Here is a 55551-nt window from a genome sequence, read left to right on the forward strand (position 1 = left end):
CACCCTGAACGAAGCGGCTCATAATCCACCTCCTGCTGGCCTCAGGAGGCTACCCTAATTCGCTCGGACAGAAGGTGTTTTCACACAGCCTCGACCCGTTGCGGACGTTCGGTGCTGGCCGGAGCAATGTCAGCTTTACGCCCAAATCGGTCAATCAAGTGCTTGCTTGATCATCGGCAGCTATGCTCGCAAAAGCCTTTGCCGCAGGATTTTGAGCGTTCAACATAAGGCAAAGATCGAACGCCGCTTCCGCTTCTTTGATCTCGCGGTAGGCAATCCGATCAGGTCGGAAACTCGCCATGCTTTGCGGGACGATAGACACGCCAGTTCCGACCGCAACCAGCGACAGCACGGCATGCATGCCGTGAGCTTCCTGTGCGATCTGGGGCACGAAACCTGCAGCGGTGCAAAGCCGGATGACCTGAAGGTGGAAACCGCGCCCCTCGATCATCGGCCAGAGGATGAAAGGCTCCACTGCGAGATCGGCCACCGTCAACCCGGCTTTGTCAGCAAAAACATGATCGGCGGGTAGCGCCATGCAGAGGCGATCCTGATCGAAGCCGTGCAACGCGAGCCCGCCTGCATCCGCCAGCGGAGGGATCACAATCGCCGCATCCAGTGTTCCATCACGAAGGCCGGTGATCTGGCTGGCCGTGGTGGCCTCGCGCAGTTCCAGACGCACGTCGGGGCGCGCCAGGCGGAACGCCCGGATCGCGTCCGGAAGTCGCCCGTAAAGTGCGCTTCCGACATAACCGAGCCGCACAAGACCGGTGCGACCCGCTGCCGTCTCACGCGCCATATGGATCGAATGCTGCGCCTGTTGCAGCGTCACACGCGCTTCGCGAAGAAACGCGCGTCCGGCGTCGGTAAGGCCGATGATCCGGTTTCCGCCCCGCTCGATCAGGGCCACGCCCAGATCATCCTCCAGCCGCCGGATCGCCACCGTCAAGGGGGGCTGCGACATGCCAAGCCGATGCGCGGCGCGGTGGAAATGCCCTTCCTCGGCAACGGCGACGAACTGCTCCATCTTCCGCAGGTCAATCATCCCGCGCGTGACTTCTGATACACCCGCCATATCGCGCACCCATCCGTTCGGTATTGGACGTATCGTAAAGGCGTCGCCATCTTCCGCACAACTGAGGATGCGATGATGGACCAACAAGATTTCACCGGACGCACTGTGCTGATCACCGGCGGGGGCCGGGGCCTCGGACTGGCTTACGCGCGCGCGGTCGGCCAGCTTGGCGCGACGGTCCTGCTGCACGATGTCGGCGCCAATACGGACGGAGCCGGAACAGACGCGGCCATCGCCAAGAACGCGGTCACGGCCCTGCGTCACGACGGGATCGACGCGTTTCCGTTCTACGCCCCGATCCACACCCGCGATGCCTGCCATGATCTGGTGCAAGACTGCCTTGCGGTGAACCGACGCCTTGATGCCGTGATCCACAATGCCGGTTGGGTCGGCTACGAACGCATCGAGGAAGTGCAAGAAGCATCCTTCGACCACATGATGACGGTTATGGCGAAGGCGCCGCTGTGGATCGCCCAAGCCGCATGGCCGGCGATGCGCCAGGTCGGATACGGCCGGATCGTGGTGACGACCTCCTGCCGCGCCCTTTATCCGCAGTATGTCCAGAAGGGTCTTGCCTCCTACGCCGCTGCCAAGATGGCCGCGGTGGGGATCGTGAATGTGCTGGCCGACGAAGGGGCCGAACATGGCATCGTCGTCAACGCGGTGTCGCCCGTGGCGAAGACGCGACTGTGGGGCGTGGAAGGCGAGCCGGAGGATTTGAAGCCCGAGGCGGTCGCTCCGGGTGTCGTCTTTCTGGCGTCGGAGGTCTGCACCGAAGGCGGCTGGATTTTGCGGGCCGCCAACGGGCAGTTTCATGCCACCCGCGCGGCCGAGGCCGAAGGGGTGGACTACCCGCGCAACCTCCGCGCCGTTCGGGCCGACACATCGGCAGCGGTGGCGGCGGCTTGGAATCGGATTGCCGTCATGGCGCGGGAACCACGGGCATGATGAGCCAGATCAGGATTGCGAGCGACACAAAGGCGGTCATCGGCGAAAGCCCCGTCTGGAGCGCGCGGCGTCAGCGCCTGCTCTGGATCGACATCCTAGGAGGACAACTCCACAGCTATGATCCGTTGAGTGGACAGGATGCCGTTACCCCTGTTCCCACGCCGGCCGGACTTCTGGCGGAGGGTCCCGAGGGTGAAATCGTTCTCGGCCTCGGTTGCGATCTCGCGCGTCTTGATGCGGATGGCGAAGTTACGCGGTTTGCACGTGCGCCCCAGGCCGATCCCGCCTTCCGGTTTAACGATGGCAAGTTCGACCGGCAGGGCCGCCTCTGGGAAGGGCCGCGGAATCCTCTATCGGTTCGATCCCGACGGAACATGGCACGTTGCGGACACCGGCTTCGATCTGCCCAACGGCCTGGAATGGAGCAAGGATGGCAACACCTTCTATTTCACGGACTCGCACAAGGGCGAGATCTACGCCTACGATTTCGACCCGGCCACAGGCGAGATCGGCAACCGCCGCCTCTTCTTCGGTATGGACCCACGGGATGGAAAGCCCGATGGCCTCACGCTGGACCCGGACGGCCACCTTCTTAGCGTTCTGTTCGATGGATCGGCCATCGTCCGCATCGGGCCGAGCGGCTCCCTCGAAAGGCTGATCCCGCTGCCGGTGCCGCGTCCGACGAGTTGCGCCTTTGCGGGCGATGGCGGCGCCCTGTTCATCACCACTGCGCGAGCGGGGCTGACGGAAAATCAGCTTTCCTGCGCGCCGCAATCGGGGGTGCTTTTCGAAATCGATTATGACAGTAAAGCGCAACGAAGCCGTATTTCAGAATAATGCGAGAGTCCGATTTTGACGTAAAGCGGCCGTTGCACATTGAATTGCTGCCTGTCTGCTTTGCGCCCGGTGCGGACATTCAAATGCGCACCACGCTTGTTGGGCCATCGACATTGACCCACCACATCCGCGCGAACTCGATCGCTTCTTCGAGCGCCTCACCGGGGTGACTAGATGTAGTAATGAACCGACTGTTGTTCGTCCCATCGCCGACGATCAACCAATCGATTTCATCTTCGATCCGTTCACAGCCCTCACCTACAACGGCAATCAGAGACACGTTATCAGCGATGCACTGCTCAACAAAAGCGGGAAGCAGCGCCTCATCCGAGAGTGGCAACTCCAGAACGATCTTAGGTTCAGTTGGCATATATCAACGGCAGAATAAGCGCTGTCCGCCTTCCACCCTTCACGGATGTTCGCAGCGTCTGCTTTTAATGACTAAGGCGATTGGCGATCAACGGAACCGATCGAATGGCAAGGTTTCCACCCTTTGGACCAGTGTAAAACTTGTCCAGCCCAGACGGGCTCAAACCGTGGTCGGGGCGAGAGGATTCGAACCTCCGACCCTCTGGTCCCAAACCAGATGCGCTACCAGGCTGCGCCACACCCCGGACCGACGGAGCGCTCTCATGGCACGGCCAAGCCGGCTTCGCAACGGATGAAGCGACCTATTCCGCCTCAGGGGTGGAAGAAGGCGTGTTTGACCATGTCTCCGGGCTTGGCGCCGATCTCATCCGCCCGGCCTGCGCGCAGTTCAAGCACGCCGCTGGCGGCGCCGTTCGACGGAATCGGCGCTTCGGAATAGGGCGTGGCGTGGCGCGCGATCGAGACGATTCGACCGCGCGGGTCGATGTAGAGGATGTCCAGCGAACTGGGCGTGTTTCGCATCCAGAAGCTTTGCTCGGTCGCGGCCGGGAACTGGAACAGCATCCCCCGGTCATCGGGCAGCGGCGGACGGAACATCAGGCCGCGCTGGCGGCTGGCGTCGTCGTCCGCGATCTCGACCATGAAACTGTGCTCGCCCGAAGCCGTGACCACGCTCAGCGGCTCCAGCGGGCGGCCCGCGGCGTCCAGCGGCGCCTTCTGCGCGCAGGCGCCCATCATGACCATCGCGGGGAGCAAGAGGGCCAGAAGCGTGCGACGGGTGCTGTTCATCTCATCGTCCTTACAGCGGACGATGGCGGCTCGTCCGGTTTTCTAGGCGCCGAGCCGGATATCGGCGACGACCAGACCCTTGGGCCCCTGTGCGAAACGCACCTGAACCGGCGAGCCCGGCAGCAGGTCGTCCAGACCACAGCGGCGCAGCGTCTCGACGTGGACGAAGATATCGCCCGCCTCGCCGTCACGCACCACGAATCCATAGCCTTTGGTCCGATTGAACCATTTGACCATGGCCTCTTCCAGAGGGCCGTCGGTCAGGCCGTCAATGCGCGCGTGGGCGGAGCTGCGGACCGGCTCCTTGCGCGGAGGCGGGGCGCTGGCCTCCAGCTCGACGATGTTGACCACCTGCCAGCCCTTGGAGCGTTTGGCGCATTCGCAGACGATGGCCGCGCCCTCGCCCGCCATTTCATGCCCGGCGCTGCGAAGACTGGTGACATGCAGCAGCACGTCGCGTTCTTCCGTCAGAGACGGCTGGTCAGGAACGATGAAGCCGTACCCCTTGCCGCCGTCGAACCATTTGACCTTGCCGACAACCTTTACGGTTTCCATCGGCTCCATCACGTCACAACTCGTCACCTTGAACCCCCGCCCGCTACACTGCAGGTCAGCTAAACTAACACGGTTCGTCTAAAACGGCTACTACGTTGCCCTCTTTACGCCACATTGTCGACAAGCAAAAGTTGCATGCGGAATGATACGCATAAAAAACGTGCAGATTTCAGGGGGAAGAGCATTCTCTCCGCGTGGCAGTCCCTAGGGGAGTCGAACCCCTCTTTTCAGGTTGAAAACCTGACGTCCTAACCGATAGACGAAGGGACCGCGGCGCGGAGGAGCGGCCTGATAGCCGTCCCTTTTCGGCGATGCAAGAGGGCGTCGCGCGCTTTTTCAAAAAAACGACAAACCCGCCGCCGGACGCCGGTTCGAGCGCACGAAACAGGGCCTCAGACGCGCGAAATCGCAGCGGCGAACAGCTTGAATTGTCAGGGAGAGAAAACTCCGCGTGGCAGTCCCTAGGGGAATCGAACCCCTCTTTCCAGGTTGAAAACCTGGCGTCCTAACCGATAGACGAAGGGACCGCTGCGCGGAGGACCGTGTAGATAGCCGCCGATTCCGCTTATGGCAAGCGCCGCGACGCGGATTTATGCGACTTTTTCAAAGACCTGCGTCGTTTAACGGCCAAGGCTGATGCGCCTTACGCCATACGCGGATCGGCCACGTCCTCGATCTCGAACTGGACGCCGCGACGGCCGTTCCAGTCGTCGGCTTTCAGGCGGCCGACCAGGTTCAGACCGCCCTGCCCCGCCAGCAGCGCCTTGCCCGTCGGCAGATCAGCGCAGCGCCAGGCGATGGCCCGCACCGAGGCGCCGTCAGGGCCGACCAGACGGCAACGCACATGGCCGCCGTTCATGGCGACCGGCTCGCGCGCCTGAACGCCTTCCAGCGCGAACAGGGGCTCTGGGTTGGCGGGGCCATAGGGCGCCAGTTGCTCGAACGCCTCGAACAGGTCGCGGGTGGCGGCGCGCGGGTCGATCAGGGCGTCGATCTCGACCCAGTCCTGAGCCACGGCCTCGACCCGCTCGGCTGACAGGCGATCGTTGAGGAAGGCGCGCAGTTCGTCGATGCGGTCCGCCGCCACCGTCAGCCCCGCCGCCATGGCGTGCCCGCCGCCCGCGATCAGCAGGCCCTCGTTCCACGCCGCCTGAACCGCAAGGCCCAGATTCATGCCCGGCTGAGAGCGGCCCGACCCCTTGCCCACGCCGTTGATGGCGTCGACGCCGATGACGATGACGGGCTTGCGCCAGCGTTCGCGCAGGCGACCGGCGACGATGCCGACCACGCCGGGGTGCCAGTCTTCGCCGCTGACGACCACGAGGGCGCTGTCGTCAGCGTGGGCGCCGGTCGCCTCGACGCGGCGGACGGCCTGTTCAGTGACCTCGGCCTCGACCTCGCGCCGGGCGAGGTTCAGGGCGTCCAGTTCCTGCGCCAGCATCCGGGCTTCATCAGGGTCGTCAGTGGACAGCAGGCGCGCGCCCAGATCCGACTTGCCGATGCGGCCGCCCGCATTGATGCGCGGTCCGAGGATGAAGCCCGCGTGGTTGGTCTTGGCCGGTCCCGGCTCGGCGCCCGCCGCCGCCAGCAGAGCGCGCAACCCCGGATTGCGCCAGTGCGACATCACCCCCAGCCCCAGACTGGTCAGGGCGCGGTTGAAGCCGGTCAGGCCCGTCACGTCACAGATGGCGCCCATGGCGGCCAGATCCAGCCACTGGCGGATGTCGGGTTCAGTCCTGCCCTCAAACAGGCCGCGCCCGCGCGCCTCGCGGTTCAGGGCGGCCAGCAGGACGAAGACCACGCCCGCCGCCGCCAGATTGCCCTGCCCCGAGCCGCAGCCCGGCCGGTTCGGATTGACCACGGCGAGGCAGGCGGGCGGCTCTTCGCGCATCATGTGGTGGTCGATGACGACGACTTTCAGGCCAATAGACGCCGCATGGGCCACGGCTTCATTTGCAGCCGCGCCGCAGTCGACGGTGATGACCAGATCGGCGCCGCGCGCCTTCAGCGTGTCAAAGGCCCGCGCGCTGGGGCCATAACCCTCGGTCAGGCGGTCAGGGACATAGATGGGCAGGTCCGCGCCCAGCGTGCGGAACCAGCGCACCAGCAGGGCCGCACTGGAGGCTCCATCCACATCATAGTCGGCAAAGACGTGGATGCTGGCCTGCGCCTGAAGCGCGTCGATGATGGCGGCCGCAGCGGCGTCCATGTCCATGAAGCTGGACGGATTGGGAAACAGGGCCTTCAGCGTCGGCTTAAGGAAGTCTGCGCCCTGATCCGCCGCCACGCCGCGCGCCGACAGGGCGCGGGCCATCGGCTCGTCCAGCCCCAGCGCCTGCATATGGGCGCGCGTGGTCGCCGTCTCGGCCGGGCGCTGACGCCACGCCCGACCCGACAGGGAGCGGCTGACGCCCAGAAACGCAGGCGCGCCGTGGCCGTCCGCCATCAGAAGGCCCGTCCGGCGAAGAGAACGACGATGAAGACAGAACGGGCCATGCGGACCTTTGCACCAGATGCGAAGACGGCCCTGCGGCCGAAGCGCTCAGGATCGTGGGATTCGAGACCGGACGCGATCTTGACGCGCCCTGCCCTTAAATCATGGATGCGCCTGTTGCGGTCGCGCCCGCAGGGGCGCCGGTCGTCAGAAGCGCGGGCGGTCGATCGGCGGCGGCGCCTTGGCGCGGCGGCGAAGGGCCTCGGCATAGGCCTCGATCTCGGCGGGCGTCTTCAGGTCGTTGGGCGACATCTGGCTGGCATCCAGACGGCGCATGGTCTGGTTCACGAAGGCGGAAGGATCACTGTTCAAGGTCCAGTCGATGCGCGCCGTCTCGGCCGTCAGGGCGGCGTTACGGCTCTGCAGGCGCGCCACGTCGTTGGCGACCTCGGCCGCAGGGGGCAAGGGCGCGCCGCCATGCGGGAAGTCGGCCCAGCGCGGATACTGGCGATTCTCATCGACCATCTGCTGGATGCGGGGCGCCAGCGGCGAGGTCGGGTCGGTTTTCGGGTCGAAAGCTCCCACACAGCCGCCCAAAACCATGGCCGTCCCGAGGGCGAAGCCCCAGACCGCCGTCCGTCCCGTCTTTTTCAGCACAAGCGCGTTCATTTCGATCCCTGACATATGCCATCATCGCGTCGGGAGGAAGGCGCGCAAACTTGCGCGTCCCCATTCGGAGGTTCGCCATGGCCAAGCGCCCGACCAAGGCTTCATCCCCCAATACGCCTGACGGCGCGCCGGAAAAGGCCGCCCCGCGCAAGGCCGGGCGCCCGACATCGGCCAGACCGCGCGCGAAGAAACCCGCCGCAGCCGCTGAACAGCCGCAACCGGCGCCCGCTGCGGAACCGGCCGCCGCCGAGACCCCTGCCGCCGCGCCTGACTTCATGACCTTCAGCGCAGAACAGCGGCAGCAACTGGAGACGCTGTCGCTGAATTTGGCCAAGGCGGCGATGATGGCCCAGACGGCGGTGGCCGAGGCGGCCCTGTCGCAGGCCGACCGCCCCGCCGCCCTGTCGCCCGACCCGTTCAATGTGGCCCCGGCCATGTCCTCGGTCATGACCAGTCTGGCGGCCCGCCCCGAAAAGCTGTTCCAGGCGCAGGCCGACCTGTTCGGCCGCTATATGGAGCTGTGGTCCACCACCACCCGCCGCGCCATGGGCGAGACGGTCGACACCCCCGCCCCAGCGGACAAGCGGTTCCGCGACCCGGCATGGTCCGAGAACCCCATGTTCGACATGATGCGCCAGTCCTATCTGGCCACCTCGGACTGGATGAACAGCCTGGTGTCCAGCGTCGAGGACGTGGATCCGCGCGTGAAGCGCCGGGCCGAGTTCTTCACCCGCCTGCTGACCGACGCCTTCTCGCCCGCCAACTTCCTGGCGTCCAACCCGGCCGCGCTAAAGGCTCTGGCCGAGACCAGCGGCGAATCCCTGGTGCGCGGGATGCAGAACTTCGCCGCCGATCTGGAACGCGGCGCCGGGTCGCTGAAGATCAGTCAGGCCGACTATGGCCGTTTTGTTCTGGGCGAGAACGTCGCCACCGCGCCGGGTCAGGTGGTCTGGCGCGACGAACTGTTCGAGTTGATCCAGTATGACGCCGCGACGGAGCAGCAGCACGCGATCCCGCTGCTGATCTTCCCGCCGTGGATCAACAAATTCTACATCATGGACCTGCAACCAGCGAACTCCCTGATCCGCTGGTTGAGCGCGCAGGGCTTCACCGTCTTCGTCTGCTCATGGGTCAACCCCGACCGCGACAAGGCGGAGTTCGGCCTCGACGACTATATGAAGAAGGGCGTCTACCGCGCGGTCGAAAAGACGCTGGAGCAGACCGGCCAGAAGCATCTGAACGCCGTCGGCTACTGCATCGGCGGCACCATGCTGGGCGCTACGCTGGCCCATATGGCCAGCAAGGGCGACGACCGCGTCGCCTCGGCCACCTTCTTCGCCGCCCAGCACGACTTCGCCGAGGCGGGCGATCTGCTGCTGTTCACCGACGAGCACTGGCTGAGCGAGATCGAGCGGCTGATGGATGAGGCGGGCGGCGTCCTGCCCGGCGCGACCATGGCCGACACCTTCAACGCCCTGCGCGCCAATGACCTGATCTGGTCCTTCTTCGTATCCAACTATCTGATGGGCAAGGCGCCGCCCGCCTTTGACCTGCTGGCGTGGAACGCGGACCAGACGCGGATGCCCAAGCGGCTGCACCTGCAATACCTGCGCCTGATGTACGGCCAGAACGCCCTGTCGAAGGGCGAACTGGAGATCGACGGCGAACGCATCGACCTGTCGAAGGTCCGCATCCCCCTCTATTTCCAGGCCAGCCGCGAGGACCACATCGCACCGATGAACTCGGTCTATCGCTCGGCGCGGCTGTTCGGCGGGCCGGTGACCTATACGCTGGCCGGATCGGGCCACATCGCCGGGGTCATCAATCCGCCGTCGGCCAACAAGTACCAGCACTGGATCAACGCCGCCCTTCCCGAAACGCTTCAGGAATGGCAAGCGGAGGCGCAACAGCATCCGGGCAGCTGGTGGTCCCACTGGGCCGACTGGCTGGGCGCGAAGTCGGGCGAAAAGATCGCCGCCCGCGATCCTGAAACCGGGCCGCTGAAGCCCATCGAACCGGCGCCCGGCGCCTATGTGAAAGTAAAGTCTTGAAGCGTATCGAGCCCAATCTGCTGCTGGCCGTCGCCACGGCCATTCCGCTGATCCTGCTGATCGCCACGGCGACCCTGTTCGGCGCGCCGGGTCAGTTGGTGAAGTATCTGGTGATCGCCGTGATCGTGCCGGTCGCCTTCGTGCCGATGAACGCCGTCATGCGCCGGAAAATGGGCTGGATTCGTCCGCCGATGATCCATCCGCAGGCCGCATCGACCGCCGTCTGGGCCAGCCTGTTTCCGGCGCTGATCATTCTGGCGGCGGGCGCCCCGCTGGTCTTCCCCGGCCACGACTACGGCCTGCTGGTCATCATCGCCGCCATCTTCTTCAGCCTGACGGTGGAATCGGCGATCAAGGCGGCGCGGGCGGGCTGAGCTCGCCCCTGACCGGCCTCAGCTGAGGCCGGTCGTCTCGTCCAGACCCAGCATGATGTTCAGGTTCTGGACCGCCGCGCCCGAGGCGCCCTTGCCCAGATTGTCCAGCAGGGCGACCAGACGCGCCTGCTCCCCGCCGCGATCGCCAAAGACGTGCAGGCGCATACGGTTGGTGCCGTTCAGGCCCTCGGGCTCGATGCCGGTCATGGCCTCGGTGTCGTCGATCTCGGCGACCTCGACGAAATGCTGGCCTTCATAGGCTTCGACAAGCGCGCCATGCAGCCGCTCGACCGAGGGCGTCTCCGGCAGGGCCGACAGGTGCAGCGGCGCCTCGACCAGCATCCCCTGACGATAGTTCCCGACAGCGGGCGAGAACAGCACCGGGCGCGTCAGTCCCGCGTGCTTCGTCATTTCCGGCACATGCTTGTGCTTCAGCGTCAGGCCATAGGCGCGGAAGGCGGTGGACGCGCCCTCCGCTTCAAACTCGGCGATCATGGCCTTGCCGCCGCCGGAATAGCCGGACACCGCATTGATCGTGACGGGCCAGTCGGCCGGGACCAGCCCCGCCTTCACCAGCGGTCGCATCAGGCCGATGAAGCCCGTTGGATAGCAGCCGGGGTTCGACACCCGCGTCGAGGCGGCGATGGCCGCACGCTGGCCCGCATCCATCTCGGCGAAGCCATAGGTCCAGCCGTCCGCCACGCGATAGGCGGTCGAGGCGTCGATGACCCGCACCGACGGATTTTCGATCATCGACACCGCCTCGCGGGCCGCGTCGTCCGGCAGGCACAGGATGACCGCGTCGGCGCTGTTCAACGCCTCGCGCCGCGCCTCGACATCGCGTCGGCGGTCGCCCAGCAGCAGCAGCTCCAGATCGCCGCGCGCCTCCAGACGCTCGCGGATCTCCAGCCCCGTGGTTCCGGCCTCGCCGTCGATGAAGATGGTGTGGGTCATGCGCATCTCCTGTCCTTCTCCCCTTGTGGGAGAAGGTGGCCCATCAGGGCCGGATGAGGGGTCTGACAAACCCCGGAAATCGGGCGACGAAATGACGGGCGACGGGGGAGAAACCCCTCATCCGTCGGCCTTCGGCCGCCACCTTCTCCCACAAGGGGAGAAGGGCAAAGAAAAAGGCGCCTCGGGTTTCCCCGAAGCGCCCTTTGTATTCCCAGTCGCGGGTTCGCGACCGACTTAGCGCTTCGAGAACTGGAAGCTGCGGCGAGCCTTGGCGCGGCCGTACTTCTTACGCTCGACGACGCGGCTGTCGCGGGTCAGGAAGCCGTGCGGCTTCAGAACCTTGCGCAGTTCCGGCTCGTAGTGGGTCAGGGCGTGCGACAGGCCGTGGCGGATGGCGCCGGCCTGGCCCGACAGGCCCGAACCTTCGACGGTGCAGATCACGTCGTATTGCGTGGCGCGGTCCGAAACGGTCAGCGGCTGGGCGACCATCATCTGCAGCACGGGACGGGCGAAGTAGGCGGCCACGTCCTTGCCATTGACGGTGATCTTGCCGGTGCCGCGCTTCACCCACACGCGGGCGATGGCGTTCTTGCGCTTGCCGGTCGAGTACGAACGGCCCAGGGCGTCGATCTTCGGCTCGCGGACGATTTCCTCGGCAGCAGCGGTGCCCAGGCCCTTCAGGGCGTCAAAGCCGGCGGCGGTGTCTTGAGTCACGTCGGTCATGCTCAGGCGCTCCGGGTGTTCTTGGACGACATCGACTTGAAGTCGATGGTCGTGGGCTGTTGGGCTTCGTGTTCGTGCGCCGCGCCGGCGAACAGGCGCAGGTGAGTCATCTGCTTGCGAGCCAGCGGCGACTCCTTGGGCAGCATGCGCTCAACGGCCTTTTCGAGCACGCGCTCGGGGAAACGACCGCCCAGAACCTTCTCCGGGGTGGTTTCCTTGATGCCGCCCGGGTGGCCGGTGTGGCGATAGTAGACCTTGTCGGTGGTCTTCTTGCCGGTGAACACCACCTTGTCGACGTTGGTGACGACGACGTAGTCGCCGCAGTCAACGTGCGGGGTGTAGGTCGGCAGGTGCTTGCCGCGCAGACGGTTGGCGATGAAGGTCGCGAGGCGGCCCACGACGACGCCTTCGGCGTCGATGTGGATCCACTTCTTCTCGACCTCGGCCGGCTTCAGCGAAGCCGTGGTGCTCTTCAGCATGATGAGGGTCCTGGAAGACGAAAAACGCGGCCCGAACCAGATGGATCGGGCGGAGGCCGGGGTGATAGAGGGTCACGCGCCGAAGGTCAATGTCGGTTGCGATAGCGATTTTGATATAGATATTTGATTTTATTCGATATTTTAAATACGGTATTAAAATACCCAATCCACTTCCTTCTCCCCTTGTGGGAGAAGGTGGCTGCCGGAAGCAGACGGATGAGGGGTGTAAGGCCTCGCCTGCCTAAGGATCTGATGGAGGAAAAGCGTTGCATGTCGCGCCGACACCCTTCATCCGGCCCTAACGGGCCACCTTCTCCCACAAGGGGAGAAGGAAGGCGCCCTACCCCTTCAGCAGTCGATCCCGCGCGGCGTTGACGCGGGCGGCCAGGCCCTCGGTTCCGCCCTGATCCGGGTGTGCGCGCGCCATCAGGCGGCGCCATGCGGCGTGGATCGTCCGAGCGTCTGCATCAGCCCCGACGCCCAAAATGGAGCGCGCCTCGGCCTTGCTCATGGGTTCGGCGGGTTGAGCCGCCCTGCCCGCCACCGGCCGAATGCGCGACTGCACCGCCAGCCAGACGCCCGCCGCCGCCATGCCGCCCGCGATCAGCCAGGCTCCGCGCGCGGCGGCGAACACAGCCCCGGCCAGCAGGGCGGCGCTCAATATGGTCGCAGAGATGCGCCAGTGGCCGCGCCGGGCGCGCTCGGTCTGACGGCCCAGACGCACCATGGCCCACAGGGCCACGGCGGCCAGACCCAGCCAGATCAGACCCATGCGCCGATCAGGCCGCCGCGTCCATGACGGCGATGGCGTCGTCCAGACCCAGGGCCTGCATCAGGTTGCGCATCTCCTGACGCGCAGCGACGTGGGCCAGGGACACCGACACCGGGCGGATGTCGTTCGACAGGTCCGCCACGGTCAGGCCGAAGGGGAAGAGCTCGCGATAGATGACCCGGTCGCGCAGGCCCGGCCCGACGCGGAAACCGACCCGCTTGGCCAGCTTGGCCATGCGCGAGGCCAGACGGCGACGGTTGCGCGCCTCGGCGACGGCCAGACGGTTGGTGACGACGATCCAGTCGATCGTCACCTGACGGCCCTCGGTGATGGCGCGGTGCTTGCGCGCCTCCCAGACGCTCTCGGAATAGATGGAGGGCTTGACCAGATCCAAGGTCACAGGGTCGACCTCGCCCAGCAGGTCGAAGTCGACGAAGCTGTCGTTCATCGGCGTGACGATCTGATCGGCGCGGCCGTGCGCGGCGCGCGACAGGGCCGTGTCCCCGCCCGGGGTGTCGATGACGATGACGTCGGCGACGCCTTTGGCCTCGGCATAGGCGGCTTCGAAACGGGCCAATTGCTCGGCCTCATCGGCCTTATGCAGGGCCTTGCCGTCGCCCATGTCGGGCACGAAGGGCAGCGGCAGTTCGTGACCGTTGGCCTTGGTCCAGGCGACGCGGTTGGCGAAGAACCGCTCCATCGAGCGCTGGCGCAGGTCCAGATCGATGATGGCGACCTTGCGTCCGGCGTGCAGAAGGCCGGTGACGATGTGAATGGCCAGGGTGGACTTGCCCGCCCCGCCCTTTTCATTGCCGATGACGATGACCTGAGGCTGCGCCATGTGAAATCCCACTGTGATCAGCAGGCGCGACTCATCTTCGTCCGCAGCCCGCCCATGTCGCGCAGGATCGGGCCGCGAGGGCCAATCGTCAACGAAACCTTAAGCGCAGCCTGTGGACGATCAGGCGGGCGCCCCGCCGGATCGCGCGCACCAGGGGTCCGACGCCGCCAGATCGCGGCACAGGGCCTGCGCCTGCTCGCCGGAAGCGGCGACCTTCAGCCGGATCAGGCGGCGTCCGCCGACCTCGACCGTCTCATAGGCGGGTTGCAGCCCGGACAGAACCGCCCCGCCCGCGCCGCGACTGAGGCGCGACCACGCCGCGCGGGCGCTGTCCTCGCTGGAAAAGGCGCCGAGCTGGACATGACGTAAAGAGGCCGGCCGGGCGGGCGCAGCCGCGGTCGGCGGCGCCTCCGGATCGGCATAGGGCGCAGGTGTGGCGGCCAGCGTGACCCGCGCCTTGCCGCCGTCGCGAACGTCCCAGAGCTCATGCGGGGTCAGAAGCTCGACCTTCAGCGGCGAGGTCTTGCGCTCCGCCCGTCGAGGTGCGGCGCCCGGCGCGGCGGCTTCGTCCCCGGACGATACGGGGATGGAGGCCACCGATTGAGCCAGGGCCTCAAAGCGGTGCGGATCGCTCTCGTTCACGCCGCAGCCCGCAAGCGTCAGCGCAACCGCCGAAAGGGCGGCGACGGTGCTCAGTCTGTGCAGGACGGGACGGGCCATGCAGCCACCCTCGCCCGCCCTGCTTTGAGACGGAGTTAACGGCGTGATCTCAGCCGATGGCGCCGACGCAGCCTTCGACGTCGCCCGGCGCCACATCGGCGTCGGTCAGGGCCAGGCTCCAGCCATGATGGGTGTTCAGGCCCCAGCGGCGCGCGCCCGAGCCGTCGCCCGCATCGCCGCCCGCCGTCACCACGACGCGGCGGCCGGTCGGCAGCGCCGGCGGATCGATCTTGCCCACGGCCAGAGACGTCGGCGTCTCGCCGCCGTAACCGTCGAACACGCTGAGCATCGACCATTCACGACGCAGGCCGATCCACCACGGATCATCGCCGCTGATGGACAGGACGGCCACGCCCTTGCCTTCGGCTGCATGGGCCAGGGCGGCCTGCGGGTCGAGGACCAGTTTGATGTCGGCGGCGGCGCCGAAGCGCAGACGGGCGCCGTCCACGGCCTTGGACGGGTCGATCGGCGCCCAGACCTGAACCTGCAGACGGCCCTGACGCGCCAGACCCCAGCCGACGATCTCGCGCCACAGGTGTTCGACGGCCTCGCGGTTCTGGGGATCGCACTGTTTCAGGATGCGGGCCTGGACGGCCTGCTCGCGGTCGGGACGCAGCTTGGTGTGAGGGCCGGACGGGGCGTCCTTGGCCTTGCCGACCTGGGCGGCGACGGACAGGCGACGCTCGAACAGTTCGAGGATCTGGTCGTCGATGCTGTCAATTTCGGTGCGCAGGGCGGCCAGCGCCTTCTGTTCGGCGCTCAGTTCAGCGGATTCGGCGGGCCAGACTTGCTGGATGGCGGATTGCGACATGGGAGATGGCTTTCGGCATGAAATTTTTCGATAGGAAGCCGCGTCCGCCGATAAAGGATCAGGCAGGGACGCGCAGGAAGGCCGCTTGGGGAGAAGCGGTCGCCAGTGAGACTGTCAGGGGTTGGTTAGAAGCCCGACGCCTCAGCCGGCGTATCGAAAGCCGTAATAGCCGTAGCCAAAATAAAAGCCGGCCACCGCGCGCGTGGTGGTTTCAACGGTCATTTGTGCGCGCAGCGAGGACATGTATCCGGTCCGGTTTCTGGATCAGGGTTGATCCGACCGGACCTTAAAGCCGCAAACTTTGTGCGCGGTCAAGCCTCAGGCGCGACGAAGAGGACAAATCGCGTCCGGTTGTCGCTGAAATCCTGCAGATCGTTGCGCAGAACCGACAGTCCATAGACCTCGGCCGCGCGGGCGGGCGCGACAGCGGCGCGTGTCGCGTCGCCCGCAGCCGCCACGGCGGCGGCCGCGCCGCCGGTGTCGAACACCTCCAGCGCGGCGATGCCCATTTCGTTCAGGGCGATGGAGCATTGCTGAAGCGCGACCGGATGACTTTCGGCCGTCTTCACGTCCGACAGGCGCGCGCCGGGCACGCCCAGCAGGGCCAGCCGGATCGGCCGCCACGCCTCGGTGATCGCAACCAGACCCGCCTGCCGCACCAGGGTTGAGGACGGCTCGACCACGCCCACGGTCGAGTTCTCGACCGGGATCAGGGCGCACTGGCAGTCGCCGTTCAACAGGGCGTCGATCGCGCCCTGAAACGTCTCATGGCCCACCGGCTCGTCCCACGGGCGCAGGTCGAGGCAGGCCTCATGGCTGAAGGCGCCCGGCGCGCCCTGAAAGGCGACGCGGCCGGGCGCGAGGTCGTCTGCCGTCATGCAGCCTCGGACCGGGCCTGCCGCCCGGCCTTGAGACGCTCGGCGACCAGGAAGGCCAGCTCCAGCGCCTGATCCGCGTTCAGACGCGGGTCGCAGTGGGTGTGATAGCGGCTGGACAGGTCGTCCTCGGTCACCGCCTGAGCGCCGCCGATGCATTCGGTGACGTTCTGGCCGGTCATTTCCAGGTGGACGCCGCCGGGATGGACGCCCTCGGCCTCGGCCACGTCGATGAAGCTGCGGACCTCGGTCATGACGCGGTCGAACGGACGGGTCTTGTAGCCGTTGCCCGCCTTCAGCGTATTGCCGTGCATCGGGTCGATCGACCAGATGACGCGCTTGCCCGCCGCCTTCACCGCCCGCATCAGACCCGGCAGGCGGTCGCCCACCTTGTCGTGACCGAAGCGGCCGATCAGCGTCAGACGCCCCGGAATGTTGTTCGGGTTCAGGGCGTCGATCAGCGGCAGCAGGTCGTCCGCCGTCATGGTCGGCCCGCACTTGACCCCGATGGGGTTGGAGATGCCGCGCATGAACTCGATGTGGGCGCCGTCCAGCTGGCGGGTGCGCTCGCCGATCCACAGCATGTGGGCCGAGGTGTCGAACCATTCGCCGGTCGAGCCGTCCAGACGGGTCAGGGCGCTCTCGACGTTCAGCAGCAGGGCTTCGTGGCTGGTGAAGACCTCGACGCGCGACAGGTCGGGATGCGTTTCGGGCGTGACGCCGACCGCCTCCATGAAGGCCAGCGCCTCGGTGATCTTGTCAGCCAGCTCGCGGTAGGCAGCGCCCGCGCCGTCGTCGGCGAAGCCCAGCGTCCAGCGGTGGATGTTGTACAGGTCGGCATAGCCCCCGCCCGCAAAGGCGCGCAGCAGGTTCAGCGTCGAGGCCGACTGATTATAGGCGCGGATCAGGCGCTGCGGATCGGGCGTGCGCTCTTCCGGGGTGAAGCCCATGCCGTTGATGATGTCGCCGCGATAGGACGGCAGCTCGACCCCGCCGATCTCTTCGACCGGCGACGAGCGCGGCTTGGCGAACTGACCGGCGATGCGGCCGACCTTCACCACCGGCTTGCGGCCGGCGAAGGTCAGCACCACCGCCATCTGCAGGATCAGGCGGAAGGTGTCGCGGATGTTGTCGGTCGAGAACTCCTTGAAGCTCTCAGCGCAGTCGCCGCCCTGCAGCAGGAAGGCGTTGCCCGCCTCGACCTGAGCAAGATGGTCGGTCAGACGGCGCGCCTCGCCCGCAAAGACGAGGGGCGGCATCGCGCGCAGTTCGTCTTCGACGCGCGTCAGTTCGGCGGCGTCCGGATAGTCCGTCGGCATATGCAGGACGGGCTTGTTTCTCCAGGATTCGGGGGTCCAGCGCTTGGTCATGCCGCCAAGATAGGCTTTTCCCCCGCCCGGAACAATGAAGCTTGCGCGAAATCAGCCGTTAAGCGGTTTCCATGCCTCAGCCGACGGCAAAGCTGCGAACAACGCCTCAATCTGGGCGTCGGAAACGCCCGACAGATCAACCGGCGACCAGCACGGCGCATTGTCCTTGTCGATGATGACGGCGCGCACGCCTTCCTGGAAATCGTGGGTCTGAACCACGCGCCCGCCCAGCGCATATTCCATCGCCATATTGTCGGCGAAGTCGGTCAGCGTCGCGCCCGTGCGGATCTGGCGCAGCGAGACTTTCAGCGACTGCGGCGACTTGGTCTTCAGGATGTCGAGTTGCTTCTGCGCCCACTCCGAGCCGTCGGCCTGAAGGGCGGCGACAATCTCCTCCACCGTGTCGAAGGCGAACAGGCGGTCGATGGCCTCACGGTGCGGCGCCAGCGGCGACGGCCCGGCGTCACCGGCGGCGCGGTCGGCCACCGCCTTGGGATCAGCGGCCCCGGCCAGCAGATCGGCCTTCAGCGCCTCGACAGCCTCCGACGCGACGAAGTGGGTGTGGATTCCCAGCGCCACCGTATCCGCCGCCTTCAGCCGCGCGCCGGTCAGGGCCAGCCACACGCCCGTCTGGCCCGGCAGGCGCGGCAGGAACCAGCCGCCGCCCACGTCGGGGAACAGACCGATGCCGGTCTCGGGCATGGCGTAGGTGGTGCGCTCGGTGGCGATGCGGACGTCGGCGGGCTCGCTGATGCCCACGCCGCCGCCCATGACGATGCCGTCCACCACCGCCGTGATCGGCTTGGGATAGACGAACATCAGATGGTTCAACTGATACTCGGTTCGGAAGAAGGCCTTGGCCTCTGACGCGTCCCCTGCCCCGCTCTCGGCGATCATGCGGATGTCGCCGCCCGCGCAGAAGCCGCGCTCGCCCGCATGGTCGATCAGCACCGACTGAACCGCGTCGTCCGCGCGCCAGGCCAGCAGGGCCTCGATCATCGCCTCGCACATGGGCCGGTTCAGGGCGTGGATCGCCTTGGGCCGGTTCAGGGTGATGCGGCCGACACCATTTTCGATGCGGGTGATGACTTCAGATTCAGTGCTCATGTCTTGGGTCTAGAGCCGGGGCTGTCGCGGGTAAAGCCGAAGAGCCGTCTTGCATTCGATACGATGCAGCGTTGGTATGTCGCCCGTATCGCTCACGAAAGACCTCCCCCATGCTCATCGCCGCGATGACAGCCGCCCTGACCCTGACCGCCGCGCCCGCCGATGAACGCAGCGCCCAGTGGGTGACGCACGACATATCGGGCGAAGGCACGGTCGCCAGCTTCCTGAACTGGAACTTCACCAGCGTCATCACCCGCGCGCACTGCGCGGGCGGCCAGGTCACGTTCCAGTACTTCTATGACTTTCCGGGATCGCCCGCCCCCGGCCAGCGCGCTCTGGCCCTGACGGTCGACGGCGCCGATTACCGGCTGACGCCCTCGGTCGATGACATGGACCGGCAGGTCTACACCCTGTCGCCCGAAGGCAAGGCTGCGCTGAAACAGGCGCGCAATGTGGACCTGGACGCCCCGAACGAGGCGGACGAGCCGTGGTATCTGGGCCAGTCCGCCGCGCTGGTGAACTTGGCGAGACGCTGCGGCTGACGTCTAGCGCGCCAGTTCGCGCGCGATGATCACGCGCATGATCTCATTAGTGCCTTCCAGAATGCGGTGCACCCGCAGGTCGCGCACGATCCGTTCCAGCGGATAGTCCTTCAGATAGCCGTAGCCGCCGTGCAGTTGCAGCGCCTGATCGGCGATCTGGAAGCAGGCGTCGGTCGTCAGGCGCTTGGCCATGGCGCACCATTTGGTCTTTTCCGCGTGGCCGGTGTCGATGGCCCAGGCGCCGCGCAGCACCATCAGGCGAGCGGCCTCAAGGTCCGTCGCCATGTCCGCCAGCTCGAACTGGGTGTTCTGGAACTGGCCGATGGCCTGGCCGAACTGCTTGCGGCTGGCGACGTATTCCTGGGCCGTTTCCAGCGCCAGACGCGCCCCGCCCAGCGAACAGGCGGCGATGTTCAGGCGCCCGCCGTCCAGACCGGCCATGGCGTATTTGAAGCCCGCGCCTTCCTCGCCCACCAGATTGGCGACCGGCACCCGGCAGTCGTCGAAGCTGACCACGGCGGTCGGCTGGGCGTTCCAGCCCATCTTCTTCTCATTGGCGCCGAACGACAGGCCGGGCGTGCCCGCCTCGACTACGATGGTCGAGATACCCTTCGGCCCTTCCCCGCCCGTGCGGACCATGACGACATAGACATCCGACGTCCCGGCGCCGGAAATGAAGGCCTTGGCGCCGTTCAGCACATAATGGTCGCCGTCGCGCACCGCCGTCGTCCGCAGCGCCGCCGCGTCCGAGCCCGAGCCCGGCTCGGTCAGGCAGTAGCTGGCGATCTTCTCCATCCCGACCAGCGACGGCACAAAGCGCGCCCGCAGTTCGTCCGAGCCGAACTTATCGATCATCCACGTCGCCATGTTGTGGATCGAGATGAAGGCGGCCGTCGCCACGTCGCCGCGCGACAGCTCCTCAAAGATCACCGCCGCCTCAACCCGGCCCAGACCCATGCCGCCATGTTCCTCGCCCGTATAGATGCCGGCGAAGCCCATTTCGGCGGCGGCCTTCAGCACGTCGACGGGGAAGTGCTTGTCCTCGTCCCAGCGGGCCGAGTGCGGGGCCAGTTCGGCCTCGGCGAAGGCGCGGGCCGCGTCCTGAATGGCGCGTTGGTCGTCAGTGAGGGCGAAGTCCATGAAAGCTCCCGCGTTACAGCCTGCCCTCTGACGGGGCGTTCGGGGCGCTTCTAGCGGGTGGCGGGGCGCGCGTCACCTTGCTGTCGGCTCCCGCCCTAGATTTCCGCTCATCCCGGCGGACGCCGGGACCCAGTAAGAGCAACGCGCACAGCGTTGAGGTGTGGGGAGCAGAGCAGCGCGAACATCAAAGGATCAGTCTGACGCCAAAGCACTGGGTCCCGGCATCCGCCGGGATGAGCGGGGAGAAAGGGCGCGCGCCCGCTTGGACAGTTCGCCTTTTGCCTCTCCACGCGCTTTGTTTTAAGCCGCGCGCATGACCATGCCCTTTCAGCCCGCCGCCTTTCCCTACGCCCGCCCGCGTCGCCTGCGTTCGCAGCCGTGGGTGCGTCGTCTGGTCGCCGAAACGACCCTGACGCCCGCCGATCTGATCTGGCCGCTGATCGTCCACGACGGCCCGGAAGACCGCCAGCCGGTCGCCTCCATGCCGGGCGTCTTCCGCCTGTCGCCGAAGGAGGCCGCCAAGGCCGCCGTCGAGGCGCGCGATCTGGGCATCCCCATGATCGCCCTGTTCCCGAACGTGAACGATGGGCTGAAGGACAATATCGCCACGGCCGCCACCGACCCGGACGGCCTGATCCCCGACTGTATCCGCGCCATCAAGGACGCCGCGCCCGAGATCGGCGTCATGACCGATGTGGCGCTGGACTGCTACACCGACCACGGCCACGACGGCGTTCTGGAAGACGGCCGCATCGTCAACGATCCGACGCTGGAGCGGCTGGCCGAACAGGCCTTCATCCACGCCCACGCGGGCGCCGACGCCGTGGCCCCGTCCGACATGATGGACGGGCGCGTCCAGGCCATCCGCGAGGCGCTGGAGGCCAACGGCCTGAGCGACACGCTGATCATCAGCTATGCAGCCAAATACGCCTCAGCCTTCTATGGTCCCTATCGCGACGCTGTCGGCTCGTCCAAGTCGCTGACCGGGGACAAGAAGACCTATCAGATGGACTTCGCCAACGCCGAGGAGGCCCTGCGCGAAGTGGCGATGGACCTGTCGGAAGGCGCCGACGCCCTGATCGTCAAGCCGGGCCTGCCCTATCTGGATATCGTCCGGCTGGTGTCGCAGACGTTCAATGTGCCGACCTTCGCCTATCAGGTGTCCGGCGAGTACGCGATGATGCAGGCCGCCTTCGCCAACGGCTGGCTGGACCCGGACCGCGCCATCCTGGAAAGCCTGCACGCCTTCAAGCGCGCAGGCGCGTCCGGCGTCATCAGCTATTTCGCGCCGCAAGCCGCGCGGATGATGGGCTGACCTTGCCCTTCTCCCCTTGTGGGAGAAGGTGGCTCGCGTAGCGAGACGGATGAGGTGTGCGAGGAAACTCGCTCCCAGCCATCATATTCAAACCGCCCGCCGACCCCCCTCATCCGAGCCCTTCGGGCCCACCTTCTCCCACAAGGGGAGAAGGATTCAGGCCGTCGGATCGACCGCCTTGCCGTATTTGCCGCGGAAATAGGTCAGCGCATCGCCCGGCCGGGTGTCGAACGCCTCGACGCGGCCGACGATGACCAGATGGTCGCCCATGACGATGCGGTCGTGCGTCTGACAGGTCAGGCGCGTCACCGCATTCAGCAGGCGCGGCGGTTCAGGGTCGTCCACGGCGAACTCACCGTCCGACAGACGACACACGCCCCAGGCGAAACGATCGGACATGGCCTTGTCCTCGACCGGCAGCATGTGGACCGCGAAGCGCTCGGCCCCGGCGAAGGCGTCATGGCGGTCGGACTTGATGTCCATGCACCACAGCACCAGCGGCGGATCCAGCGAGACCGAGGTGAAGCTGTTCACCGTGATCCCCAGCGGCCCGTCGATGGTGTGAGCCGTCACCACGCACACCCCGGTCGCGAACCCGCCCAGCGCCCGGCGATAGGCGCGGGCGTCGAAATCGGCGGCGGGAACGGCGGACGCATCAGACATGGCCATCAGCTAGGCCGTGCGCTCCCCATCGGCAAGGGCGTGCTTCTACCCTTTCACCGCGCCGCAACCGCTTCTTAAGCCCCTCATGGGATTTAGGGCGAACGAACACGGTTAAGACGGACCCGCCCCATGGCGCTGAACGATCGCCCGATCCTGATCAAGAAAGTGAAGAAGGTGTCCGGACACGGCCACCACGGCGGCGCCTGGAAGGTGGCCTATGCCGACTTCGTCACCGCCATGATGGCCTTCTTCCTGTTGATGTGGCTGATCAACACGACCGATCCGGAACAGAAGCGCGGCATCGCCGAATATTTCGCCCCGGCCAACGTCTCGGCCTCAACGTCCGGTTCCGGCGGCATTCTGGGCGGCACCTCGCTGGGCGATTCCGAAGGGGCCAAGGGTTCAGGCTCCAACGCCGTCATCGAACAGCTGGCCCCCGAAGCGCCCGACGCGCCGCAGGAGGCTGGCCAAAGCTCGAGCCTCGCCTCGGCCAGCGAGGCCGCCTTGCGCGCCGAGATCGCCCGTCGTGAAGCCGCCGATTTCGCCAGCGCCGCGGAATCCCTGCGCCAGGCCATGCAGTCCATGCCCGAACTGGCCGAACTGTCGAAACAGCTGATCATCGACCAGACGCCAGAGGGCCTGCGCATCCAGCTGGTCGATCAGGAAGGCCGCTCGATGTTCGAGAACGGCTCGGCTCGACCCAATCCGCGCGCCCAGCTGCTGCTGCGCGCCGTGGCCAAGGTCATCAACCAGTTGCCCAACCGCATCTCCATCACCGGCCACACCAGCGCCGTCGCCGGCTCCAGCCGCGCCAGCAGCCCCGGCGACTGGCCGCTCTCGTCTGCGCGGGCCGACGCCTCGCGTCTGGCGCTGCAGGGCGCAGGCGTGAACGCCGACCGGGTCTATTCCGTCGCGGGTAAGGCGGGGTCGGATCCCCTCTATCCCGACGACCCGTCGCTGGCGGGCAACCGCCGCATCGCCATCGTCCTGCTGCGCGAGGCGCCGGTCCTGCCGACCGACACCAGCCTCTAGGCGCGAAGAAGACTTGCGAAAACGGCCGGTTGCGCGCCAAATCAGAACATGAGCCGCGCGTATCCATCCCGCCGCCCCCGTTCGGGCGCCGACGCCGTCACGGAGCGACAGCCGTGACCCAGCATTTCTTCTCGCGCCAGCTTCGCTTCTTCATGACGGCCAGCGCGCCCTGCCCCTATCTGCCGGGGCGTTTCGAGCGAAAGGTGTTCGCCAACCTGCCCTTCGCAGACGGCGCCGACGTCAACGACGCCCTGACCCACGCCGGGTTCCGCCGCAGCCAGAACATCGCCTATCGCCCCGCGTGCGAAGCCTGCGCCGCCTGCGTCTCAGTGCGGATTCCGGTGGCGGACTTCCAGCTGTCCCGCTCGCGCCGCCGCATACTGGCGCGCAACACCGACCTGTCGCGCAGTCTGGTCGAGGCCGAAGCGACGATGGAGCAGTTCGACCTGCTGCAACGCTATCTGAACGCCCGCCACCCCGGCGGCGGCATGAGCGACATGGGCTGGCTGGACTATGTGTCGATGGTCGAGGACACGGCCGTCCGCACTCATCTGATCGAATACCGCCTGCCCAGCGGGGACGACGGCCCCGGCCGTCTGGTCGGCGTCTGCCTGACCGACCTGCTGCATGACGGCCTGTCGATGGTCTACAGCTTTTTCGACCCGGACATGGAGCGCCGCAGCCTCGGCCGCTTCGCCATTCTGGATCACCTCCATCAGGCCGAGACGGTGGCCCTGCCCTATGTCTACCTCGGCTACTGGGTCCAGGGCTCGCCCAAGATGGACTACAAGTCCGAGTTCCGCCCGCTGGAGGCCCTGCGCCCGTGGGGCTGGGAGCGGCTGGAAGAATAGGCGTCACGCGAACAGTGCTTTCGCCAAAACAAGAACAGGACTAGAACATCCGTCATGTTCACCGCCGCCCTGATGATGCTTCAACTGTCCGCCGCGCCCGCAGAGACCGCGCCGATTGAACGCACCCTGGACGCCATGCACGCCGCCGCCTCCGTCGCGGACGGCGAGGCCTATTTCGCGACCTTCACGCCGGACGCCCGCTTCATCGGCACCGATGCCGCCGAGCGGTGGAGCCTTCCGGAGTTCCGCGCCTACGCCACGCCCTACTTCTCGCAAGGGCGCGGCTGGACCTATCGGCCGACGGCACGGACCGTGACCCTCGCCCCGATCGAGTGCCGCTGCGTCGCCTGGTTCGACGAGGTGCTGGACAATGACGCCTATGGGACGACGCGCGGTTCGGGCGTGCTGCGCCTGACCGACGACGGCTGGAAGATCGAGCAGTACGTCCTCAGCTTCGCCGTGCCGAACGACAAGGCGCGCGCCGTCGTCGACGCCATCAAGGCCGACTGATGGAGGTTCAGGACGACGCCTTCGTGCTGTCGGCGCGGGCGCATGGCGATACGGGGGCTGTGGTCGATCTGTTGACCGAGCATCACGGCCGTCGCGCCGCCTATGTCGCGGGCGGGGCGTCGCGGCGGATGCGGCCCTTCCTTCAGCCCGGCGCGCGGGTCGTGGCCGATCTACGGTCGCGGACGTCGGATCAGCTGGGCTCGGCGCGGCTGGAGCCGGTGGGCGAAGGCCCCGCCGCCCTGTTCGACGACCCGCTGGCCCTGACCGGCCTCAGCGCCGCCGCCGCAGTGGCGCAGGGCGCCCTGCCGGAGCGGGAGCCGCATCCCGGCGCCTTCTACGCCTTCGAGGCGTTGATGGGGGCGTTCGCCGTGCCGGATGTCTGGCCCGCCATCTTCGTGCGGTTCGAGGCGGGGTTGCTGGAGGATCTGGGCTTTGGGCTAGACCTGTCGCGCTGCGCCTCCACGGGGTCGATGGACGATCTGGTCTGGGTCAGCCCCCGCACCGGCCGCGCCGTCAGTCGCGAGGCGGGCGCGCCCTATGCCGACAAACTGCTGGCCCTGCCGCCCTTCATGCTGGGCGCGCAGGCGGGGCTGGGCGCGGGCGACGTGAAGGCGGGGCTGGAGCTGACGGGGCACTTTCTTGAGCAGTTCGTCTTCCACGCCCTGAACCGGCCCCTGCCGCCCGCGCGGGTCTGGATGATCGACAAGCTGGGCGAGGCGGGGCGGCTGTAACTCCCCCCATACACACCCGCTCATCCCGGCGAAGGCCGGGATCCAGATTGTAAAACTGGCGGCTAGGTCGGCGGGCGCGCTTGCGACCTTCAAAACCGAGCATTTGCATCTGGATCCCGGCCTTCGCCGGGATGAGCCGGAGGGGTCAGAGGCGGGTCAGCCCCGCAATCGCCTCGCGCGTTTCCCTTTGCAGCATCGCGACCAGTTCAGCGGCAGGCACAGAGCGGCCCAGCGGCGCGCCTTGTCCAGCCCAGTGCGGCGCATAACCGTTGTCGCCCTTGGCCTTTGCCGCCGCGTTCAGCGCCTTGCCGAGGTCGTAGGCATAAGGATAGGCGGCGATCTTCGTTTCATCGGCGCGGCGCATGAAGGCGTTCTCGACCCCGCGCGCCGGGCGGCCGGAGATGGCCGCGCTGACCCGCGTGCGCCCGGCTTCCACGCCCGCCAGGGCCGCCCGATAGGGCGCATCCGCCGCCGATTCCGGGCACGATGCGAAGGCCGTGCCCATCTGCGCCCCGGCCGCGCCCAGCGCCAGCGCCGCCGCGATCCCGGCGCCGTCCATGATCCCGCCCGCCGCGATGACCGGAACCGGCAGGTCGCGCGCCAGCAGGCGCGTCAGCGGCAGGGTGGCGAAGCGCGGATCGTCGGCCGGGTCGAAGACGCCGCGGTGGCCGCCCGCCTCGACCCCTTGGGCGATCACCATGTCGAACCCGGCGGCGACGGCGGCGCGGCCTTCCTCGGGCGTGGTGGCGCTGGCGATCAGGACGCAGCCCGCCGCCTTCAGCGCTGCGATCTGATCGGCGCGCGGCAGGCCGAAATGGACGCTGACCACGGCGGGCTTTTCCTCGATCAGCACAGCCAGCTTGGCGTCGTCGGTCAGGAAGCTCTGATAGATGTCGCTGAGCCGCTCGGGCGGCGCGGCATCGAACTCACTGAAGATCGGGCGCAGGCTGTCGATCCATGCCGCATCGCGCGCCGGATCGGCCGGGATCGGCGCATGGCAGAACAGATTGACGTTGAACGGCCGGTCGGTCAGCGCCTTCACCGCCCGGATGGCCTTGCGGCTCGCCTCGGCGTCGATGGCCCCTAGGGCGATGGAGCCCAGCGCGCCTGCGTTCGACACAGCGGCGGCCAGTTCGGCGGTCGAGGTTCCCGCCATCGGCGCCTGAATCAGCGGAATGGAAAGGCCGAGGCGTTCGGTCAGGGCGGTCTTCATCGGGGCTCCTTCGCGCGTTTCTGCACAGATAGGCGCTGACAATCCCGGCGTCATGCCCCGGCTGCGCTAGACTTTCCTCGTCCGATCATTGATTCGAAGTCGTATGACCATCCACACCCCGACGCCGGACGGCGGCCGCATCGTTGAAGAGCAGATGGGCGAGGCGCTGTCGCGCCGCTATCTGGCCTACGCCCTGTCGACCATCACCAACCGCGCCTTGCCTGACGTGCGCGACGGCTTCAAGCCGGTGCACCGGCGCATCATGTACGCCATGCATCAGATGCGGCTGAACCCGCAGGCGGCGGCGCGTAAATGCGCCAAGGTCGTCGGCGAGGTCATGGGCGGCTATCACCCGCACGGCGACGCCTCGATTTATGAGGCTCTGGTCCGTCTGGCTCAGGATTTCGCCCAGCGCTATCCGCTGGTCGACGGTCAGGGGAACTTCGGCAATATCGACGGCGATAGCGCGGCGGCCATGCGCTATACCGAGTGCAAGCTGACGCCCGCCGCCGTCCTGCTGCTGGACGGCATCGATCAGGACGCGGTCGACTTCCGCCCCACCTATGACGATCAGGACGAAGAGCCGGTAGTTCTGCCGGCGGGCTTCCCCAACCTGCTGGCTAACGGGTCGTCGGGTATCGCCGTGGGCATGGCGACCTCGATCCCGCCGCATAACGTGGGCGAACTGATCGACGCCTGCCACCTGTTGCTGGAGCGGCCGGACGCCACGACCGAGGATCTGGTCAGGATCGTGCCGGGGCCGGACTTCCCCACCGGCGGCGTGTCGGTCGAAAGCCAGGCCGCCATCCTCGACGCCTATGAGACGGGTCGCGGCGGCGTGCGCCTGCGCGCCAGATGGGTCGAGGAAAAGCTCGATCGCGGCGCCTATCAGATCATCATCACCGAAATGCCGTATCAGGTGCAGAAGTCGCGCCTGATCGAGGCGCTGGCCGACCTGATCGAAAACAAGAAGGCGCCGCTTCTGGGCGACGTGCGCGACGAGTCGGCGGAAGACATCCGCCTCATCCTCGAACCGAAGAACCGCACCATCGAGCCTGAAATGCTGATGGAAAGCCTGTTCAAGCTGTCCGATCTCGAGGTGCGCTTCCCCATCAACATGAACGTGCTGGACGCCACCGGCACGCCGCGCGTCATGGGGCTGAAGGAGTGCCTGCGGGCCTTCCTGGATCACCGCCGCGTGGTGCTGAACCGCCGCAGCCAGTGGCGCATCGCCCGCGTCGAAAAGCGCCTGCACCTGTTGGAAGGCCTTCGCATCGTCTTCCTGAACCTGGACGAGGTCATCCGCATCGTCCGCGAGGAAGAACAGCCCAAGGCCGAACTGATCGCCCGCTTCAGCCTGAGCGAGCTTCAGGCTGACTTCATCCTCGACACCCGCCTGCGCCAGCTGGCCCGTCTCGAAGAGATGACAATCGAGAAGGAATTCAACGAGCTGTCGGAAGAACTTGCAGCGCTACAGGCGCTGACGTCTTCTGAGGCCAAGCAGTGGAAGGCCATCGGCAAGGAGCTGGAGGCCGTGCGCAAGGCGCTGGTCTCGCCGCGCCGCACCCTGATCGGCGAGGCGGTGGACGCCTCGGCCTTTGTGGCGCCCGAAGCCTTCATTCCCCGCGAAGCGATCACCGTCATCCTGTCGGATCGCGGCTGGATCCGCGCCGCCAAGGGCAAGGTCGACGACCCCTCAGAACTGAAGTTCAAGGAAGGCGACAAGCTGGGCTTCCTGATCCCGGCCTATACGACGGACAAGCTGCTGGTCGGTGCCTCGGACGGGCGCATCTTCACCATCGGCGCCGACAAGCTGGCCTCGGGGCGTGGGCATGGCGAACCGCTGCGCCTGATGATCGACCTGGACGAGAAGGCCGACATTATCAACGTCGTGGCGCACGAACCGGACGCCAAACTGCTGATCGCGTCGAAGGCGGGCTACGGCTTTGTGGCGCCCGAGAACGACCTTCTGGCCCAGAAGCGCGGCGGCAAGCAGGTGCTGAACGGCGAGATGCTGGCCATGCTGCGGGTCAACGGCGACCACGTCGCAACCATCGGCGAGAACATCAAGGCGCTGATCTTCCCTCTGGCCGACTTGCCCGAAATGGGTCGGGGCAAGGGCGTGAAGCTGCAGAACTACAAGCAGGGCGGTCTGGCCGACGTGACGGTGTTCAACGCCGAACAGGGGCCTGAATGGGCCGACGGCGGCGGTCGTCGCCGCAACTGGCCGGACTGGAAGGACTGGCTGGGCAAACGCGCCGGCGCTGGTCGTCAGGGCCCCCGCGGCCTGCGCAAGTTCCGCTGAGTTCCACGCGCCTCCCTGAACCTTCGGGGAGGCGCAGTCCGTTTGAGCCAATCGCGCCTTAACGCCTTTGTGATCACGGACTGTTACGACCAAAGCCGTATTGGAATCAGAATGATGCGGAGCCTATCTCCGCCCCCTTCCCCGCGCCCTCCCCGGCCACAGTCGTCAGGTTTGCGATGTCCCGCGTCCGTAACGCCGCCCTCAAGTCGAAGATCGTGTCCGCACAGGACGCCGCCACCCTGATCCCGGCGAACTCGACGGTGGGCATGAGCGGCTTCACCGGCTCGGGCTATCCCAAGGTCGTGCCGATGGCGCTGGCCGAGCGGATCGAGGCCGAGCACGCGGCGGGCAATCCGTTCAAGTTGAAGGTGTGGACCGGCGCCTCCACCGGGCCTGAACTGGACGGCGCTCTGGCCAAGGCGGACGGCATCGAGTTCCGCCTGCCCTACAACTCCGACCCCATCGCCCGCGAGAAGATCAACAAGGGCGAGATGGAATACCTGGACATGCACCTGTCTCAGGTGGCGCCGGTGGCCTGGCAGGGCTTCCTCGGCCCGCTGGAGACGGCGGTGGTCGAGGTTTCAGGCATCCGTGAGGACGGGGCGCTGATCCCCTCGTCGTCCATCGGCAATAACAAGACCTGGCTGGATCGCGCCGACCAGATCATCCTTGAGGTCAACAGCTGGCAGAACGCCGCGCTGGAGGGGATGCACGACATCTATTACGGCACGGCCCTGCCGCCGGCGCGCGTGCCGATCCCGCTGACCAGGCCCACCGACCTGATCGGCGAGACGGTCTTCCGCGTCGATCCGTCCAAGATCGCCGCCATCGTCGAGACGGACAGCCCCGACCGCAACCTGCCCTTCGCCGCGCCGGACGCCAGCGCCACGGCCATCGCCGGGCATCTGATCGAGTTCCTGCAGCATGAGGTGAAGCTGGGCCGCCTGCCCGCCCATCTGCTGCCGCTGCAATCGGGCGTGGGCAATGTCGCCAACGCCGTGCTGGCGGGTCTGGCCGACAGTCCGTTCGAGAACCTGACCGCCTATACGGAGGTGCTGCAGGACGGGATGCTAGACCTGCTGGATAGCGGCAAGCTGACGGTCGCCTCGGCCACCGCCTTCTCGCTCAGCCCCGAGGCCGCCGCCGATCTGAACAGCCGGATGGAGCAGTTCCGCGGCAAGATCATCCTGCGTCCGCAGGAAATCTCGAACCACCCTGAGATCATCCGCCGTCTGGGCTGCATCGCCATGAACGGCCTGATCGAGGCGGACATCTACGGCAACGTCAACTCGACCCACGTCATGGGCTCGCGCATCCAGAACGGCATCGGCGGCTCGGGCGACTTTGCACGCAACGCCTATATTTCCTGCTTCGTCACGCCGTCGACGGCCAAGGGCGGCAAGATCTCGGCCATCGTGCCCATGGCCAGCCACGTCGACCACATCACCCAGGACGTGCAGGTCATCGTCACGGAACAGGGCCTGGCCGACCTGCGCGGCCTGTCGCCCAAGCAGCGCGCGCGGATCATCATCGCCAACTGCGCCCACCCCGACTATCGCGACGCGCTGAAGGACTATTACGAGCGCGCGCTGGAGGGGTCATATGGCCTGCAATCGCCGCACCTGCTGACCGAGGCGCTGTCGTGGCACCAGCGCTATATCGAGACGGGATCGATGAAGGCCTGAGCCGCCAGGCTCAGGCGTAGCGGCGGGCGACGGCGACGCTGGCCACCGTCAGGGCGGCCGCCGCGACCATGGTCCACGGCACGGCCTCGTGCAGCACCAGTCCCGCCAGCGCCAGGGCGAAGAAGGGTTGGAGCAGTTGCAACTGCCCCACGCTGGCGATGCCGCCCATCGCCAGGCCGCGGTACCAGAAGATAAAGCCGATCAGCATCGAGAAGACCGAGACATAGGCCAGTCCGGTCCACGCCGGGACGCCGATCGCGCTCCAGTCGGCGGGCAGGTCCAGCATCATCACCACCAGCATGATCGGCGCCGACAGCACCAGCGCCCAGCAGATGACCTGCCACCCGCCCAGACGCCGCGCCAGTATGCCGCCCTCGGCGTAGCCAAGACCGCAGATGATGATGGAAGCCAGCATCAAAAGGTCGCTGGTCCAAGACCCGTCGCCGTGACTGCTGAAGGCGAAACCGATCACCGTGGCGCTGCCCAGACCCGAGAACAGCCAGAACAGCGGGCGCGGGCGCTCGCCGCCTCTCATGACGCCGAAGATGGCCGTGGACAGCGGCAACAGGCCGATGAAGACGATCGACCGGGCCGAGGTCATGTGCTGCAGGGCCACCGCTGTCAGCAGGGGAAACCCGACCACCACCCCGACCGCGATCACCGCCAGCGACATCAGATCGCGCCGATCCGGCCGCGCCTGCCGCGTGGCCAGCAGCACCAGACCCGCCAGCGCCGCCGCGATGACCGCCCGCGCGCCCGTCAGGAACAGCGGCGACAGGTCCGCCACCGCCACCCGTGTGGCGGGCAGCGAGCCGCTGAAGATCACCACGCCCAGAAGGCCGCAGATCAGGCCGTCGATGCGTTTCTGTTTCGCCGTGTCCATTCCGTCTTCCTCTTCGCCGCCTGATTGGACGCGCGGCGCTGGCGAAGGCAGCCACAGATCGATACACTTCTGACAAACTGTATGGGTTATGGAGCCGGCACGGTTGCCCCGCAGCACACGCACCACAGAGGTCATGGAGGCCATCCGCGCGCGGATTGCAGGACGCAGTCTGGCGCCCGGCGACCGTCTGCCGTCGATCCGACGCTTCGCCGGAACCATGGAGGTGTCCCCCTCGACCGTGGTCGAGGCCTATGACCGGCTGGCGGCCGAGGGACTGATCCGCGCGCGGCCGGGGTCGGGCTTCTATGTCTCGGGCGCCGCCCTGCCCCCGCTCAGTTTCGCGGTCGATCCAGGCCTGCAGGACCGCGCCGTCGATCCCTTCTGGGTGTCGCGTCAGTCGCTGGAAGCGCCGCCGAACGCGCTCAAACCCGGCTGCGGCTGGCTGCCCGCCGACTGGATGCCGACCGAGGCGCTGCGCAAGGCCCTGCGCGCCGTGGCGCGGGCGGACGACGCCCTGTTGACCGACTATGGCGAGTTGCATGGGTCCAAGGCGCTGCGCCGCATCCTGCTGGGGCGGCTGGCGACCGAGGGGCTGGAGCTGTCGCAGGATCAGGTGCTGCTGGCTGGATCGGGCACTCATGCGGTCGATCTGACGTGCCGCTATCTGCTGCGGCCCGGCGATACGGTGGTGCTGGATGATCCCTGCTACTTCAACTTCCGCGCCCTGTTGCGCGCGCATCAGGTCAAGGTCGTCAGCGTGCCCTATACGCCCCTCGGCCCTGACGTCGAGCAGTTCGAGGCGGTGCTGAAGGAGGCATCGCCGCGCCTTTATCTGACCAACGCCGGACTTCAGAACCCGACCGGCGCGGGCATGGCGCCGCAGACGGCGCACCGCCTGCTGAATCTGGCCGCCGCCCACGACCTGACCATCATCGAGGATGATCTGTTCGCCGATCTGGAGCCGGAGCCGTCCACCCGGCTGGCGGCGCTGGACGGATTGAACCGGGTCATCCGCATCGGCAGCTTTTCCAAGACGCTGTCGGCCTCATTGCGCTGCGGCTACATCGCGGCCAGCGCTGACAGGATCGCCGATCTGGCCGATCTTCAGGTGGCGACGGGCTTTGTCGGCGCCAACGCCGTGGCGGCGGAAGTGGTGGCCCATGTCCTGACCGGCGGCGGCTATCGCAAGCATCTGGACGAACTGCACCGCCGCCTGACGCGCAAGCGGCGCGAGGTGTCGGCCCGCCTGAAATCCATAGGCATCGAGCCGTGGATCGAGCCCCGCGGCGGCTTCAACCTGTGGTGCCGTCTGCCGGGCGAAGCGGACTCAGCAGCACTGGCCCGCGCCGCCCTGAAGGAGAACATCGTCCTGGCCCCCGGCGACGTGTTCAGCCCGTCCCAGACCGCCAGCCGCCATATGCGGATCAATGTGACCCACTGCGACGACCCGCGCCTGATGACCTTCCTGAAGCGCGCGCTTTAGGGCTCCAGCGCCGTCGGGAACGGGCGGCCCAGCGCCTCGGCCATCGCCTGCTGATTGATCAGCAGCACCTGATCGCGCAGGTGATAGTTGTTCGACAGCACCACCACCGTCACGTCCTGATCGGGCTGATAGGACACAAGATTGCGGAACCCGGCCCAGCTGCCGGTGTGATAGACCTGACGATCGCTGAAGCGCGGCGAGACGCGCTCGCCCAGCGCGCTGACATAGATGCCATAGCCGAAGGCGCGGTGCGGACGGCCGGGCTTGTCTCTTTCGGGGTCCGGCGGTGCGTGATCGGCGGTGAAGTCGCTATAGGCGGCGTCGCTGAGCACCTGTCCCCGGTTCAGGGCGCGGTTCCACGCCAGCATGTCGTCCATCGTCGAATAGAGGGCGCCCGCCCCCGCCACGACGCTGACATTGGCGATCTTCTGCGGCGTCAGCCCCTGCGGGAACAGGCCATAGCCCATGGCCACGCCCTCAGCGTCGTCGTTCACGTCAGAGCCGGTGTCCTTCATGCCCAACGGCCTGAGCAGGGCCTGCTCCAGATAGTCCTCAAACGCCATGCCGCTGGCCTTGGCCACGATGACGGCGGCCAGATTGAAGGCGGCGTTGTTGTAGCGGACCTTGGTCCCCGGCTCGAACTGCAGGCCATAGCGGGCCGAGGTGTCGGTCAGCTCCTGCGGCGTGCGATGAGTGACGCGGATGCGGCCCCACTCGGCCTGCGCCATCAGATCGGGAATGCCCGAGGTGTGCGACAGCAGGTGATGGATGCGCAGCGGCCGCCACGCCTCCGGGCACGGCTCGATCCACTGGCAGACGGGATCGTTCACCGACAGCTTGCCCTCGTCCTGAAGCTTCAGGATGGCGACGGCGGTGAACTGTTTGGACGCCGAGGCCAGACGGAAACGGGTGTCCAGCGCAAAGGGGGTGTTCTGTTCGTAGTTCGCCTTGCCGTAGACCTGTCGGAACAGGACCTGATCGCCCCTGGACACCAGCACGGCGCCGGTGAACTGCCCCGTCGCCGCCATCGCCTCCAGCCGCGCCTTCAGCTGCGGCAGGTCCTCGACCACCTCGACCGGAGGGCGTTTGGCCAGTTTGGGTTTCGTCGAACGGGCGACCGTGGCGGCCTGACTTTCGGGCGCGACGGCGTTCAGGAACCACGCCCCCGCCCCGGCTGAAATCAGGCCGAGCGCAACGACAGAGCCCAGAACCCAGGGCCTTCCGCCAACAGTCTTGGGGACGATGAACACGAGACTAGACGTCGAACTCCAGGCCGAACTGGGCGTACAATGCCTTTGAGTCTTGCCACTTCGGATCGACTTTGACGGTCAAAAACAGGTGAACGGGCCGGTCGAGGATCTCAATCAGCTCTTCGCGCGCCTTCTGGCCGATCCATTTCAGGGTCTGGCCGCCCTTGCCCAGCACGATCGGGCGCTGGCTTTCACGCTCGACATAGATGGTCTGTTCGATGCGGGCCGAGCCGTCGGCGCGGTCCTCGAAGCTGGTCGTCTCGACCGCCGCCGAATAGGGCAGTTCCTCGTGGACGCGCAGATAGACCTTCTCGCGCGTGATCTCGGCGGCCAGCACGCGCAGCGGCACGTCCGCCGACTGGTCTTCGGGATACAGCCACGGGCCCTGCGGCATGGCCATGGCCAACCGGGTCAACAGATCGTCCACGCCGTCGCCGCTGAGCGCCGAAATCATGAAGACCTCGGAATAGACGCCCGTCTCGAACAGGCGCTGCGACAGGGCCAGCAGGGTGTCGCGACGCATGCCGTCGATCTTGTTCAGCGCCAGAATGACCTTGGTGTCCGTCGCCTGAAGATTGGCGATGATGGTCTCGGTGTCCTCGGCCGAGCGACGGTCGGCGGGCGTGCCTTCGCGGCCTTCGGCGTTGATGTGCGACTGGGCGTCGATCAGGTGGACGACCACGTCCGCGTCCTGCGCGCCGCCCCAGGCCGAGGCGACCATGGCGCGGTCCAGACGGCGGCGCGGGGTGAAGATGCCGGGCGTGTCCACCAGCACGATCTGGGCGTCGCCCTTGATGGCGATGCCGCGCACCGGGAAGCGCGTGGTCTGGACCTTCTGGGTGACGATCGAGACCTTGGAGCCCGTCAACCGGTTCACCAGCGTCGACTTGCCCGCATTGGGCGCGCCGATGATGGCGGCGAAGCCCGCGTGCTGGTTGCTGATCTCGGTGGTTTCAGGGGTCTCGGTCAAATCACGCCTTCACGTTTCAATAGGGCGACGGCGGCGGCCTTTTCCGCCTCCTGTCGCGAACGCCCCTGAGCACGGGCGGGTTCATATCCGGTCACCGTCGCCTCGACCGTAAAGGTCGGCGCATGGTCCGAGCCGGTGCGCTGGACCACCTCATAGGTCGGCAGCGGGCGGCCCTGCCCTTGCGCCCATTCCTGCAGGGCGGACTTGGGATTGGTGATGGCGGGCGCCGGGGGCGCCGCCAGTTCCTCGGCCCAGGCGCGCTCGAACACAGCCTGAGCCGCGATCAGGCCGCCGTCGCGATAGACAGCCGCCAGGATCGCCTCAACAGCATCGGCGATGACTCCGGCCTTTCTGCGGCCGCCGGTCTTGGTCTCGCCGGGCGACAGGCGAAGGGCCTCGCCCACGCCCAGCGCCTCGCCCACGCGGGCGCAGGCGCTCTTGTCCACCAGGGCGTGCAGGCGGGCCGAAAGCTGCCCCTCGTCCGCCGCCGGAAAGTCGCGCACCAGACGGTCGGCCACCAGCAGGCCCAGCACCCGGTCGCCCAGAAACTCCAGCCGCTCGTTGTCGGCTGGAACCTGCGGCCCTGCGCCCTCGCCCACGCTGGAGTGGGTCAGGGCATGCTCCAGCAGGGAGGCGTCGTTGAAGTCATGCCCGAGGCGGCGACGCAGGGCCGCCACAGCCTCGGCGCGCACATTCGTGCGTCCGCCCGCCATCAGTGAAGGATCTTGAAGAACCGGCTGAACCGCACATTGGCGAACCAGCTGACCGGATTGAACAGCGAGGCGCCCGGCGTCCACGAGAACATGATGATCTCGGCCTTGCCGACCAGATTCTCGGCCGGGACCATGCCCACGCCCGCCGACATCTCCACACGGCTGTCGATCGAGTTGTCGCGGTTGTCGCCCATCATGAAGTAGTGGCCCGACGGCACTTCATACAGCGGCGTGTCGTCCAGCTCGCCGCCGGGGCCGAAGTCCTGTGTCATGAAGGTGCGGCCGCCCGGCAGGGTTTCGCGCAGTTGCGTCACCGAACGGGCGCCGAACATGTCGGCCATCTGGGCGCGGCTGACCTCGACGTCCTGAACCGGCGCGCCGTTGATATAGAGCTTGTTGGCGATCATCTGCACCTTGTCGCCCGGCAGGCCGATCACACGCTTGATGTAGTCAGTCTTGTTGTCGCGCGGCAGTTTGAACACCACGATGTCGCCACGCTCAGGTCCCTTGCCCAGAATGCGGCCCTTGAACACCGGCGGGCTGAACGGGATTGAGTGGCGCGAATAGCCGTACGACCATTTCGACACGACGATATAGTCGCCCTCATACAGGTTCGGCTCCATCGAGGCCGACGGGATGGTGAAGGGCTGGAACAGCAGAACACGCAGCACCAGCGCGATCAGCAGGGCGATAACGACGGTCTTGATGATCTCGACCCACTCGTTGCTCGCGGACTTTTCTGTCTTCACTCTTTTGGCTTTCCTGTAGCGCCGCGGCGCATGGATCGGCTTTTCGCTGTCGAGCGCCTCCGGATCGTCCCCCATGTCGAAGGGGGCGTCGCCGTCGTCGCTCCAGATCGGTCGGCTGCCCGCCGGATCAAGGGCGGAGGCGCCCGCGCCGCCGTTCAACTTTGGGTCGTCGGTCATCGTCTGCTCGAATCCCCTGCCGCACGCAGGGTCAGAAAGTCGAGGCGTAATCGCTGAACCCGCAGCGGGCAAGACTCCGCATGATGAAGGAACCGCAACCTTTGCGACGCCATCATGCGTCAGACACAACCTTTGGAAGGGCCTCGATCACCACAAAGGCCAGGGCGTAGGGGTGTTCGTCGCTGAGGGTCAGGTGGATGCGCGCCTCATGCCCCGGCGGCGTCAGGCGAGCCAGATGCTCGGCCGCGTGGCCGGTCAGGGCCAGTGTCGGCTGCCCGGACGGCAGGTTCACCACCCCCATGTCGCGCCAGTAGACGTCGGAGCGCATCCCAGTGCCCAAGGCCTTGGCGCAGGCTTCCTTGGCCGCGAACCGCTTGGCGTAGCTCCACGCCGGATCGGCCTTGCGGTCCGAGCGGGTGCGCTCAAGCTCGGTGAAGACGCGCTGTTTGAAACGGTCGCCGAAGCGGTCCAGCGAGGCCTGTATCCGACGGATGTCCGACAGGTCGGCGCCGACGCCGATAATCACGATGAAGCCTCGTCCATCGCCGCGCGCATCCGGCGGATGGCGGCGTCGAGGCCGACGAAGACCGCCTCGCCGATCAGGAAGTGGCCGATGTTCAGCTCGACGATCTCGCGGATGGCCAGCACCTCGCCCGCCGTGGCGAAGTCGAGGCCGTGGCCCGCGTGGACCTCCAGCCCCAGAATCTCGGCCTGTGCGGCGGCGGCGGCCAGACGGTCGAACTCGACCGCGCGCTGGGCCGGGTCGGTCAGGTGGCAATAGCGGCCGGTGTGGAACTCGACCACCTGGGCGCCGACGGCGGCGGCGGCCTCGACCTGGTCCTCGGACGGTTCGATGAACAGGCTGACGCGGATGCCGGCGTCCGAAAGCGCCTTCACCACCGGGGCGATGCGGGCTTCGTGACCAGCAACGGCCAGTCCGCCCTCGGTCGTCACTTCCTCGCGCCGTTCGGGCACCAGACAGGCGGCGTGCGGGCGGTGGCGCAGGGCGATGGCCAGCATCTCCTCCGTCACCGCCATCTCGAAGTTCAGGGGCTTGTCCGCGCGTCGGCACAGGGCCGTCAGCACGTCGATGTCGGCGTCGGTGATGTGGCGGCGATCTTCGCGCAGGTGGGCGGTGATGCCGTCGGCCCCGGCCGCCAGCGCCGCCTCGGCCGCGCGGGCCGGATCGGGATGAGCGCCGCCGCGCGCGTTACGAACCGTGGCGACATGGTCGATATTGACGCCCAGACGAACCCGCTGACGCTTCATCCCGTTCTCTTTCTTTACTTGGACAACCGGCGACTGCCCGGATCCTCGACCGGCAGGGCGGCCAGTTCCGGCGGCAGGGCGTCGGCCGGATAGGCCGGCACCTCCATCGAGGCCAGAGCGATCAGGGGCACGCCCACATCGACCTTGCCGCCCGAACGGTCGACGATGCAGGCGGCGGCGACGACTTGGCCGCCCGCCTTCTGGATTGCGGCGATGCATTCGCGCGACGACAGACCCGTCGTGACGATGTCCTCTACCATGACGATCTTCTCGCCCGGCTCGACCGAGAAACCGCGACGCAGTTTGAACTCGCCGCCCTCGCGCTCGACGTACATGGAGCGGACGTTCAGGTGTTTGGCGGTCTCATAGCCGGGGATGATGCCGCCGACGGCGGGCGAGATCGCCGCGTCGACAGGCCCGACCGTCGCGACGATCTTTTCCGCCAGCGCCTTGCACAGGCGCGCGCAGCGGGCGCCGTCCATGAAGACCAGGTTCTTCTGCAGGAAGACCGGGCTGTGCAGGCCGGACGAGAGGACAAAATGGCCTTCGCGCAGGGCGCCGGCGTCGCGGAATTCGTTGAGGACGTCTTCAGTGTTCATGAAAGCCGTCCTTAGACCCTGCCGGGGCCGCCCTCAACCCGGCGCCCTAACGGATCTCGCAGTTGGGCTTCAGCCCGCCTTCCAGCAGCTTTGCCCACACCGTTTCGGCGTCGTCGGCGAAGGCGAACAGATCCATGTCCGACGCCTTGACCATGCCATGCTCGATCAGGGTGTCGAAGTTGATGACCGAGCGCCAATAGGCCTCGTCGAACAGGACGATGGGGATCGGCGGCGCCTTGTCCGTCTGGCGCAGGGTCAGGATCTCGAACAACTCGTCCAGCGTGCCGAAGCCGCCGGGGAAGACGACCAGCGCATTGGCCCGCATGGCCAGATGCATCTTGCGCATGGCGAAGTAGTGGAACTGGAACGTCAGCTCCGGCGTCGACCACGGGTTCGGCACCTGTTCGTGCGGCAGGGTGACGTTGAAGCCGATGGAGGGCGCACCGGCCTCGTGCGCGCCCTGATTGGCGGCCTGCATGATGCCCGGTCCGCCGCCGGTGGCGATGACGTTGTCGCGCACCTCGCCCGGTTCGCCGCGCAGTGCGCCGCCGCGTTCAGAGGCGATGCGGCCGAACTGGCGGGCCTGATCGTACCAATAGGCGTGGCGGCCGTCGCCGTTGACGCCGACGCGGGCGCTGCCGAACACGACGACGGTGGAGCGCACGCCCCACGCCTTCAGCGCCTGCTCGGCCTTTTCATATTCCATCAGGAAGCGCACGCCGCGCATCGGCTCGCCCAGCAGGAAATCCTGATCCAGCGCAGCCAGACGATAGGAGGGCGAGGCCAGTTGGGCCTCATTGGCGAGCTTCTGTTGTTCGGGAGACATTTCGACCTTTGGCAAAAAACGGATGGCGTCGGCGCGGCTCAGCCGCGCGCGCGATCGACCGTATCGACGTAAGGATTGGCCCTCAGCGCCGCAATGATCATGGTGGCGTGGCGCGCGTCCTCGACCTCGACGTCCAGATCGACATCGTAGAAGTCATGCTGCCGGTGGGACATCGACAGGTTCAGGATATTGCCCCCCGCCTCGCCGATGATGGAGGCGAACTGCCCCAGAACGCCGCGCGCATTGGTCAGGGTGGCGTGCAGCTTAACCGCACCGACGGCGCTGCGTTCGGCCTGCGGCGTCCATTGCAGATCCTGCCAGACGGAGTCGTCATCGGCGAAATCGGCCAGAGTCTGGCAGTCGATGGTGTGGACGGTCAGCCCCTTGTCCGGCTCAAGAATGCCGACGATGCGGTCGCCCGGCACCGGCGAGCAACACCGGCCGAAGTGGATGCTGACGCCGGGCGTCAGACCGCCGCCGCGCACGAACAGGCGCGGCGGTTCCTCGCCGATGCGCTTGCGCTCCGGGCCGGCCTTCAGTTGCCCCTTCAGCGCCGGGAACAGGGTTTCGGCCACGCGGGTCGCGCTCAGACGGCCGCGACCGATGGCGTCGAACATGTCCTCTTCGGACGGCATGGCGAAAGTCTTCAGCACCTCGGTCAGCTTGACGTCGGCCAGCGATTTGCCCGCCCGGTCCAGCGTCTGCTCCAGCGTCGTCTTGCCCAGACGCACGAACTCTTCGCGCTCCGACGTGCGGATGTGGCGGCGGATGGCCGAGCGGGCGCGGCCCGTGACCGTCAGGCTGCGCCAGTCGGTCGGAATTTCGCGCTTGGTCCCGCGAATGATCTCGACCACGTCGCCGTTCTGAAGCGCCGTGCGCATGGGCTTCAGCTCGCCGTTGATCTTGACCCCGACGGCCGTGTCCCCGACCTCAGTGTGGACGGCATAGGCGAAGTCCAGCGGCATACCGCCGCGCGGCAGGGTGATCAGCGTCCCCTTGGGCGTGAAGACAAAGACCTGATCCAAATACATTTCGAGCTTGGCGTGCTCGACCCAGTCCTCGCCCCCCTCCCCGTGCTCGATCACCTGAACCAGATGGCGCAGGTTCAGCAGGGGGTCGCGGCCGCCGTCGGCCTCCATCGCCTCGCGGTCGAAGCCGTAGGACGAGTTCTTGTAGCGCCAGTGCGCCGCCACCCCGTCCTCGGCCACGCGATCCATGGCCTCGGTGCGGATCTGCATCTCGATGCGCAGGCCGCCCGGCCCGACGACCGTAGTGTGCAGCGAGCGGTAGTTGTTCGACTTGGGCGTCGAGATGAAGTCCTTGAACCGTTCCGGCACCATCGGCCATGCGCGGTGGATGACGCCCAGGGCGCGGTAACAGTCGTCCTCGCTCTCGACGATGACGCGGAAGCCGTAGATGTCCGACAGGGACGAAAAGCCGACCGTCTTGCGCTGCAGCTTGCGCCAGATGGAATAGGGCGTCTTCTCGCGGCCCTTGACCCGCGCGGTCAGACCCGCCTCGGACAGCACGCGCTCGATCTCGGGCGAGACAGCCTCGATGGCGCTGCCGTTTTCAAGCTTCAGCGCCTCCAGACGGCGCTGGATGGCGACGCGGGCCGTGGCGTTCAGATGCTCGAACGCCAGTTCTTCCAGTTCGGCGGCGATGGAGTGGATGCCGATCGACCGGCCCAGCGGGGCGTAGACTTCCAGCGTTTCGCGGCTGATGCGCTCACGCTTCTCCGGCTTCACGAAGTGAAGGGTGCGCATGTTGTGCAGGCGGTCGGCCAGCTTGACCAGCAGCACCCGCACGTCGCGCGAAATGGCCAGAATGAATTTGCGCAGGTTCTCGGCCTGGCGCGTGTGCTCGGCCTGAAGCTCCAGCCGCGACAGCTTGGTCACACCCTCGACCAGGACGGCGATCTCCTCGCCGAACATCTCGGCGATGTCCTCGCGGGTGGCGGAGGTGTCCTCAACCACATCGTGCAGCAGGGCGGTGACGATGGTCGCCGTATCGAGGCGATAGTCAGTCAGAATGCCCGCGACCTGGATCGGATGGGCGAAATAGGGATCGCCCGAGGCCCGCAACTGCGAGCCGTGCATCTTCATCGCATAGACATAGGCGCGGTTCAGCAGCGCTTCATCGGCGGTCGGGTCATAGGCCTTGACCGCCTCGATCAGTTCGAACTGGCGCATGATCGGTGCGCGCTTGGTATCAGACAATGCAGGGCCTTCAGACGACTTCGGCGCCGCCTCGGGAAGAGACGACGCCGATGTGTTGTCCTGCAGATTCGCGGCGGGGTCCATCGGCGTGTCCGTCTGGGGTCGCGCCGCCCGCCTTGCTACCGAAGTGACCAGGTCGGTCGTCAGTAGCGTTCCTCCTGGCCCCCGTCGCGGTCGCTCTGCAGCGCGCGGATCAGTTCGGCCTCGGCCATGTTCATGTGCTGCGGCTCAGCCAGCAGGGCCACGACTTCGGCTTCGTCCTCGGCCTCGGTGCGCTCGTCGACCCGCTGCAGGGTGGTGATGATGTTCTCGCGCAGCTCGTCCGGCACGACGGTTTCGTCGGCCAGTTCACGCAGGGCGACGACCGGGTTCTTGTCGTTGTCGCGGTCCAGCGTCAGCGGGGCGCCGTTGGCGATGTTGCGGGCGCGGTGGCCGGCCAGCAGAACCAGACCAAAGCGGTTCGGCACCTTTTCGATGCAGTCTTCGACAGTGACGCGGGCCATGAAATTCCTCAGGCGGCAGGGAGAACCGCTCAAAATACAGGGTGAGAGCCGATTGTGCAACGCCGCGAAGGCGGCATTGGGACGGATCGGCGTCAGTTGCGCCTCCCCTCGCGCGTTCACAGGCCCTGCGTCAAGCCCTCAACAGGGGATGGGCGTCGCGCGCCACGCTGGCCGAGGCCGCCAGATCACGCGCGCGCAGGCCGTTGACCGGGTGGATCCAGTCCGGCGCGATCTCGGCCAGCGGCCCCATGACGAACAGTCTGTCGGCCGCACGCGGATGCGGCAGGATCAGCCCGTCCAGATCCCCGCTCAGCCGACCATAGGCAGTCAGATCCAGGTCCAGCGTGCGCGGCGCATTGCGCGCCGTGCGGACCCGCCCGAACAGATCCTCGATCCGGCCCAGCGTCCGCATCAGGGTCGGCGCGTCCTGATCGGTGCTGATGATCGCCACCCCGTTCAGGAAGGGCGGATCGGTCGGATCGGGCCAGGCCTGCGACGCCCACCACGACGAACGGGCCAGCACATCCAGCCCCTCAGCGCGAAATCGCGCCAGCGCCGCCTCCAGCGCTTCGCAGGAAGATGACCAGTCGCCCTTGTCATTACAGCCCAGTGCGACGATGACTGCGGCGTCCAGATCGACGCCGTCAGGGGATTCTCCGGCGGCATCGGTCGGGGCGTTCATTTTCTCGACCATATCGACGGACTCATATTCCTTCATGACCGACCATCCCGACGACCGCATCGCCCTGTTCATCGACGGCGCCAATCTCTACTCGGCGGCGCGCGCCCTGAACTGCGATCTCGACTTCAAGAAACTGTCCACCTGGTTCGTGGGCGAAGGCCGGTTGATCCGCGCCTATTATTACACGGCCATCGTCGAGGGCGAAGAATTCTCGCCCGTCCGGCCGCTGGTCGACTGGCTCGACTACAACGGCTTCACCGTAGTGACCAAGCCGGTCAAGCGCTTCACCGACGCCCAGGGCCACAGCCGCACCAAGGGCAATATGGACATGGAGATCGCCGTCGACATGATGGAGCTGGCGCCGCGTCTGGATCAGGCGGTGCTGTTCTCGGGCGACGGCGACTTCCGCCGCGTGGTGCAGGCGCTGCAGGCCAAGGGCGTGCGCGTGACCGTCGTCTCGACCGTCAAGAGCCAGCCGCCCCAGATTTCCGACGACCTGCGCCGTCAGGCCGACGCCTTCATCGATCTGGCCGATGTCATGAACCATGTGGGCAAGCCCAAGACCTCGATGAATCAGGGCCTGAACCGCACGCTGGACCGGACCGACCGCGCGTGAAGCACGCGGTGGGTGCGGGACTGAATCCCGAACCGGCGCGCGACTGCCCCTTATGTCCGCGACTGGTCGAGTATCGCGCCGAAAACTCGCGTCAGAACCCGGACTGGTGGAACGGTCCCGCGCCCTCCTTCGGCGATCCGCAGGCGCGCCTGTTGATCGCGGGACTGGCGCCGGGCCGCACCGGCGCCAACCGCACGGGCCGCCCCTTCACCGGGGATCATGCGGGCTGGCTGCTGTATGACACGCTGAAGAAGACCGGCTTCGCAAAGGGGTCTTACGACCCTGATGGTCATGACGATCTGACGCTGGTCGACTGCATGATCACCAACGCCGTGCGCTGCGCCCCGCCGCAGAACAAGCCGACGGCGACGGAAGAGAACACCTGTCGACCCTTTCTGGTCGACCGGCTGGCCGCCCTGCCCCGGCTGAAGGTGATCGTCACCCTGGGCGATGTGTCACGGCGCAGCATCCTGCGGACGCTGGGCTATCCCGGCTCGGCCATTCCGGCCGGGCATGGGGTCGAGGGCAAGGTCGGCGACTATACGCTGATCAACAGCTATCACTGCTCGCGGCTGAACACGAACACGGGACGGCTGACGGCGGAAATGTTCGAGGACATCTTCCGACGCGCGAAAGCGGCGCTGGAAGAATAGCGCCTCCCCTCTCCGTCTCAGGAGGAGGACATCAGCTTCCGGCCACGTCTCCAGCGACCATCAACGGGGCGGAAGGCTCGCGGAAATAGCGGTCGATGCCCTCGGCGACCGAACGCATCAGGCGGCGGCGGGCGCGTTCATCAGTCAGCACGCGCTCGTCCTCGGGGTTGGTGATGAAGCCCATCTCCAGCAGCACGGCCGGAACGTCAGGCGCCAGCAGCACGGCCAGACCCGCGTCGCGATGGCTGCGGCGCAGCAGAGGATGGTTGCCCCCCTCGATATGGGTCAGCAGCACCCGCGCGAACTGGGCCGAGCGGTTCTGGGTCGCGCGTTGGGTCATGTCCAGCAGGATGCGGTCGACCGAGGGATCGCGGCCCGGCAGGCGCAGGTCGCGCTGCCAGTCGTCGCCCTTGGTGAACTCGCGCACCGCGCGCCCGGCGCCCTGTTCGGACAGGGTGTAGACGCTGGCGCCGCGCAGGGCCGGGTCTGACCCGGCGTCGGCGTGCAGCGAAATGAACAGGTCCGCCCCGGCGTCGCGCGCCACCTGCACCCGGCGGCCGTGGGCCACATAGACGTCGCCGTCGCGCGTCAGGCGGACGCGGTAACGGCCGGTGCGCTCCAGCGCCGCCTTCAGTTCACGGGCGGCGGCCAGGGTGATGACTTTTTCCTGAACATGCTGGCCCTGGGCGCCCGGATCGCGGCCGCCGTGCCCGGCGTCGATGACGATCAGTGGCTTTTCAGCGCGAACCTGTTCACGGCGCGGCGCGGCGACCGGAACCGCAGCAGCGGCGCCTGTCGCCTTCAGGTCGATGACATAGCGATAATGGTCCACCCCGTCGCCGGGCGGCAGCAGGAAGCGGCGCTCGATCTCGGCGCCGCGCGCCAAATCCAGCCGGACGCGCGATGCGCCCGAGGCCGCACTGACCTCATAGCCGCGCACCAGCCCTGAACCAGACCCTTCCAGCCCGCGCGCCGGAGTGACCCCCGCCAGCGACAGGATGACCCGTCCGGCCGAGCCGTCCTCGACTACCTGACCACGCGTCGAACGGCCCAGATCCAGCACCACGCGGGTCCGCTGGCTGTCGCCGCCGAAGCGCAGGCGCACGATCTCTCCGTCCGGCCCGAAGGCCAGACCGCGCGTGGATGTCAGCACGACAAGGCTGATCACGACGAGCGCCAGGCCCGTCATGGCCCATTCGCGCACGCCCCAACGGCTCAGATTGTCACGCCACCGACCCAACATCAGAGGGAAATCGCCCTGCAGTTTACGACCTCAGGATGCGCCCATGGTTTAAGGATTTCGTTAAGACCTCTCGCCACGGCGGTTCTTTTATTTTCCGCAACATATGCCTATTATCGGTTCCGCATGCGAACGATCGCGCCGCCCGTCACTGTGTCGGGCTCAGGCGCGCCCTCCTCGCGGCGTTGAACTTTCACCCAATTCCGAGGGTCGCGCGGCCTGGCCGCCGATCCGGAGATACGGGTTCGCGATGCAGCCTTGATCGGCGCGTTCGAACCCAGGACCGACAACCTTATGGGCCGACCCGCCTGCGCTCCTGAAAGGCAAGACCATGCCGCTCTCGCTTTTTGCGAGGGGATGACGCGCGCCCTGGCCCCCATTTCCATTCGGCGAGCCGCCCCTATTCCCGCGACTGTGTTCGCGGCGCACGGCCTGGCGCGCCTGAGAGAGACCATCAATGTCAAAAACCATGTTGATAGACGCGGCGCACGCGGAAGAAACGCGCGTCGCGATCGTGGACGGCCGCCAGGTTGAGGAATTCGATTTCGAATCCCGCGCGCGTCGCCAGCTTCGCGGGAACATCTATCTCGCCAAGGTCACCCGCGTAGAGCCCAGCCTGCAGGCCGCCTTCGTCGAATACGGCGGCAACCGTCACGGCTTCCTGGCCTTCAACGAAATCCATCCGGACTATTACCAGATCCCGGTCGCCGACCGCGAAGCCATCATGGCCGAGGCGCACGACGACGCGGACGACGATGATCTGGGCCGTGAATCCTCGGGCGACGACGCTGATTCCGACGGCAAGCTGGCCGACGAGGAACGCCTGAAGCGCCGCCTGATGCGCCGCTACAAGATCCAGGACGTCATCAAGCGCCGCCAGATCCTGCTGGTGCAGGTCGTCAAGGACGAGCGCGGCGCAAAGGGCGCGGCCCTGACCACCTGGCTGTCGCTGGCCGGCCGCTACTGCGTGCTGATGCCGAACACGGGCAAGGGCGGCGGCATTTCGCGCAAGATCACCAACACCTCGGACCGCCGCCGCCTGAAGGCCGCCGCCGCCGCGCTGAAGGTGCCGCAGGGCATGGGCCTGATCATCCGCACGGCGGGCGCCAAGCGCACCCGGGCCGAGATCAAGCGCGACTATGAATATCTGCTGCGCCTGTGGGAGACGATCCGCGAACAGACCCTGCGCTCCAACGCGCCGGCGATGATCCACGAGGAAGAGAACCTGGTCCGCCGCGCCGTGCGCGACATGTACGACAAGGACTTCGACGGCATTCAGGTCGAGGGCGTCGAAGGCTTCAAACAGGCCCGCGACTTCATGCGCGTGCTGATGCCGTCCCAGGCCAAGAAGATTCACCTCTATCAGGGCTCGCGCCCGCTGTTCGCCTCGAACGGCATCGAAGAGGTTCTCACCCAGATTCACCAGCCTGTCGTGCCGCTGAAGTCGGGCGGCTATCTGGTCATCAACCAGACCGAAGCCCTGGTCGCCATCGACGTGAACTCGGGCCGCGCCACCAAGGAGCGCAACGTCGAGGCCACGGCCACCAAGACCAATCTGGAAGCCGCCGTCGAGGCCGCCCGCCAGCTGCGCCTGCGCGACCTGGCCGGTCTGATCGTCATCGACTTCATCGACATGGACGAGGGCAAGAACAACCGCGCGGTTGAAAAGGCCCTCAAGGACGCCCTGGCCAAGGACCGCGCCCGCATCCAGATGGGCCGCATCTCGGGCTTCGGCCTGATGGAGATCAGCCGTCAACGTCGCCGTCTGGGCGTAATCGAGGGCGCGACCGAGGTCTGCGAATGCTGCCAAGGCGCCGGGCGCGTCCGCTCGGCCGAATCGGCGGCCCTGACCACCCTGCGCGCCGTTGACATCGAGGCCGGAAAGAACGGCGCGGGTTCGGTGAACCTGCGCGTCTCGACGGCCGTGGCCCTGTACATCCTGAACCACAAGCGCGCCTATCTGCAGTTCCTGCTGGAAGAGCGCGGCCTGAACGTCATCATCCAGATCGACGACAGCCTGGCCCAGGGCGAGCACTCAATCGAGCGCACCGAGACGAACGAGGACTTCGTCGCCCCCGAAAGCCACATCGACCTGGCCGACCTGGACGACGGCTTCGACGACAGCGCCTATGACGACGAGGACGAAGACGCCGAGGACGAAGAAGACTTCGGCGACGACGAGGACGAGGCCGATCTCGACCGCGAGGACGAGGACGACGACGAGGCCCGCGCCCGCACCGAGCAGGACGACGACAGCCGCGGCGGACGCCGCCGTCGCCGTCGCGGCGGTCGCCGGGACGATGAAGCCGAAACCGTCGCGTCCGACGATGACGACGACAGCCGGGGCGGTCGCCGCCGCCGGGGCCGTCGCGGCGGTCGCCGGATGCGCGAGGAAGGCGAACGCGACGTCTACGCCTGGGTGCGCGGCCGCACGCCGTCGCTGCAGGACCCCTACGTCTGGTTCGACCCGATCAACCCGACCGCCGCCCAGCCTGAGCGCAGGGATGAACGCCGGTCGGAAGCCGTCAGCGAGGATGCAGGCCAGGACGTCAGCCTGGATCAGGTCGCCGCGTCAGAAGAAGGCCGCAACGGCCGCTCGCGCCGTCGTCGCGGTCGCGGCCGGGGTCGCGGTCAGGGCGAACTGACCCACGAGACCAAGGTCGAGGATCGCGCCGCCAATGAGGGCCTGCCGCCTGTCGGCTCGCCCAACACGCCGATCGCCGTCGTGATCGAAGACGAAGCGACCGAGGCGCCCGCCGCCGAAGCCGCTCCGGCTGTCGAACAGGTCGAGGCGCCCAAGCGTCGTCGCGTGCGCCGCAAGGTCAGCACCGCCGCCGTGGAAGACGGGGCGGAAGCCGCCCCGGCTGAGGCCCAACCGGCCGAAGCCGAACAGCCCGCTCCGGCCGACCTCGACATCCCGCCCGCCGTCGCCGCCCGCGTCGAACAGGCCGTCGAGGAAGCGCTGGTGGAGGCGCTGGGCGACGCCCCGGTCGTTGTTGACGCCCCTGTCGAAACCGTGGTCGAAGCCGTGGTCGAAGAAGCCGTCGTCCTGGCCGAGCCGGTCCCGGCCCCGGCCGCCGAGGTCGACATCGCGGCCATCATCGCCGAGGATCCGAACCAGATCAGCGCTCCGCCCGCCAAGCCGAAACGCGGCTGGTGGCGCCGTTGATCGGACACGTTTAGACTGGAAGCTGCGGGGGAGACTGTCGCTCTGGAGTTCGTCATGACCAGGACGCCCCCCGCTGCAACCCGCATCCGGCGCTATCTGGCCGCCGGCGTCGGCGCCCTTGCGGTGCTGGCCTCGGCCGCCGCCGCCCAGGCGCAGAGCCTGATCCGGGACACCGAGATCGAAGGCATCATCCATGACTGGTCCGAGCCGGTTCTGGACGCCATGGGTCTTGATCCCAAAGAGATCGAGATCCTGCTGGTCAACGACAACGACCTGAACGCCTTCGCCACGCGCGGGCGGATCATGGGGTTGAACACCGGCCTGATCCTGCGGACCAAGAGCCCCAATCAGCTTCTGGGCGTGATCGCCCACGAGGCCGGGCACATCAAGAACCGCCACACCCTGCGCGACGGCGTTCAGAACGCCGGGATGCAGCCGATGATCATGACCATGGCGCTGGGCGCCCTGGCGGCGATCGCGGGGGCGCCGGACGCGGGCGCGGCCCTGCTGGCCTCCAGCCAGTATTTCGGCACGCTGGGCGCCCTGCGTTACATGCAGAGCCAGGAGGGCGAGGCCGACATCACCGGCGCCCGCGCCCTGGAACGCGCCGGGGAATCCGGGCGCGGCATGGTCGAGTTCTTCGAGAATTTCCGCGCGCAGGAAATCTTCTCGGATCAGCGCCGCTATCCCTATTTCCGCAGCCACCCGCTGTCGTCACAGCGGATCGACGCCCTGCGCCGCCCGGTCGAGGCGGCCTCCAACTATGAAAAACGCGACAGCCCCGAGCGCATGGCCCAGCACGCCCTGGTCGTGGCCAAGATCCGCGCCTTCATGGACTCGCCCAACGCCACCTTGCGCGACTATCCGTCCAGCGACGTCTCCCTGCCCGCCCGCTACGCCCGCGCCATCGCCTGGTATCGCGACGGCCAGACGCAGAAGGCGCTGGATGCGGTCGACGTCCTGTTGGGCGAACAGCCGGAAAACCCCTATTTCTGGGAGCTGAAGGGCCAGATCCTGTTCGAGGAAGGCCGCCCGTCCGAGGCGCTGGAGGCGCACCAGAAGTCGGTGGAGCTGAAACCCGACGCCCCCCTGCTGCGCATCAACCTGGCCCACGCCCTGATCGAAACCAGCGACCCGGCCCAGTTGGCCGAGGCCGAAAACCAGCTGAAGCGCGCCCTGGCGCTGGAGCCGGACAACACCATGGGCTGGCGCCTGCTGTCCCAGGCCTACGCCAGCCAGAACAAGGAGGGCGAGGCGCGTCTGGCCTCGGCCGAATACTGGTTCGCCCTGCGTCGCCCGGACCAGGCCGCCCAGTTCGCCATGCGCGCCCGCGACATGCTGGACCGCAGCTCGATCGAATGGCGCCGCGCCACCGACATCGTGCTGGCTTCCGGCGCGACCGAAAAAGACATCACCGACGCCGAGCGCCGCAATGAGCAGCGCAGCCGAGCCGGCGTCATCCCGCCCGGCGGCTGACCGCCCTCCCCCTTCGACTGACGAGTTCCTGATGACCGACGACGCCCCGGGCCAGACGCCCCCTTCGACGACCAAAGGCCGGTTCGCCCTGTCAGGCCCCGTGCTGGGCGGGGTCGCCGTGGCCCTGTCGGCCATCGCCCTGGCCCTGTCGGCCGCGCCCTATGTCGGCGACAGCTTCGGCGGCAAGGTGCGCGACTATCTGATCCGCAACCCGCAGGTTCTGGACGAGGTGCTGGCCGCCCGCGAGGCGATGGAATCCCAGTCCCGCGTCGGGGCGATCGACGCCGCCGCCGCCAAGAACCCGTCCCTGCTGGCCGTCGATGCGCGCGACCCGGCCTTCGGCCCGGCCGACGCCAAGGTGACGGTGATCGAGTTCTTCGACTTCCGCTGCCCCGGCTGCAAGGCGGTGGCCCACGACTATCGCGCCCTGATGGCGGCCCACCCGGAGGTGCGCTTCGTCTTCAAGGACTGGCCGATTCTGGACCGGGGCGAGGATGTCTCCTCGCAATACGCCGCCCGGGCCGCCCTGGCCGCGCACCAACAGGGCAAATATCTGGCCGTCTATGACGCCCTGATGGCGGAACGGGCGCTGGACCGCGAATCGATCGACCGCATCCTGGCCGACAACGGCGTCGACATGGCCAAGGCGAACGCCGCCATCGCCTCGACCGAGATGACGCGCCACGTCACCGACATCCACACCGTCGCGGCTGCACTGGGCCTTCAGGGCACGCCGACCTTCTTCATCAACGGCAAGGCCAGCCCCGGCATCGACCCGCGCGAAGTCGGCGCCCTGATCGAAGCCGCAAAGAAGGGCTGACGATCTGCTTTCCTCCCCACTTCGTGGGGAGGGGGACCGCGTAGCGGTGGAGGGGCTTAGCGACGGCGGAACCAAGAGACCCCTCCGTCACATCGCCTTCGGCTCCGTGCCACCTCCCCACAAAGTGGGGAGGAGAAGCCTCAGATCAGTCCGGCCAGCGGCGAGGACGGGTCCGCATAGAACCGCTTCTTCATCCGTCCGGCCAGATAGGATTCACGCCCGGCGATGACCGCGTGCTTCATGGCGCTGGCCATCAGCAGGGGATCGCGCGCCTCGGCGATGGCGGTGTTCATCAGCACGCCGTCGCAGCCCAGCTCCATGGCGATAGCCGCATCCGACGCCGTGCCGACGCCTGCGTCGACCAGCACCGGCACCTTGGACTGCTCGACGATCAGGCGGATGTTGATCGGGTTCTGCACCCCCAGCCCCGAGCCGATCGGCGCGCCCAGCGGCATGATGGCCACCGCGCCCGCGTCCTCCAGCTTGCGCGCATAGACGGGGTCGTCGGTGCAATAGACCATGACCTCGAAGCCCTCGGCGGTCAGCAGTTTCAGCGACCGCAGGGTCTCCTCCATGTCGGGGAACAGAGTCTTGGGGTCCGCCAGAACCTCCAGCTTGACCAGGGTCCAGCCGCCCGCCTCGCGCGCCAGACGCAGGGTCCGCACGGCGTCCTCGCCGGTGAAGCAGCCCGCCGTATTGGGCAGATAGGTGTATTTCTTCGGGTCGATGAAGTCCGTCAGCACCGGCTGGTTCGGATCGGTCAGGTTCACCCGGCGCACGGCCACGGTGACCATCTCGGCGCCCGACGCCTCGGCCGCCGCCGCGTTCTGGGCGTAGTCGCGATACTTGCCGGTGCCCACGATCAAGCGCGAGTTGAAGGTGCGGCCGGCGACGGTCCAGCTGTCGGTGCGGGGAGCGGTGTCAGTCATGCTCCTGACCTAGCGCCGCCCGTCGCCGGGGGGAAGCGGCGTTGCGGGATTTGATCGGCTGTCACATCCCCTCCCGCTCATCCCGGCGGACGCCGGGATCCAGTGAGAACCTCACGCACAGCCGTCGAAGGGCGAACCTGTCGCCAAAGGACTGGATCCCGGCGTCCGCCGGGATGAGCGGAGGTTAGGGTTAGGGTCAGCCCCCGCCCACGAACTGCACCAGTTCGATCCTGTCGCCCTCGGCCAGCGCCGTCTCGCCGTGCAGCGAGCGCGGCACGATCTCCAGATTGCGCTCGACCGCCACCTTCTTGGGGTCCAGCGACAACTCCTGAACCAGACCCAGAATGGTCGTGGCGGCGGTGTCCCGCGCCTCGCCGTTGACTTCGATACGCAAACTGTTCTCTCCAAAAGATGCAGGGTGGAGAGGCTAAAGCCTCGTGCGGAGACGTCAGATAATGGGGGTTCGGGCGTGAGACATCAAATCTACGGTCTCAGCCCGCCTGCGACCGGTTGCGGACCTCCAAGATCACCGATTGCCTCGGGGGTCAGGCCGGCTCACGTTGCGATCCGTGGCTTTCAGTTCGAACTACGCCAGGCGGTTCGAGCGCTGCCCCAGTTTTCGGCTCTGGCGTAATCCAGTTCAGCCCTCCAATGCTGGCGTTCGCCGTCGAATAAACGCCCTCGTGGATGAAAAGGGTCACATTGAAGAAGTGGCAGTTCACGAACCGGCAGTTCAAAAATCCAGTAGCAGTCTCTGGTTGAGCTCCATCTGCCGTCGCCACAGCATCACATTTACTGAAGCTGTTGCCGTGCAGAACGCCACCGCCGGTAGCAGCAAGGATAATGTTCGCAGGCCCAATCAATTCGCAATTGTCGAATGTCTTGTCTCTAATTGGGCCACCCATAGGCGGAGCGAGATCGGCGATCGATAAACGCTTTCGTTCGAACAATCTGTCGAGAGGATTGACCCGGTCACCGTCGCGGTAGAAGCGGTCTCTCACGCTCGCCGCAACAAGGCCTTCTCGGGTGGCGGCTAAGAGGCGGGCGATGATTGCAAAGAGTAGCGTGCCTGCCAGACCCGCCGCGACCGATGAAACGGGCTGATATCTGCCGAATAACGAAGACGCTTGAAGCGCCCAGGCTGGCACGCCGAAGCTGAGCAGATAGCCTAGGACCAGTGTGATCGAGCCTAAGCTCTGCCAGAACCAGTTCACCACCTTCCAGCCGCGCATACACCCCCTCCGCCCCCTGTTGTAAGACGACAGCATGTCGCGGCGGCTAAACACGTGCAAGTGCGGCCGTGACTAGCTGAAAGGCAGAGAGCGTGAGGGCTTGTTCGGGCGGGACGCCACAGCCACTTCCCACCTTTAGTAGACTTCCACAAGGTCCGCTCGAGAGCATCGCCCTCCCCCTACGTCACCCTTTTTCCTCGCCCGCTTTGCGCCGCGCGCCACCTGGGCTACAACGCGCGCTCGATTCCGCGCGGCGGCGCGCCTGTTTTGCGAGCGAATGCCCGAAACTCTCACCCTGTATGTCCTGAACGGGCCGAACCTGAACCTGCTGGGGGTTCGGGAGCCGGATATCTATGGCCGCGAGACGCTGGCCGACGTTCAGGCCATGTGCGAGGCGGCGGCTGAAGGCGCCCGCGTCGTCTTCCATCAGTCGAATCATGAGGGCCAGCTGGTCGACTGGATTCAGGAAGCCAGAACTGAAGCCGACGCCCTGGTCATCAATCCGGCCGCCTTCACCCACACCTCGGTGGCGCTGCTGGACGCGCTGAAGACGCTGAGCATCCCCGTGGTCGAATGCCATCTGTCGAACCCCGCCGCGCGCGAGGCGTTTCGGCATCACTCCTATGTGTCCCTGGCCGCGACCGGCGTGATCGCCGGCTTCGGCCCCCGCAGCTATGAATTGGCCGTCCGGGCCGCTCTGGACCTGGCGCGCCGCGCCGGGGCCAAGGGCTGACCGCCGCGCGCCGTCTGAAGATCAAGTAGAAGAGACCCTCATGTCCGACGACAAGAACAAGAACATCGACGCCGATCTGGTCCGCAGCCTGGCCGATATCCTGAACGACACCGACCTGACCGAGATCGAAGTCGAGCGCGGCGATCTGAAGATCAAGGTGAAGCGCGAAGTCACCGTCGCCGCCGCCCCGATCCAGTATGCCGCCGCGCCTGCCCCGGTCGCCCACGCGGCGCCCGCCGCCGCACCTGCCGCGCCCATGGCCGCGGACGCCACCACCATCGTCGCCCGCGCGGGCGAAGAGGTGAAGTCGCCGATGGTCGGCACCGCCTATCTGCAGCCCGCGCCGGGTTCGGATCCCTTCATCAAGGCCGGCGACAAGGTCAAGAAGGGCCAGACCCTGCTGATCGTCGAAGCCATGAAGACGATGAACCCGATCCAGGCGCCGCGCGACGGCGTCGTGGCTGAAATCCTGGTGGGCGACGCCCAGCCGGTCGAGTTCGGCGAAGCCCTGGTCGTTCTGGAAGCCTGAGCCTCAGCATGTTCACCAAGGTCCTGATCGCCAACCGGGGCGAGATCGCGCTGCGCATCCACCGCGCATGCAAGGAGATGGGAATCTCCACCGTCGCCGTTCACTCCGAGGCCGACCGCGGCGCCATGTGGGTGCGTCTGGCCGACGAGAGCGTCTGCATCGGCCCCGCGCCGGCGGCCAAGTCCTATCTGAACATCCCCTCGATCATCGCGGCGGCGGAAATCACCGGCGCCCAGGCGATCCACCCCGGCTACGGCTTCCTGGCCGAGAACGCCCGCTTCGCCGAGATCATCGAAGCGCACGGCATGACCTTCATCGGTCCCAAGCCGGACCACATCCGCATCATGGGCGACAAGATCACCGCCAAGCAGGCCGTGAAGGACGCGGGCATCCCCGTCGTTCCCGGCTCTGACGGCGAGGTCGAGACGGTCGAACAGGCGATCGAGGCGTCCAAGGCCATCGGCTTCCCCCTGATCGTCAAGGCGGCCGCCGGCGGCGGCGGTCGCGGCATGAAGGTGGCCCAGACGGCCGATGATCTGGTCGAGGCCGTGCAGACGGCTCAGGCCGAGGCCCTGGCCGCCTTCGGCAACGGCGCCGTCTATATGGAGCGCTACCTCCAGAAGCCGCGCCACATCGAGATTCAGGTTATCGCCGACAGCCACGGCAACGTCGTCCACCTGGGCGAACGCGACTGCTCGCTGCAACGCCGCCACCAGAAGGTGCTGGAAGAGGCCCCCTCTCCCGCCCTGTCCGCCGAGGGCCGGGTCAAGATCGGCGAGACGGTCAACAAGGCCATCGCCGCCATCGGCTATCTGGGCGCCGGGACCATCGAGTTCCTGTGGGAGGACGGCGAGTTCTTCTTCATCGAGATGAACACCCGCCTGCAGGTCGAACACCCGGTCACGGAAATGATCACGGGCGTCGATCTGGTGCGCGAACAGATCCGCATCGCCGCGGGCCTGCCGCTGTCGTTCACGCAGGAAGAGATCACCTTCGAGGGCCACGCCATCGAGGTGCGGATCAACGCCGAGAACCCGGACACCTTCACCCCGTCGCCGGGCACGATCACCGAGTTCCACGCCCCGGGCGGT

General features: G+C 66.9%; 55 protein-coding genes, 3 tRNA genes and 1 pseudogene (1 of these 59 only partly in view). 21 read left to right on the forward strand and 38 right to left on the reverse strand.

Translation table 11 applies throughout. The features are described 5' to 3' along the window. Nucleotides 1–154 precede the first annotated feature (154 nt). Nucleotides 155–1027: a LysR family transcriptional regulator gene (locus tag ABE454_RS13830; RefSeq protein WP_346532556.1), complete on the reverse strand. Its 873-nt coding sequence runs from the start codon at nt 1025–1027 to the stop codon at nt 155–157. A gap of 120 nt (nt 1028–1147) precedes the next feature. Here ABE454_RS13830 and ABE454_RS13835 point away from each other — a divergent pair, with 120 nt between their 5' ends. Both ABE454_RS13835 and ABE454_RS13840 read left to right on the forward strand, forming a co-directional pair. Beyond that, nucleotides 1148–2023 carry an SDR family NAD(P)-dependent oxidoreductase gene (locus ABE454_RS13835; protein ID WP_346532558.1) on the forward strand — a complete coding sequence of 292 codons (876 nt, stop codon included), beginning with the start codon at nt 1148–1150 and terminating at the stop codon, nt 2021–2023. Next, nucleotides 2023–2860 (forward strand): annotated as a pseudogene (locus ABE454_RS13840) (SMP-30/gluconolactonase/LRE family protein). Before ABE454_RS13835 ends, ABE454_RS13840 begins: the two are co-directional and overlap by 1 nt. 79 nt (nt 2861–2939) lie before the next feature. Here the strand turns inward: ABE454_RS13840 and ABE454_RS13845 are convergent. The 8 genes from ABE454_RS13845 to ABE454_RS13880 form a co-directional block, all read right to left on the reverse strand. Next, the gene (locus ABE454_RS13845; protein WP_346532562.1) at nt 2940–3230 is read right to left on the reverse strand and encodes a hypothetical protein; all 291 of its coding nucleotides are present in this window, start codon (nt 3228–3230) and stop codon (nt 2940–2942) included. 167 nt (nt 3231–3397) lie between these two features. Further along, nucleotides 3398–3474: transfer RNA gene (locus ABE454_RS13850), tRNA-Pro, on the reverse strand. Nucleotides 3475–3541: 67 nt separating this feature from the next. Further along, nucleotides 3542–4018, reverse strand: coding sequence for a DUF192 domain-containing protein (locus tag ABE454_RS13855; protein WP_346532564.1), 477 nt, complete (start codon nt 4016–4018; stop codon nt 3542–3544). Nucleotides 4019–4060: 42 nt separating this feature from the next. Next, complete coding sequence (locus tag ABE454_RS13860; protein WP_346532763.1) at nt 4061–4582, reverse strand: cold-shock protein; 522 nt, start codon at nt 4580–4582, stop codon at nt 4061–4063. A gap of 186 nt (nt 4583–4768) precedes the next feature. Beyond that, nucleotides 4769–4843 (reverse strand) — tRNA-Glu (locus ABE454_RS13865). 182 nt (nt 4844–5025) lie between these two features. After that, a tRNA-Glu gene (locus ABE454_RS13870) sits at nt 5026–5100 on the reverse strand. A 116-nt stretch (nt 5101–5216) separates the two neighbouring features. Then, nucleotides 5217–7019 (reverse strand): single-stranded-DNA-specific exonuclease RecJ, encoded by a 1803-nt coding sequence (gene recJ / locus ABE454_RS13875; RefSeq protein ID WP_346532565.1) that lies wholly within the window; start codon nt 7017–7019, stop codon nt 5217–5219. A gap of 195 nt (nt 7020–7214) precedes the next feature. Then, nucleotides 7215–7676, reverse strand: coding sequence for a hypothetical protein (locus tag ABE454_RS13880; protein WP_346532567.1), 462 nt, complete (start codon nt 7674–7676; stop codon nt 7215–7217). Between the two features lie 77 nt (nt 7677–7753). Between ABE454_RS13880 and phaC the strand changes: the two genes are divergently transcribed. Both phaC and ABE454_RS13890 read left to right on the forward strand, forming a co-directional pair. Beyond that, entirely contained in the window at nt 7754–9727 is a 1974-nt protein-coding gene (phaC, locus tag ABE454_RS13885) for a class I poly(R)-hydroxyalkanoic acid synthase (RefSeq protein ID WP_346532569.1), read from the forward strand. Further along, nucleotides 9724–10101, forward strand: coding sequence for a hypothetical protein (locus ABE454_RS13890; protein WP_346532570.1), 378 nt, complete (start codon nt 9724–9726; stop codon nt 10099–10101). Before phaC ends, ABE454_RS13890 begins: the two co-directional genes overlap by 4 nt. A gap of 18 nt (nt 10102–10119) precedes the next feature. On the opposite strand, the gene argC is transcribed toward ABE454_RS13890, so the two are convergent. The 10 genes from argC to ABE454_RS13940 form a co-directional block, all read right to left on the reverse strand. After that, nucleotides 10120–11055 (reverse strand): N-acetyl-gamma-glutamyl-phosphate reductase, encoded by a 936-nt coding sequence (gene argC, locus ABE454_RS13895; RefSeq protein ID WP_346532572.1) that lies wholly within the window; start codon nt 11053–11055, stop codon nt 10120–10122. A gap of 234 nt (nt 11056–11289) precedes the next feature. Beyond that, complete coding sequence (gene rpsI / locus ABE454_RS13900; protein WP_003165345.1) at nt 11290–11778, reverse strand: 30S ribosomal protein S9; 489 nt, start codon at nt 11776–11778, stop codon at nt 11290–11292. A 2-nt stretch (nt 11779–11780) separates the two neighbouring features. Beyond that, nucleotides 11781–12254 carry a 50S ribosomal protein L13 gene (rplM, locus tag ABE454_RS13905; RefSeq protein WP_172575532.1) on the reverse strand — a complete coding sequence of 158 codons (474 nt, stop codon included), beginning with the start codon at nt 12252–12254 and terminating at the stop codon, nt 11781–11783. A gap of 343 nt (nt 12255–12597) precedes the next feature. After that, nucleotides 12598–13029: a molecular chaperone DnaJ gene (locus ABE454_RS13910; RefSeq protein WP_346532574.1), complete on the reverse strand. Its 432-nt coding sequence runs from the start codon at nt 13027–13029 to the stop codon at nt 12598–12600. 7 nt (nt 13030–13036) lie between these two features. Continuing rightward, a complete protein-coding gene (locus ABE454_RS13915; RefSeq protein ID WP_346532576.1) occupies nt 13037–13870 on the reverse strand; it encodes a division plane positioning ATPase MipZ in 834 nt (277 codons plus the stop codon). Between the two features lie 120 nt (nt 13871–13990). Then, the gene (locus ABE454_RS13920) at nt 13991–14590 is read right to left on the reverse strand and encodes an SPOR domain-containing protein (protein WP_346532578.1); all 600 of its coding nucleotides are present in this window, start codon (nt 14588–14590) and stop codon (nt 13991–13993) included. A gap of 49 nt (nt 14591–14639) precedes the next feature. Next, nucleotides 14640–15401, reverse strand: coding sequence for a chorismate mutase (locus ABE454_RS13925; protein ID WP_346532580.1), 762 nt, complete (start codon nt 15399–15401; stop codon nt 14640–14642). A gap of 311 nt (nt 15402–15712) precedes the next feature. Beyond that, nucleotides 15713–16279, reverse strand: a complete 567-nt coding sequence (locus tag ABE454_RS13930; protein ID WP_346532582.1) for a prephenate dehydratase domain-containing protein — start codon at nt 16277–16279, stop codon at nt 15713–15715. Beyond that, a complete protein-coding gene (locus tag ABE454_RS13935; protein ID WP_346532584.1) occupies nt 16276–17646 on the reverse strand; it encodes a class II 3-deoxy-7-phosphoheptulonate synthase in 1371 nt (456 codons plus the stop codon). Before ABE454_RS13935 ends, ABE454_RS13930 begins: the two co-directional genes overlap by 4 nt. Nucleotides 17647–17697: 51 nt before the next feature. Next, a complete protein-coding gene (locus ABE454_RS13940) occupies nt 17698–18753 on the reverse strand; it encodes an enoyl-CoA hydratase/isomerase family protein (protein WP_346532586.1) in 1056 nt (351 codons plus the stop codon). Between the two features lie 110 nt (nt 18754–18863). Here ABE454_RS13940 and ABE454_RS13945 point away from each other — a divergent pair, with 110 nt between their 5' ends. Then, a complete protein-coding gene (locus ABE454_RS13945; protein ID WP_346532588.1) occupies nt 18864–19295 on the forward strand; it encodes a hypothetical protein in 432 nt (143 codons plus the stop codon). Between the two features lie 3 nt (nt 19296–19298). Here ABE454_RS13945 and ABE454_RS13950 read toward each other — a convergent pair whose 3' ends face one another. Further along, on the reverse strand, nt 19299–20435 hold the full coding sequence (locus ABE454_RS13950; RefSeq protein ID WP_346532590.1) for an isobutyryl-CoA dehydrogenase: 1137 nt from the start codon (nt 20433–20435) through the stop codon (nt 19299–19301). Nucleotides 20436–20748: 313 nt separating this feature from the next. Between ABE454_RS13950 and hemB the strand changes: the two genes are divergently transcribed. After that, a complete protein-coding gene (hemB, locus tag ABE454_RS13955) occupies nt 20749–21750 on the forward strand; it encodes a porphobilinogen synthase (protein WP_346532592.1) in 1002 nt (333 codons plus the stop codon). A 156-nt stretch (nt 21751–21906) separates the two neighbouring features. Here hemB and ABE454_RS13960 read toward each other — a convergent pair whose 3' ends face one another. Further along, nucleotides 21907–22419 (reverse strand): flavin reductase family protein, encoded by a 513-nt coding sequence (locus ABE454_RS13960; RefSeq protein WP_346532594.1) that lies wholly within the window; start codon nt 22417–22419, stop codon nt 21907–21909. Nucleotides 22420–22542: 123 nt separating this feature from the next. On the opposite strand from ABE454_RS13960, the gene ABE454_RS13965 reads away from it, so the two are divergent. From ABE454_RS13965 to recO, 4 genes are all read left to right on the forward strand, one after another. Beyond that, nucleotides 22543–23445, forward strand: a complete 903-nt coding sequence (locus ABE454_RS13965; RefSeq protein WP_346532596.1) for a flagellar motor protein MotB — start codon at nt 22543–22545, stop codon at nt 23443–23445. Nucleotides 23446–23558: 113 nt separating this feature from the next. Continuing rightward, on the forward strand, nt 23559–24296 hold the full coding sequence (locus tag ABE454_RS13970; protein WP_346532598.1) for an arginyltransferase: 738 nt from the start codon (nt 23559–23561) through the stop codon (nt 24294–24296). 54 nt (nt 24297–24350) lie between these two features. Beyond that, entirely contained in the window at nt 24351–24806 is a 456-nt protein-coding gene (locus ABE454_RS13975) for a nuclear transport factor 2 family protein (protein ID WP_346532600.1), read from the forward strand. After that, nucleotides 24806–25537: a DNA repair protein RecO gene (gene recO, locus ABE454_RS13980; RefSeq protein WP_346532601.1), complete on the forward strand. Its 732-nt coding sequence runs from the start codon at nt 24806–24808 to the stop codon at nt 25535–25537. The genes ABE454_RS13975 and recO overlap by 1 nt, the downstream gene beginning before the upstream one ends. 145 nt (nt 25538–25682) lie before the next feature. Here the strand turns inward: recO and ABE454_RS13985 are convergent, their stop codons facing one another. Next, on the reverse strand, nt 25683–26750 hold the full coding sequence (locus ABE454_RS13985; protein ID WP_346532603.1) for an NAD(P)H-dependent flavin oxidoreductase: 1068 nt from the start codon (nt 26748–26750) through the stop codon (nt 25683–25685). A gap of 103 nt (nt 26751–26853) precedes the next feature. Between ABE454_RS13985 and parC the strand changes: the two genes are divergently transcribed. Together parC and ABE454_RS13995 are read left to right on the forward strand one after the other, a co-directional pair. Continuing rightward, nucleotides 26854–29055, forward strand: coding sequence for a DNA topoisomerase IV subunit A (gene parC / locus ABE454_RS13990; RefSeq protein WP_346532605.1), 2202 nt, complete (start codon nt 26854–26856; stop codon nt 29053–29055). A gap of 176 nt (nt 29056–29231) precedes the next feature. Further along, the gene (locus ABE454_RS13995) at nt 29232–30740 is read left to right on the forward strand and encodes an acetyl-CoA hydrolase/transferase family protein (RefSeq protein ID WP_346532607.1); all 1509 of its coding nucleotides are present in this window, start codon (nt 29232–29234) and stop codon (nt 30738–30740) included. 10 nt (nt 30741–30750) lie between these two features. Here ABE454_RS13995 and ABE454_RS14000 read toward each other — a convergent pair whose 3' ends face one another. After that, nucleotides 30751–31623, reverse strand: a complete 873-nt coding sequence (locus tag ABE454_RS14000) for a DMT family transporter (RefSeq protein WP_346532609.1) — start codon at nt 31621–31623, stop codon at nt 30751–30753. Between the two features lie 103 nt (nt 31624–31726). On the opposite strand from ABE454_RS14000, the gene ABE454_RS14005 reads away from it, so the two are divergent. Then, nucleotides 31727–33106, forward strand: a complete 1380-nt coding sequence (locus tag ABE454_RS14005) for a PLP-dependent aminotransferase family protein (RefSeq protein ID WP_346532611.1) — start codon at nt 31727–31729, stop codon at nt 33104–33106. On the opposite strand, the gene ABE454_RS14010 is transcribed toward ABE454_RS14005, so the two are convergent. From ABE454_RS14010 to folK, 11 genes are all read right to left on the reverse strand, one after another. Further along, on the reverse strand, nt 33103–34356 hold the full coding sequence (locus ABE454_RS14010) for a serine hydrolase domain-containing protein (RefSeq protein WP_346532612.1): 1254 nt from the start codon (nt 34354–34356) through the stop codon (nt 33103–33105). The genes ABE454_RS14005 and ABE454_RS14010 overlap by 4 nt on opposite strands. A 4-nt stretch (nt 34357–34360) precedes the next feature. Further along, the gene (era, locus tag ABE454_RS14015; protein WP_346532614.1) at nt 34361–35326 is read right to left on the reverse strand and encodes a GTPase Era; all 966 of its coding nucleotides are present in this window, start codon (nt 35324–35326) and stop codon (nt 34361–34363) included. Continuing rightward, entirely contained in the window at nt 35323–36039 is a 717-nt protein-coding gene (rnc, locus tag ABE454_RS14020) for a ribonuclease III (RefSeq protein WP_346532616.1), read from the reverse strand. The genes era and rnc overlap by 4 nt, the downstream gene beginning before the upstream one ends. Further along, nucleotides 36039–36965, reverse strand: coding sequence for a signal peptidase I (gene lepB, locus ABE454_RS14025; RefSeq protein WP_346532617.1), 927 nt, complete (start codon nt 36963–36965; stop codon nt 36039–36041). The genes rnc and lepB overlap by 1 nt, the downstream gene beginning before the upstream one ends. A gap of 112 nt (nt 36966–37077) precedes the next feature. Continuing rightward, a complete protein-coding gene (gene acpS / locus ABE454_RS14030; protein WP_346532618.1) occupies nt 37078–37491 on the reverse strand; it encodes a holo-ACP synthase in 414 nt (137 codons plus the stop codon). After that, nucleotides 37488–38234 carry a pyridoxine 5'-phosphate synthase gene (locus ABE454_RS14035; protein ID WP_346532619.1) on the reverse strand — a complete coding sequence of 249 codons (747 nt, stop codon included), beginning with the start codon at nt 38232–38234 and terminating at the stop codon, nt 37488–37490. Before ABE454_RS14035 ends, acpS begins: the two co-directional genes overlap by 4 nt. Before the next feature lie 14 nt (nt 38235–38248). Beyond that, the gene (pyrE, locus tag ABE454_RS14040) at nt 38249–38833 is read right to left on the reverse strand and encodes an orotate phosphoribosyltransferase (protein ID WP_346532620.1); all 585 of its coding nucleotides are present in this window, start codon (nt 38831–38833) and stop codon (nt 38249–38251) included. A 46-nt stretch (nt 38834–38879) separates the two neighbouring features. Continuing rightward, nucleotides 38880–39659 (reverse strand): TIGR00730 family Rossman fold protein, encoded by a 780-nt coding sequence (locus ABE454_RS14045; protein WP_346532622.1) that lies wholly within the window; start codon nt 39657–39659, stop codon nt 38880–38882. A 38-nt stretch (nt 39660–39697) separates the two neighbouring features. After that, nucleotides 39698–41851 (reverse strand): RelA/SpoT family protein, encoded by a 2154-nt coding sequence (locus tag ABE454_RS14050; RefSeq protein ID WP_346532765.1) that lies wholly within the window; start codon nt 41849–41851, stop codon nt 39698–39700. A gap of 170 nt (nt 41852–42021) precedes the next feature. Continuing rightward, nucleotides 42022–42381 (reverse strand): DNA-directed RNA polymerase subunit omega, encoded by a 360-nt coding sequence (gene rpoZ / locus ABE454_RS14055; RefSeq protein ID WP_087140301.1) that lies wholly within the window; start codon nt 42379–42381, stop codon nt 42022–42024. 130 nt (nt 42382–42511) lie between these two features. Further along, a complete protein-coding gene (gene folK, locus ABE454_RS14060; protein WP_346532624.1) occupies nt 42512–43099 on the reverse strand; it encodes a 2-amino-4-hydroxy-6-hydroxymethyldihydropteridine diphosphokinase in 588 nt (195 codons plus the stop codon). On the opposite strand from folK, the gene ABE454_RS14065 reads away from it, so the two are divergent. Next, nucleotides 43098–43679, forward strand: coding sequence for an NYN domain-containing protein (locus ABE454_RS14065; RefSeq protein WP_346532626.1), 582 nt, complete (start codon nt 43098–43100; stop codon nt 43677–43679). The genes folK and ABE454_RS14065 overlap by 2 nt on opposite strands. Further along, nucleotides 43676–44332 carry a uracil-DNA glycosylase gene (locus ABE454_RS14070; protein WP_346532627.1) on the forward strand — a complete coding sequence of 219 codons (657 nt, stop codon included), beginning with the start codon at nt 43676–43678 and terminating at the stop codon, nt 44330–44332. Before ABE454_RS14065 ends, ABE454_RS14070 begins: the two co-directional genes overlap by 4 nt. Nucleotides 44333–44363: 31 nt before the next feature. On the opposite strand, the gene ABE454_RS14075 is transcribed toward ABE454_RS14070, so the two are convergent. Then, nucleotides 44364–45575: an N-acetylmuramoyl-L-alanine amidase family protein gene (locus tag ABE454_RS14075; protein ID WP_346532628.1), complete on the reverse strand. Its 1212-nt coding sequence runs from the start codon at nt 45573–45575 to the stop codon at nt 44364–44366. Between the two features lie 454 nt (nt 45576–46029). Between ABE454_RS14075 and ABE454_RS14080 the strand changes: the two genes are divergently transcribed. The 3 genes from ABE454_RS14080 to ABE454_RS14090 are packed head-to-tail and all read left to right on the forward strand — an operon-like array spanning nt 46030 to nt 51037. Next, a complete protein-coding gene (locus ABE454_RS14080; protein WP_346532630.1) occupies nt 46030–48741 on the forward strand; it encodes an Rne/Rng family ribonuclease in 2712 nt (903 codons plus the stop codon). A gap of 54 nt (nt 48742–48795) precedes the next feature. Further along, the gene (locus ABE454_RS14085; RefSeq protein WP_346532632.1) at nt 48796–50217 is read left to right on the forward strand and encodes a M48 family metalloprotease; all 1422 of its coding nucleotides are present in this window, start codon (nt 48796–48798) and stop codon (nt 50215–50217) included. Between the two features lie 31 nt (nt 50218–50248). Beyond that, nucleotides 50249–51037, forward strand: coding sequence for a thioredoxin domain-containing protein (locus ABE454_RS14090; RefSeq protein WP_346532634.1), 789 nt, complete (start codon nt 50249–50251; stop codon nt 51035–51037). A 140-nt stretch (nt 51038–51177) separates the two neighbouring features. On the opposite strand, the gene ABE454_RS14095 is transcribed toward ABE454_RS14090, so the two are convergent. From ABE454_RS14095 to ABE454_RS14105, 3 genes are all read right to left on the reverse strand, one after another. Then, nucleotides 51178–51966: a thiazole synthase gene (locus tag ABE454_RS14095; protein WP_003168099.1), complete on the reverse strand. Its 789-nt coding sequence runs from the start codon at nt 51964–51966 to the stop codon at nt 51178–51180. A gap of 196 nt (nt 51967–52162) precedes the next feature. Next, nucleotides 52163–52360 carry a sulfur carrier protein ThiS gene (thiS, locus tag ABE454_RS14100; protein WP_003168098.1) on the reverse strand — a complete coding sequence of 66 codons (198 nt, stop codon included), beginning with the start codon at nt 52358–52360 and terminating at the stop codon, nt 52163–52165. 151 nt (nt 52361–52511) lie between these two features. Further along, nucleotides 52512–53198, reverse strand: a complete 687-nt coding sequence (locus ABE454_RS14105; RefSeq protein WP_346532635.1) for a hypothetical protein — start codon at nt 53196–53198, stop codon at nt 52512–52514. A gap of 277 nt (nt 53199–53475) precedes the next feature. On the opposite strand from ABE454_RS14105, the gene aroQ reads away from it, so the two are divergent. The 3 genes in view from aroQ to accC are tightly spaced (at most 40 nt apart) and all read left to right on the forward strand, a layout consistent with a single transcriptional unit that may run on beyond the window. Beyond that, entirely contained in the window at nt 53476–53931 is a 456-nt protein-coding gene (aroQ, locus tag ABE454_RS14110; RefSeq protein WP_003165400.1) for a type II 3-dehydroquinate dehydratase, read from the forward strand. Between the two features lie 40 nt (nt 53932–53971). Further along, entirely contained in the window at nt 53972–54460 is a 489-nt protein-coding gene (gene accB, locus ABE454_RS14115; RefSeq protein WP_346532637.1) for an acetyl-CoA carboxylase biotin carboxyl carrier protein, read from the forward strand. An 8-nt stretch (nt 54461–54468) separates the two neighbouring features. Next, nucleotides 54469–55551 carry the 5' portion of an acetyl-CoA carboxylase biotin carboxylase subunit gene (gene accC, locus ABE454_RS14120; RefSeq protein ID WP_346532638.1) on the forward strand. The gene runs 270 nt beyond the window's last position, so 1083 of the gene's 1353 nt are visible here — the first part of the coding sequence; it begins with the start codon at nt 54469–54471; its stop codon lies off the right edge, out of view.

Origin of the sequence: Brevundimonas diminuta (assembly GCF_039673845.1) — a bacterium.
GTDB lineage: Bacteria > Pseudomonadota > Alphaproteobacteria > Caulobacterales > Caulobacteraceae > Brevundimonas > Brevundimonas diminuta_E.

Excerpts from the sequence above, each read along its gene's own strand:
- ABE454_RS13910 (WP_346532574.1), bottom strand. The coding sequence starts at position 13,029 with ATGGGTCTGATCTGGCTGGGTCTGGCCGCCGTGGCCCTGTGGGCCATG.
- ABE454_RS13855 (WP_346532564.1), bottom strand. The coding sequence starts at position 4,018 with ATGAACAGCACCCGTCGCACGCTTCTGGCCCTCTTGCTCCCCGCGATG.
- ABE454_RS13920 (WP_346532578.1), bottom strand. The coding sequence starts at position 14,590 with ATGGCCCGTCCCGTCCTGCACAGACTGAGCACCGTCGCCGCCCTTTCG.
- ABE454_RS14035 (WP_346532619.1), bottom strand. The coding sequence starts at position 38,234 with ATGAAGCGTCAGCGGGTTCGTCTGGGCGTCAATATCGACCATGTCGCC.
- ABE454_RS13860 (WP_346532763.1), bottom strand. The coding sequence starts at position 4,582 with ATGGAGCCGATGGAAACCGTAAAGGTTGTCGGCAAGGTCAAATGGTTC.
- recJ (WP_346532565.1), bottom strand. The coding sequence starts at position 7,019 with ATGGCGGACGGCCACGGCGCGCCTGCGTTTCTGGGCGTCAGCCGCTCC.
- recO (WP_346532601.1), top strand. The coding sequence starts at position 24,806 with ATGGAGGTTCAGGACGACGCCTTCGTGCTGTCGGCGCGGGCGCATGGC.
- ABE454_RS13930 (WP_346532582.1), bottom strand. The coding sequence starts at position 16,279 with ATGACGGCAGACGACCTCGCGCCCGGCCGCGTCGCCTTTCAGGGCGCG.
- ABE454_RS14065 (WP_346532626.1), top strand. The coding sequence starts at position 43,098 with ATGACCGACCATCCCGACGACCGCATCGCCCTGTTCATCGACGGCGCC.
- hemB (WP_346532592.1), top strand. The coding sequence starts at position 20,749 with ATGACCATGCCCTTTCAGCCCGCCGCCTTTCCCTACGCCCGCCCGCGT.
- ABE454_RS14080 (WP_346532630.1), top strand. The coding sequence starts at position 46,030 with ATGTCAAAAACCATGTTGATAGACGCGGCGCACGCGGAAGAAACGCGC.
- folK (WP_346532624.1), bottom strand. The coding sequence starts at position 43,099 with ATGAAGGAATATGAGTCCGTCGATATGGTCGAGAAAATGAACGCCCCG.
- ABE454_RS14050 (WP_346532765.1), bottom strand. The coding sequence starts at position 41,851 with ATGCGCCAGTTCGAACTGATCGAGGCGGTCAAGGCCTATGACCCGACC.
- ABE454_RS13950 (WP_346532590.1), bottom strand. The coding sequence starts at position 20,435 with ATGGACTTCGCCCTCACTGACGACCAACGCGCCATTCAGGACGCGGCC.
- ABE454_RS13940 (WP_346532586.1), bottom strand. The coding sequence starts at position 18,753 with ATGAGCACTGAATCTGAAGTCATCACCCGCATCGAAAATGGTGTCGGC.
- ABE454_RS13835 (WP_346532558.1), top strand. The coding sequence starts at position 1,148 with ATGATGGACCAACAAGATTTCACCGGACGCACTGTGCTGATCACCGGC.
- pyrE (WP_346532620.1), bottom strand. The coding sequence starts at position 38,833 with ATGAACACTGAAGACGTCCTCAACGAATTCCGCGACGCCGGCGCCCTG.
- aroQ (WP_003165400.1), top strand. The coding sequence starts at position 53,476 with ATGCCCGAAACTCTCACCCTGTATGTCCTGAACGGGCCGAACCTGAAC.
- ABE454_RS13830 (WP_346532556.1), bottom strand. The coding sequence starts at position 1,027 with ATGGAGCAGTTCGTCGCCGTTGCCGAGGAAGGGCATTTCCACCGCGCC.
- ABE454_RS14105 (WP_346532635.1), bottom strand. The coding sequence starts at position 53,198 with ATGCGCGGCTGGAAGGTGGTGAACTGGTTCTGGCAGAGCTTAGGCTCG.
- ABE454_RS13995 (WP_346532607.1), top strand. The coding sequence starts at position 29,232 with ATGTCCCGCGTCCGTAACGCCGCCCTCAAGTCGAAGATCGTGTCCGCA.
- ABE454_RS14075 (WP_346532628.1), bottom strand. The coding sequence starts at position 45,575 with ATGTTGGGTCGGTGGCGTGACAATCTGAGCCGTTGGGGCGTGCGCGAA.
- rpsI (WP_003165345.1), bottom strand. The coding sequence starts at position 11,778 with ATGACCGACGTGACTCAAGACACCGCCGCCGGCTTTGACGCCCTGAAG.
- argC (WP_346532572.1), bottom strand. The coding sequence starts at position 11,055 with ATGACCCACACCATCTTCATCGACGGCGAGGCCGGAACCACGGGGCTG.
- ABE454_RS14090 (WP_346532634.1), top strand. The coding sequence starts at position 50,249 with ATGACCGACGACGCCCCGGGCCAGACGCCCCCTTCGACGACCAAAGGC.
- ABE454_RS13915 (WP_346532576.1), bottom strand. The coding sequence starts at position 13,870 with ATGGCGCAGCCTCAGGTCATCGTCATCGGCAATGAAAAGGGCGGGGCG.
- ABE454_RS13975 (WP_346532600.1), top strand. The coding sequence starts at position 24,351 with ATGTTCACCGCCGCCCTGATGATGCTTCAACTGTCCGCCGCGCCCGCA.
- ABE454_RS13935 (WP_346532584.1), bottom strand. The coding sequence starts at position 17,646 with ATGACCAAGCGCTGGACCCCCGAATCCTGGAGAAACAAGCCCGTCCTG.
- ABE454_RS13945 (WP_346532588.1), top strand. The coding sequence starts at position 18,864 with ATGCTCATCGCCGCGATGACAGCCGCCCTGACCCTGACCGCCGCGCCC.
- phaC (WP_346532569.1), top strand. The coding sequence starts at position 7,754 with ATGGCCAAGCGCCCGACCAAGGCTTCATCCCCCAATACGCCTGACGGC.
- ABE454_RS13960 (WP_346532594.1), bottom strand. The coding sequence starts at position 22,419 with ATGGCCATGTCTGATGCGTCCGCCGTTCCCGCCGCCGATTTCGACGCC.
- ABE454_RS13965 (WP_346532596.1), top strand. The coding sequence starts at position 22,543 with ATGGCGCTGAACGATCGCCCGATCCTGATCAAGAAAGTGAAGAAGGTG.
- ABE454_RS14095 (WP_003168099.1), bottom strand. The coding sequence starts at position 51,966 with ATGACTGACACCGCTCCCCGCACCGACAGCTGGACCGTCGCCGGCCGC.
- ABE454_RS13880 (WP_346532567.1), bottom strand. The coding sequence starts at position 7,676 with ATGAACGCGCTTGTGCTGAAAAAGACGGGACGGACGGCGGTCTGGGGC.
- accB (WP_346532637.1), top strand. The coding sequence starts at position 53,972 with ATGTCCGACGACAAGAACAAGAACATCGACGCCGATCTGGTCCGCAGC.
- ABE454_RS14000 (WP_346532609.1), bottom strand. The coding sequence starts at position 31,623 with ATGGACACGGCGAAACAGAAACGCATCGACGGCCTGATCTGCGGCCTT.
- lepB (WP_346532617.1), bottom strand. The coding sequence starts at position 36,965 with ATGACCGACGACCCAAAGTTGAACGGCGGCGCGGGCGCCTCCGCCCTT.
- ABE454_RS14045 (WP_346532622.1), bottom strand. The coding sequence starts at position 39,659 with ATGTCTCCCGAACAACAGAAGCTCGCCAATGAGGCCCAACTGGCCTCG.
- rpoZ (WP_087140301.1), bottom strand. The coding sequence starts at position 42,381 with ATGGCCCGCGTCACTGTCGAAGACTGCATCGAAAAGGTGCCGAACCGC.
- rnc (WP_346532616.1), bottom strand. The coding sequence starts at position 36,039 with ATGGCGGGCGGACGCACGAATGTGCGCGCCGAGGCTGTGGCGGCCCTG.
- ABE454_RS13985 (WP_346532603.1), bottom strand. The coding sequence starts at position 26,750 with ATGAAGACCGCCCTGACCGAACGCCTCGGCCTTTCCATTCCGCTGATT.
- parC (WP_346532605.1), top strand. The coding sequence starts at position 26,854 with ATGACCATCCACACCCCGACGCCGGACGGCGGCCGCATCGTTGAAGAG.
- ABE454_RS13845 (WP_346532562.1), bottom strand. The coding sequence starts at position 3,230 with ATGCCAACTGAACCTAAGATCGTTCTGGAGTTGCCACTCTCGGATGAG.
- ABE454_RS13925 (WP_346532580.1), bottom strand. The coding sequence starts at position 15,401 with ATGTCGCAATCCGCCATCCAGCAAGTCTGGCCCGCCGAATCCGCTGAA.
- ABE454_RS14085 (WP_346532632.1), top strand. The coding sequence starts at position 48,796 with ATGACCAGGACGCCCCCCGCTGCAACCCGCATCCGGCGCTATCTGGCC.